Source organism: Fusobacterium sp. DD2 (genome assembly GCF_018205345.1).
GTDB lineage: Bacteria > Fusobacteriota > Fusobacteriia > Fusobacteriales > Fusobacteriaceae > Fusobacterium_A.
The window spans coordinates 1-57,671 of record NZ_JADRHM010000004.1 but is presented as its reverse complement, the minus strand read 5'-3'; the positions used below and the strand labels follow the sequence as shown (position 1 = coordinate 57,671).

General features: G+C 33.3%; 58 protein-coding genes and 5 pseudogenes (1 of these 63 running past the window's edge). 32 read left to right on the top strand and 31 right to left on the bottom strand.

Annotation, left to right across the window (positions count from 1 at the left end; translation table 11 throughout):
- Nucleotides 1–16, top strand: partial view of a class I SAM-dependent methyltransferase gene (locus IX290_RS01340; RefSeq protein WP_211491399.1) — the end only. Its footprint begins 566 nt before the window's first position; the window shows 16 of its 582 coding nt (coding positions 567–582); the start codon falls outside the window, past its left edge; the stop codon is at nt 14–16.
- Nucleotides 17–55: 39 nt separating this feature from the next.
- Here the strand turns inward: IX290_RS01340 and IX290_RS01335 are convergent, their stop codons facing one another.
- The 3 genes from IX290_RS01335 to IX290_RS01325 are packed head-to-tail and all read right to left on the bottom strand — an operon-like array spanning nt 56 to nt 4,161.
- Complete coding sequence (locus IX290_RS01335; RefSeq protein ID WP_211491398.1) at nt 56–3,223, bottom strand: type I restriction endonuclease subunit R; 3,168 nt, start codon at nt 3,221–3,223, stop codon at nt 56–58.
- A gap of 25 nt (nt 3,224–3,248) precedes the next feature.
- Nucleotides 3,249–3,962 carry a DUF5655 domain-containing protein gene (locus tag IX290_RS01330; RefSeq protein ID WP_211491397.1) on the bottom strand — a complete coding sequence of 238 codons (714 nt, stop codon included), beginning with the start codon at nt 3,960–3,962 and terminating at the stop codon, nt 3,249–3,251.
- Entirely contained in the window at nt 3,940–4,161 is a 222-nt protein-coding gene (locus tag IX290_RS01325; RefSeq protein ID WP_211491396.1) for a hypothetical protein, read from the bottom strand. The genes IX290_RS01330 and IX290_RS01325 overlap by 23 nt, the downstream gene beginning before the upstream one ends.
- 142 nt (nt 4,162–4,303) lie before the next feature.
- On the opposite strand from IX290_RS01325, the gene IX290_RS01320 reads away from it, so the two are divergent.
- Entirely contained in the window at nt 4,304–4,849 is a 546-nt protein-coding gene (locus tag IX290_RS01320; protein ID WP_211491395.1) for a restriction endonuclease subunit S, read from the top strand.
- Here the strand turns inward: IX290_RS01320 and IX290_RS01315 are convergent.
- The 10 genes from IX290_RS01315 to IX290_RS01270 form a co-directional block, all read right to left on the bottom strand.
- Complete coding sequence (locus IX290_RS01315; protein WP_211491394.1) at nt 4,773–5,333, bottom strand: restriction endonuclease subunit S; 561 nt, start codon at nt 5,331–5,333, stop codon at nt 4,773–4,775. The two genes, IX290_RS01320 and IX290_RS01315, sit on opposite strands and share 77 nt — an antisense overlap.
- A gap of 11 nt (nt 5,334–5,344) precedes the next feature.
- Nucleotides 5,345–6,343, bottom strand: coding sequence for a site-specific tyrosine recombinase/integron integrase (gene xerA / locus IX290_RS01310; protein WP_211491393.1), 999 nt, complete (start codon nt 6,341–6,343; stop codon nt 5,345–5,347).
- Nucleotides 6,344–6,474: 131 nt separating this feature from the next.
- Nucleotides 6,475–7,566, bottom strand: coding sequence for a restriction endonuclease subunit S (locus tag IX290_RS01305; protein ID WP_211491392.1), 1,092 nt, complete (start codon nt 7,564–7,566; stop codon nt 6,475–6,477).
- An 11-nt stretch (nt 7,567–7,577) separates the two neighbouring features.
- Nucleotides 7,578–8,498, bottom strand: a complete 921-nt coding sequence (locus IX290_RS01300) for an N-6 DNA methylase (RefSeq protein ID WP_211491391.1) — start codon at nt 8,496–8,498, stop codon at nt 7,578–7,580.
- Between the two features lie 88 nt (nt 8,499–8,586).
- Nucleotides 8,587–10,080 (bottom strand): recombinase family protein, encoded by a 1,494-nt coding sequence (locus tag IX290_RS01295; protein ID WP_211491390.1) that lies wholly within the window; start codon nt 10,078–10,080, stop codon nt 8,587–8,589.
- On the bottom strand, nt 10,073–11,743 hold the full coding sequence (locus tag IX290_RS01290) for a recombinase family protein (RefSeq protein WP_062810438.1): 1,671 nt from the start codon (nt 11,741–11,743) through the stop codon (nt 10,073–10,075). The genes IX290_RS01295 and IX290_RS01290 overlap by 8 nt, the downstream gene beginning before the upstream one ends.
- Entirely contained in the window at nt 11,743–13,413 is a 1,671-nt protein-coding gene (locus IX290_RS01285) for a recombinase family protein (protein WP_211491389.1), read from the bottom strand. Before IX290_RS01285 ends, IX290_RS01290 begins: the two co-directional genes overlap by 1 nt.
- Nucleotides 13,414–13,513: 100 nt before the next feature.
- Nucleotides 13,514–13,735 carry a hypothetical protein gene (locus tag IX290_RS01280; RefSeq protein WP_000924586.1) on the bottom strand — a complete coding sequence of 74 codons (222 nt, stop codon included), beginning with the start codon at nt 13,733–13,735 and terminating at the stop codon, nt 13,514–13,516.
- Nucleotides 13,736–14,211: 476 nt separating this feature from the next.
- Nucleotides 14,212–14,622, bottom strand: a complete 411-nt coding sequence (locus tag IX290_RS01275) for a sigma-70 family RNA polymerase sigma factor (protein ID WP_211491388.1) — start codon at nt 14,620–14,622, stop codon at nt 14,212–14,214.
- A 267-nt stretch (nt 14,623–14,889) separates the two neighbouring features.
- Nucleotides 14,890–15,411, bottom strand: coding sequence for a hypothetical protein (locus IX290_RS01270; RefSeq protein WP_211491387.1), 522 nt, complete (start codon nt 15,409–15,411; stop codon nt 14,890–14,892).
- Between the two features lie 188 nt (nt 15,412–15,599).
- On the opposite strand from IX290_RS01270, the gene IX290_RS01265 reads away from it, so the two are divergent.
- From IX290_RS01265 to IX290_RS01235, 7 genes are all read left to right on the top strand, one after another.
- The gene (locus tag IX290_RS01265; RefSeq protein ID WP_004825727.1) at nt 15,600–16,001 is read left to right on the top strand and encodes a helix-turn-helix transcriptional regulator; all 402 of its coding nucleotides are present in this window, start codon (nt 15,600–15,602) and stop codon (nt 15,999–16,001) included.
- 8 nt (nt 16,002–16,009) lie between these two features.
- Nucleotides 16,010–16,558 (top strand): ImmA/IrrE family metallo-endopeptidase, encoded by a 549-nt coding sequence (locus tag IX290_RS01260; RefSeq protein WP_211491386.1) that lies wholly within the window; start codon nt 16,010–16,012, stop codon nt 16,556–16,558.
- A gap of 8 nt (nt 16,559–16,566) precedes the next feature.
- Entirely contained in the window at nt 16,567–17,049 is a 483-nt protein-coding gene (locus IX290_RS01255; RefSeq protein WP_211491385.1) for a hypothetical protein, read from the top strand.
- A gap of 106 nt (nt 17,050–17,155) precedes the next feature.
- Nucleotides 17,156–17,389 carry a hypothetical protein gene (locus IX290_RS01250; RefSeq protein WP_211491384.1) on the top strand — a complete coding sequence of 78 codons (234 nt, stop codon included), beginning with the start codon at nt 17,156–17,158 and terminating at the stop codon, nt 17,387–17,389.
- The gene (locus tag IX290_RS01245; protein WP_211491383.1) at nt 17,382–17,717 is read left to right on the top strand and encodes a hypothetical protein; all 336 of its coding nucleotides are present in this window, start codon (nt 17,382–17,384) and stop codon (nt 17,715–17,717) included. The genes IX290_RS01250 and IX290_RS01245 overlap by 8 nt, the downstream gene beginning before the upstream one ends.
- 177 nt (nt 17,718–17,894) lie before the next feature.
- Complete coding sequence (locus tag IX290_RS01240; protein WP_211491382.1) at nt 17,895–18,251, top strand: plasmid mobilization relaxosome protein MobC; 357 nt, start codon at nt 17,895–17,897, stop codon at nt 18,249–18,251.
- A gap of 1 nt (nt 18,252) precedes the next feature.
- On the top strand, nt 18,253–19,587 hold the full coding sequence (locus IX290_RS01235; protein ID WP_211491381.1) for a relaxase/mobilization nuclease domain-containing protein: 1,335 nt from the start codon (nt 18,253–18,255) through the stop codon (nt 19,585–19,587).
- 19 nt (nt 19,588–19,606) lie between these two features.
- Here IX290_RS01235 and IX290_RS01230 read toward each other — a convergent pair whose 3' ends face one another.
- Genes IX290_RS01230 through IX290_RS01220 form a run of 3 tightly spaced genes read right to left on the bottom strand, consistent with a single transcriptional unit; the run spans nt 19,607 to nt 21,632 of the window.
- The gene (locus tag IX290_RS01230) at nt 19,607–20,467 is read right to left on the bottom strand and encodes a Kiwa anti-phage protein KwaB-like domain-containing protein (RefSeq protein WP_211491380.1); all 861 of its coding nucleotides are present in this window, start codon (nt 20,465–20,467) and stop codon (nt 19,607–19,609) included.
- The gene (locus IX290_RS01225; RefSeq protein ID WP_062810429.1) at nt 20,464–20,985 is read right to left on the bottom strand and encodes a hypothetical protein; all 522 of its coding nucleotides are present in this window, start codon (nt 20,983–20,985) and stop codon (nt 20,464–20,466) included. The genes IX290_RS01230 and IX290_RS01225 overlap by 4 nt, the downstream gene beginning before the upstream one ends.
- 11 nt (nt 20,986–20,996) lie before the next feature.
- A complete protein-coding gene (locus IX290_RS01220) occupies nt 20,997–21,632 on the bottom strand; it encodes a hypothetical protein (protein ID WP_211491379.1) in 636 nt (211 codons plus the stop codon).
- Between the two features lie 363 nt (nt 21,633–21,995).
- Here IX290_RS01220 and IX290_RS01215 point away from each other — a divergent pair, with 363 nt between their 5' ends.
- From IX290_RS01215 to IX290_RS01135, 17 genes and pseudogenes are all read left to right on the top strand, one after another.
- Nucleotides 21,996–22,310: a YdcP family protein gene (locus IX290_RS01215; RefSeq protein WP_000420682.1), complete on the top strand. Its 315-nt coding sequence runs from the start codon at nt 21,996–21,998 to the stop codon at nt 22,308–22,310.
- A gap of 15 nt (nt 22,311–22,325) precedes the next feature.
- Nucleotides 22,326–22,712: a YdcP family protein gene (locus tag IX290_RS01210; protein WP_000985015.1), complete on the top strand. Its 387-nt coding sequence runs from the start codon at nt 22,326–22,328 to the stop codon at nt 22,710–22,712.
- A 28-nt stretch (nt 22,713–22,740) separates the two neighbouring features.
- Nucleotides 22,741–24,126: an FtsK/SpoIIIE domain-containing protein gene (locus IX290_RS01205; RefSeq protein ID WP_000813488.1), complete on the top strand. Its 1,386-nt coding sequence runs from the start codon at nt 22,741–22,743 to the stop codon at nt 24,124–24,126.
- Nucleotides 24,127–24,128: 2 nt separating this feature from the next.
- The gene (locus tag IX290_RS01200) at nt 24,129–24,281 is read left to right on the top strand and encodes a hypothetical protein (protein ID WP_000879507.1); all 153 of its coding nucleotides are present in this window, start codon (nt 24,129–24,131) and stop codon (nt 24,279–24,281) included.
- Nucleotides 24,282–24,303: 22 nt separating this feature from the next.
- Complete coding sequence (mobT, locus tag IX290_RS01195; protein WP_000398284.1) at nt 24,304–25,509, top strand: MobT family relaxase; 1,206 nt, start codon at nt 24,304–24,306, stop codon at nt 25,507–25,509.
- A gap of 42 nt (nt 25,510–25,551) precedes the next feature.
- On the top strand, nt 25,552–25,773 hold the full coding sequence (locus IX290_RS01190; RefSeq protein WP_001009056.1) for a hypothetical protein: 222 nt from the start codon (nt 25,552–25,554) through the stop codon (nt 25,771–25,773).
- A 116-nt stretch (nt 25,774–25,889) separates the two neighbouring features.
- The gene (locus tag IX290_RS01185) at nt 25,890–26,387 is read left to right on the top strand and encodes an antirestriction protein ArdA (protein WP_000342539.1); all 498 of its coding nucleotides are present in this window, start codon (nt 25,890–25,892) and stop codon (nt 26,385–26,387) included.
- A gap of 88 nt (nt 26,388–26,475) precedes the next feature.
- On the top strand, nt 26,476–26,868 hold the full coding sequence (locus IX290_RS01180) for a conjugal transfer protein (RefSeq protein ID WP_000723888.1): 393 nt from the start codon (nt 26,476–26,478) through the stop codon (nt 26,866–26,868).
- Nucleotides 26,852–29,299: an ATP-binding protein gene (locus IX290_RS01175; RefSeq protein WP_211491378.1), complete on the top strand. Its 2,448-nt coding sequence runs from the start codon at nt 26,852–26,854 to the stop codon at nt 29,297–29,299. The genes IX290_RS01180 and IX290_RS01175 overlap by 17 nt, the downstream gene beginning before the upstream one ends.
- A gap of 2 nt (nt 29,300–29,301) precedes the next feature.
- Nucleotides 29,302–29,682: pseudogene (locus IX290_RS01170) on the top strand (hypothetical protein); the annotation flags it as partial.
- Nucleotides 29,683–29,753: 71 nt separating this feature from the next.
- Nucleotides 29,754–30,865 (top strand): IS3 family transposase gene (locus IX290_RS01165; RefSeq protein WP_249168796.1). Its coding sequence is split into 2 segments (ribosomal slippage): nt 29,754–30,018 and nt 30,018–30,865, totalling 1,113 coding nucleotides; the frame shifts between segments, so codons are not numbered across the junction.
- A 182-nt stretch (nt 30,866–31,047) separates the two neighbouring features.
- A pseudogene (locus IX290_RS01160) lies at nt 31,048–32,853 on the top strand (YtxH domain-containing protein); the annotation flags it as partial.
- Entirely contained in the window at nt 32,850–33,851 is a 1,002-nt protein-coding gene (locus IX290_RS01155; protein WP_000769868.1) for a bifunctional lysozyme/C40 family peptidase, read from the top strand. The pseudogene IX290_RS01160 and the gene IX290_RS01155, both read left to right, overlap by 4 nt.
- On the top strand, nt 33,848–34,780 hold the full coding sequence (locus IX290_RS01150) for a conjugal transfer protein (protein WP_001224318.1): 933 nt from the start codon (nt 33,848–33,850) through the stop codon (nt 34,778–34,780). Before IX290_RS01155 ends, IX290_RS01150 begins: the two co-directional genes overlap by 4 nt.
- 244 nt (nt 34,781–35,024) lie before the next feature.
- Nucleotides 35,025–35,141, top strand: coding sequence for a tetracycline resistance determinant leader peptide (locus tag IX290_RS01145; RefSeq protein WP_001814923.1), 117 nt, complete (start codon nt 35,025–35,027; stop codon nt 35,139–35,141).
- Between the two features lie 15 nt (nt 35,142–35,156).
- On the top strand, nt 35,157–37,076 hold the full coding sequence (gene tet(M) / locus IX290_RS01140; RefSeq protein WP_211491376.1) for a tetracycline resistance ribosomal protection protein Tet(M): 1,920 nt from the start codon (nt 35,157–35,159) through the stop codon (nt 37,074–37,076).
- Between the two features lie 118 nt (nt 37,077–37,194).
- Nucleotides 37,195–37,362: a cysteine-rich KTR domain-containing protein gene (locus IX290_RS01135; RefSeq protein WP_000336323.1), complete on the top strand. Its 168-nt coding sequence runs from the start codon at nt 37,195–37,197 to the stop codon at nt 37,360–37,362.
- Nucleotides 37,363–37,421: 59 nt separating this feature from the next.
- Here IX290_RS01135 and IX290_RS01130 read toward each other — a convergent pair whose 3' ends face one another.
- Nucleotides 37,422–37,775 carry a helix-turn-helix transcriptional regulator gene (locus IX290_RS01130; RefSeq protein WP_001227347.1) on the bottom strand — a complete coding sequence of 118 codons (354 nt, stop codon included), beginning with the start codon at nt 37,773–37,775 and terminating at the stop codon, nt 37,422–37,424.
- A 504-nt stretch (nt 37,776–38,279) separates the two neighbouring features.
- Here IX290_RS01130 and IX290_RS01125 point away from each other — a divergent pair.
- Complete coding sequence (locus tag IX290_RS01125; RefSeq protein ID WP_000804885.1) at nt 38,280–38,702, top strand: sigma-70 family RNA polymerase sigma factor; 423 nt, start codon at nt 38,280–38,282, stop codon at nt 38,700–38,702.
- Nucleotides 38,699–38,929, top strand: a complete 231-nt coding sequence (locus tag IX290_RS01120; RefSeq protein ID WP_000857133.1) for a helix-turn-helix domain-containing protein — start codon at nt 38,699–38,701, stop codon at nt 38,927–38,929. The genes IX290_RS01125 and IX290_RS01120 overlap by 4 nt, the downstream gene beginning before the upstream one ends.
- Nucleotides 38,930–39,154: 225 nt before the next feature.
- Here IX290_RS01120 and IX290_RS11725 read toward each other — a convergent pair whose 3' ends face one another.
- Nucleotides 39,155–39,406 carry a hypothetical protein gene (locus IX290_RS11725; RefSeq protein WP_001845478.1) on the bottom strand — a complete coding sequence of 84 codons (252 nt, stop codon included), beginning with the start codon at nt 39,404–39,406 and terminating at the stop codon, nt 39,155–39,157.
- On the opposite strand from IX290_RS11725, the gene IX290_RS01115 reads away from it, so the two are divergent.
- Together IX290_RS01115 and IX290_RS01110 are read left to right on the top strand one after the other, a co-directional pair.
- Entirely contained in the window at nt 39,390–39,593 is a 204-nt protein-coding gene (locus tag IX290_RS01115) for an excisionase (RefSeq protein WP_000814511.1), read from the top strand. The two genes, IX290_RS11725 and IX290_RS01115, sit on opposite strands and share 17 nt — an antisense overlap.
- An 81-nt stretch (nt 39,594–39,674) precedes the next feature.
- The gene (locus IX290_RS01110) at nt 39,675–40,892 is read left to right on the top strand and encodes a tyrosine-type recombinase/integrase (protein ID WP_001291561.1); all 1,218 of its coding nucleotides are present in this window, start codon (nt 39,675–39,677) and stop codon (nt 40,890–40,892) included.
- A gap of 153 nt (nt 40,893–41,045) precedes the next feature.
- Here IX290_RS01110 and IX290_RS01105 read toward each other — a convergent pair whose 3' ends face one another.
- Entirely contained in the window at nt 41,046–41,336 is a 291-nt protein-coding gene (locus tag IX290_RS01105) for a hypothetical protein (RefSeq protein ID WP_223246811.1), read from the bottom strand.
- A gap of 372 nt (nt 41,337–41,708) precedes the next feature.
- On the opposite strand from IX290_RS01105, the gene istA reads away from it, so the two are divergent.
- Nucleotides 41,709–43,208, top strand: a complete 1,500-nt coding sequence (istA, locus tag IX290_RS01100; protein WP_211491375.1) for an IS21 family transposase — start codon at nt 41,709–41,711, stop codon at nt 43,206–43,208.
- On the top strand, nt 43,186–43,932 hold the full coding sequence (gene istB, locus IX290_RS01095; protein WP_211491374.1) for an IS21-like element helper ATPase IstB: 747 nt from the start codon (nt 43,186–43,188) through the stop codon (nt 43,930–43,932). Before istA ends, istB begins: the two co-directional genes overlap by 23 nt.
- A 20-nt stretch (nt 43,933–43,952) precedes the next feature.
- Here the strand turns inward: istB and IX290_RS01090 are convergent, their stop codons facing one another.
- The 12 genes and pseudogenes from IX290_RS01090 to IX290_RS01040 form a co-directional block, all read right to left on the bottom strand.
- The gene (locus IX290_RS01090; RefSeq protein WP_211491403.1) at nt 43,953–44,102 is read right to left on the bottom strand and encodes a hypothetical protein; all 150 of its coding nucleotides are present in this window, start codon (nt 44,100–44,102) and stop codon (nt 43,953–43,955) included.
- A gap of 661 nt (nt 44,103–44,763) precedes the next feature.
- On the bottom strand, nt 44,764–45,423 hold the full coding sequence (locus IX290_RS01085) for a RibD family protein (RefSeq protein ID WP_000802831.1): 660 nt from the start codon (nt 45,421–45,423) through the stop codon (nt 44,764–44,766).
- A gap of 110 nt (nt 45,424–45,533) precedes the next feature.
- Nucleotides 45,534–46,279 (bottom strand): annotated as a pseudogene (locus IX290_RS11590) (WYL domain-containing protein).
- A 75-nt stretch (nt 46,280–46,354) separates the two neighbouring features.
- Nucleotides 46,355–46,486, bottom strand: a pseudogene (locus tag IX290_RS11585) (HTH domain-containing protein); the annotation flags it as partial.
- Between the two features lie 275 nt (nt 46,487–46,761).
- The gene (gene aph(3')-IIIa / locus IX290_RS01070) at nt 46,762–47,556 is read right to left on the bottom strand and encodes an aminoglycoside O-phosphotransferase APH(3')-IIIa (protein ID WP_001096887.1); all 795 of its coding nucleotides are present in this window, start codon (nt 47,554–47,556) and stop codon (nt 46,762–46,764) included.
- Between the two features lie 92 nt (nt 47,557–47,648).
- The gene (sat4, locus tag IX290_RS01065) at nt 47,649–48,191 is read right to left on the bottom strand and encodes a streptothricin N-acetyltransferase Sat4 (protein WP_000627290.1); all 543 of its coding nucleotides are present in this window, start codon (nt 48,189–48,191) and stop codon (nt 47,649–47,651) included.
- A complete protein-coding gene (locus tag IX290_RS01060) occupies nt 48,188–49,096 on the bottom strand; it encodes an aminoglycoside nucleotidyltransferase ANT(6)-Ia (protein WP_001255864.1) in 909 nt (302 codons plus the stop codon). The genes sat4 and IX290_RS01060 overlap by 4 nt, the downstream gene beginning before the upstream one ends.
- 32 nt (nt 49,097–49,128) lie before the next feature.
- Nucleotides 49,129–49,812 (bottom strand): class I SAM-dependent methyltransferase, encoded by a 684-nt coding sequence (locus IX290_RS11580; protein WP_012775604.1) that lies wholly within the window; start codon nt 49,810–49,812, stop codon nt 49,129–49,131.
- Nucleotides 49,813–49,875: 63 nt separating this feature from the next.
- Nucleotides 49,876–50,040 (bottom strand): annotated as a pseudogene (locus IX290_RS11575) (DNA cytosine methyltransferase); the annotation flags it as partial.
- Between the two features lie 202 nt (nt 50,041–50,242).
- Entirely contained in the window at nt 50,243–50,452 is a 210-nt protein-coding gene (locus IX290_RS01050) for a helix-turn-helix domain-containing protein (RefSeq protein WP_062810425.1), read from the bottom strand.
- Between the two features lie 145 nt (nt 50,453–50,597).
- Nucleotides 50,598–51,254, bottom strand: coding sequence for a DNA-binding protein (locus tag IX290_RS01045; RefSeq protein ID WP_211491372.1), 657 nt, complete (start codon nt 51,252–51,254; stop codon nt 50,598–50,600).
- Nucleotides 51,255–51,297: 43 nt separating this feature from the next.
- A partial coding sequence (locus IX290_RS01040) for a helicase-related protein (protein ID WP_349290731.1) occupies nt 51,298–57,671 on the bottom strand: 6,374 nt, incomplete at its 5' end.

Genomic DNA, 57,671 nt, shown 5'->3' with positions numbered 1-57,671 from the left:
AATGAAAAAAATATAAAATAAAAAACAACCTCCAATATCCAGGAGGTTGTTTTTATCAATTTGAATATTTTTCTGCAGCCATCATAAAACCACTTTGATCATAGGCATAATCTATATCAGGTCTTATATCAAAATCAAGATCTTTAGCTTGTGAAACAATCAAATCAACAGTACTTCTTGTTTTCTTAGGTGGGTACTTATATTTACTCAATAATCTTCTCACACTGTTTTTTATCTTGGCTTTTACACTTTCTTTATCGTACCAGTCAATAGAGACACTTCTTTTTATCATATCAGTTAAATCTTTAACAATTTCAATCATTGTTTTATCAGATATCTCTTCAAAAATACTTTCATCTTTAGTTAGAATATCATAAAAGGCCATCTCCTCGTCTGAAAGTCCTAATTTTTTTCCTTTATTCACTTCTTCATTGACATCTCTAGCCATCTCTTTTAACAATTCCATCATTTCAAAACTTGTAAACTCTTTATTTTTATATCTACTAATAGCTTTCTTTAATTTTTCAGAAAGTTTTTCCGATGCGACAATATTTCTTTTTCCAAATGATTTTATCTTTCCTTCTAAAAGTTTTTTTAGCATTTCAACAGCAAGATTTTTATACTTTATTCTACTCAGATCTTCTAAAAATTCTTCAGAAAATATTGATAAATCGGGATTTTTTATTCCAAGTTCACCATATACGTCAACTACTTCTTCTGAAATAATTGTTTTAGCCATCAATTTTGCTAATCTGTCATTTATCTCTTTTTCAGTTAATATTTTTCCATTTGGTCCTATTGTTGGTCTGTTTTCCAATTTCATTAAACTTGCTCTTACTGCTTTAAAATATGCAATTTCACAATTTAATCCAATCCCCTCTTTTGTTGTAACACAAAGAGCATGTGCTTTAGAAAGTGCCAAGACATTGTCAATAAATTCATTCTTATAATTTTTTTCTTGATTATCCTTATTTAAAATAAAATCCATTCCAGCAATTATTATCTGCCCTCTTTTTAACGAACTTTCATCCTTATAATCTGAATAATCAAATCCGTGGAACAGCTCTTTAACTTTTTCATAATATTCAAGCATTATAGCAACAGCTTCCTCTTGATTAATTCCAGTAGTTTTTCTATCATTATTACTGTACTGTTTCAAGGCTCTTTTTAAATCGTCACCAATTCCTATATAATCTACTACAAGTCCTCCACTCTTATCCTTATATACCCTATTTACTCTGGCAATAGCCTGCATTAGATTATGTCCTATCATCGGTTTGTCTATATACATAGTATTTAAACAAGGAACATCAAATCCAGTAAGCCACATATCTCTTACTATTACCATTTCCAGCTCATCATTATCATCTTTCATTCTATTTGCTAGCTCTTCTCTATCTTCTTTTGTAGTAAAATGAGGTTTAAATTCCTCTGGATCCTTTGCTATATTACTTGTCATTACTACTTTTATTTTCCCTTTTTTCTTATCATCACTATGCCATTCTGGTCTTATTTTTACTATTTCATTATAGAGGTCAACACATATTTTTCTAGACATGCATACAATCATGCATTTTCCATAAGCATTTTTTCTTCTCATTTCCCAATGAGCAACTAAATCTTCAGCCAATGTTTTTATCCTATTTTTAGCACCAATTATAGCTTCCATTTTAGTTATATCTCTTTTTTTGCTCTCAACTATTCTCTCCTCTTGTTGAGACATTATATCTTTAAACTCATCATCAATTTTATCTATTAAGTCCTTATTTAGATCCAGTTTTATAAATCTATTTTCATAATAAATCTTTACAGTAGCTCCATCCTCCACAGCTCTCGTCATATCATATATATCAATATAATCTCCAAAAACTGCCACTGTAGATTTATCATCAAAATCAATTGGTGTGCCTGTAAACCCTATGTAATTGGCATTAGGCAAAGCATCTCTTACATATTTTGCATAACCATACTTACTATTTCCAAATTCATCCATTTTTGCATCTAATCCATACTGTGATCTGTGCGCTTCATCTGCGATTATATAGATATCTTTTCTTAGAGAAACTGGTTCTAAATCCTCACTTTCTTGAGATGAGAATTTTTGTATTGTTGTAAATATGATTCCTCCACTTCCAACATTTAACATATTTCTTAAGTTTTCTTTGTTCTCTGCTTGTTTTGGAGTTTCTACTAAATATCCAGTACATTTTGAAAATGTCTCAAATAATTGATTATCTAAATCATTTCTATCAGTTAAAACCACTATAGTTGGATTGTTAAATTTTTTCATTAATTGCCCTGCATAAAAGACCATTGTCAAGGATTTTCCACTTCCCTGAGTATGCCATACAACACCTATTTTTCCTTCATTAGCTATTGCTATTTCTGTTTTTTCTAGTGCTTTTTTTACAGCAAACATTTGATGATACTGAGCCAATATCTTAATTTTATCTGGACTCTCATTTAAAAACAAAAGAAAATCTTTAGTAATCTCTAAAATTCTCTCTCTCGAAAGCATTCCCCTTGTTAATACTTCCATCATCATCGCACTAGTAGGTGCTATTTCTATTCCATCTATTGTTCTAAAACTCATAAATCTCTCTTCATTTGAAGATATGGTTCCAGCTTTTGCATTTACTCCATCACTAATTACACAAAAACTATTATACACAAATATTTTTGGTATAATTGATTTATAATTATTTACTTGAGTATATGCCTCTTGAATTCCTACATTTTCATTAGATAGAGATTTTAGCTCTATTAAAACCAGAGGTAATCCATTTACATACAATACAACATCTGGTATTCTTAAATCTTTTCCCTCTACTTTTAATTGATTTACTGCTATAAATTCATTACTATCAATATTTTCAAAATCAACTAGATAAACCTTTCCTCCACTATGTTTCTTATTTTTCTTATCAATGTATTCTCCAACATTTACCCCTTCAACAAGCATTTTATGAAATTGCTCATTAGATTTGATAAGAGTTGTTTCTGGAAGACGCATCACTTGCTTCAAAGCATCTTCTTTAACATAATCTGGCATCATAGGATTTAGACGATAAACTGCATCTCTCAATTTTTCCTCTAAAATTACCTCTCTCCTGTCGGTTCTTTCCGTTTTCCCACCTGGCAAATATTCCCATCCTAATTCTTCTAATAATTCTAATAAGGCATCCTCTAAATGAGATTCTGCATACTTATAGTTCTCACTCATATTTTTCCCCCTAAATTCCAAACTTCTATTTTGAATTATTCACCTTTTGTATTAGTGATAAAATATATTCTATATCTTTGTCATCACTGACTGTAAATTCGTAGTCACCATTACCCCAATGGCCAATATTTGATACATCTTTTGCAAGATTTTTAAAATCATCAATGTCCCCAAACTTTGCATTTAACCATATTTTCAATCCTTTTTTTTGTAATTGAAAATCCACCAGATTTTTTTTATTGTTTTTAAATGCTATATAGAGCTTTTTAGGTTCTATTTTTATATCAGGATACATAAGTTCTATACGTTCCTTATATTCCTCAAATAATTCTATAATCTCTTCTGTTGAATCCTTTGTATGATCTTCAATTGTATATTTTTTTACTTTCTTTGAGATGTCGTTAATAACATTGTTGCTACCAGCTATTACTTTTATATCCACTGCATTGCTATCTCCTTTAATATTCTCAAAAGAAATTATTCCACCTTCATATCTTTTTAATTCATATAACTCAATTGGAAGATTTTTAAAATTTAAACTATCTTTTTGATACTTATTAAAACTTTGAGATATAAAAATAACTTTAGTTTGAGTCCAATCTATCTCATTTCTCTTCAAAGTATCTTGCATTTTTTCATTGTATTCCAAAACTACTTCTGCTTTGTTATTAAGTACAGTAGAAAGATAGGTATATCCTTGATCTATTACACTATAACTATTTCCCTTTTTTATACTCAATAATTACAAAAGATTTATTCTCCTTATCAAAGGCTAGAGAATCCAACCTATAATTTTCAATCGTAAATTCACTCTCAACAAATTCTAAATCTAAAAGATAATCTAGATTTTTTTCTACAAAGTTTTGTAAGTCTTTTTCTAACTTAAATTCATCAAGATAAATTTGTTCAACTTTCCCATTTATATTTTTTAATAACATAGATTACACTCCTAATAAATTTTTTAGTAAAATAAACAATAATTTAGAAAATTTAGCCAACTTATTTTTTAAAGACTGGTATTTTAGAAAAAAAATTAATCATCATTTTATAAAAGAGAACTGGAAAACTGGAACAGTTTCAATGATAATTAATTTACATGATAACCAACGGATTCCATTGAGTTCAAAAACAAGAAACCTGATGACAAAAAAATATCCTTACTATGGTGCTGCGTCAATTATGGACTATGTTGAAAATTATATTTTTGATGGAACATATTTATTATTGGGTGAAGATGGTACAGTTAGTGATTCTAATGGCTATCCAATATTACAATATGTTTATGGCAAATTTTGGGTTAATAATCATGCTCATGTTATAAGTGGTAAAAATGGCTTTTCCGTTGAAATACTTTATTTATTATTTAAAAATATTAATATTACTTCTATAATTACTGGAGCTGTCCAGCAAAAAATAAATCAACAAAATTTGAAAAAATTAAAAATACTAATACCAGATAAAAATTCTTTGGAAAATATTAATAAAATTATTCAACCCATCTTCAAATATATAAGATTAATAAATATTGAAAATAAAAGACTGCAACAAATCAAAAAAATAATACTTCCAAAGCTTTTATCAGGGGAAATAGATATATCCAACATAGAACTTGGAGAATTACTATAATGATATAAAATAATAAATTATTGTTTATCTCATTGTTTAATTCTATTTTTTTATCTAATTTCTCTAGAATATTTATTATTGATTCTTGAAGTTTTAAACTTGGTATTTCTATGTGTACATTCTCTAAATCTGCTATTGTAATTTGTGATTGTGCAGAACCTGAATCTAAATACTTTAAATTATTTTTTAAAAAATAATAATAAAGATATTTATTTAAAACTGCTGTCTCATCATTTATTATTCTTATTGCTAAATTAGTTAGATAACTTTTTTCTCTAATAATTTTAACATCTCCTGTTCCACCAACTCCCCTAGCAATAACTATAATTTCATTTTTTTCTACATTGTATTCATCATAATATCCATTGACTCTATATCCACTGAAAACTGGAAATTTTCCTTTTTCACTTATTTTTCTTTTCATAGGCATTTTACCATATTTAAAATTGACAAGTTCTTTTAACTTCTTTTTTATTATTTTCATATTATTCCCTCTCAACTTATATACTTTTTATGTGCTAACTTTACATTACTTTGTTTTACCATAGCATATTGTAAGGTTGTGTCAATTCTCTGATGTCCCAATAATTTCTGTAATTGTTCTATCGGCATCCCTTTATCTATTGCTATTGTTGCTAATGTTCTTCTAAATTTATGTGGATGTACTTTAGAAATATTCAGTCTTTTACCAAGATTTCTTAATCTTGCTTCAATTCCACCAATTGTCATTCGCTTATATGGTTTCCTTATAGAAACAAAAAGAGCTTTCTCATTGTCTTCTCTACTTTCAAGATAATTTGATAAATGTATCTTAGTTCTTGCATCAAAATACACAATTCTCTCTTTATTTCCTTTTCCAAATACTATACATTCTCTTTCGTTAAAATTTATATCTTCTTTGTTTAACAAAACCAATTCTCCTACCCTCATTCCAGTAGAAGATAACATATCTATCAAAGCTAAGTCCCGTAAACAACCACAACTGTCTCTCATAATTTCAAGAGATTCATCTGTATATGTTTCTTTAATTATCGTAGGTGACTTAATTTTATGTATTCTTCTTACAGGACTTTTAAGTATGTAATCTTCATCCTCTAACCATGAAAAAAAACTTGAAAAAATTCTTCGCATATTATCAATAGTTAATTTGCTTGTGTTATTCTCTTCTTGGTAACGAGTCATATAGTTTCTTAAATCCTCTGTAATAATTTCCCTAATTGGTTTATCAATTGCTATTAGCATCTTTTCAATTGCTTTTTTATAATATTTTAACGATTTTTCTGAACATCCTTCAATCCTTTTAGCTGCTGTAAATAAATCTAATAATTTTATATTTGATTCATTTTCTAAATTATTATCTTCTTTTTTAGCATTTAAAGAGTAGCTAGCAAGATTATTAGAAATTACTTTCTTTAATCTTGTAAGTTGGGCATTATTTAAATATGGCAACATTTCTTGAATAACATTTTGGATAATTTTTTCCTTTACATTCATTTTTCCTCCATTATTCTCAAGAAAAGTTGCTCAACGGCATCTCTTGAGCGTTTATATCTCTTTGCCGTTGTAAAAAGAGTAATTATTTTTTATATATAAATTTTTAATTTAGTAAGATATACAATAATTTATTATTTTAGTTTTGTTACATCTAATTCTCCAGATAATAATTTTGGGAGAAGAAGTTGCTTTAATTCACTAAGAGACTTATTTTCTAATTGATTCTTAAGAATATTTTTAAAAATAGGAAGCATTAACTTATTAAAATTAGATAGTCTTATTTTATTAGGTTCTCTGATTTCTAAATTTTCAAATTGAGTTTTATTTAAGTTACAAATTGTACTTCCACCAGAACCAAAATTAATTATATCAATGGCTAATTCTTTTAAGGAAAAGTAAAGATAATATATGAGACTGCTATCTTTAGGAATAATTGAATTAATCTGTTGGTTTGTTTGACTTTTTTTTGATGTAAGAGAAACCAAACCAGCTGTTCCTATACAACTAACACAGATTGTATTTTCAGGTAAAAATTTTGTTTTTTGAGTATTTGCCCCATATACTGATAGATATCTTTGTGTTTCTGTAATATACACTGTATTATGCATATCTGGAATTGTAATAAATGGAATTTCCTTACCATAGTAATCTTCATTTTTAGTTGATGGTGTTTTACCAGTAACAATGCGATTCGCATAATTCTTTAAAGGGGACTTTTTTTCATGTCCATCATCTATAAAATTTTTATTGTATATTATAGTTGCTAAATTTTCTAAATTATTGTTTATCTCATTATTTAATTTTATTTTTTCATCAAACATTGATAGTATTTGTGCAATTTTCCTTTGTTTTGATAAACTTGTTATCTTTATATTTAATTGATTTAACACTTTTGTAGTTAAACTTGGAATAGCTGTTCCTTCATTTAATACCGCTAAATCATAATTATGTAATAAATAATATAAATATTTTCCATCTACTCTTTCGCTATTTATTTTACTCCAAAATATCGTATCTACTGTCCAAAATGGTTTATTAACATAAAATAAATTATTTAAAGATCCTTTTCTTGGAATTAAAATGCTCTCTTTATCATATAAATATTCATCAACATACCTTATTATTCCTCCACTTCCGTAGCAAGGATAAGAACCATTTCTTAATTTCTTATGATCTTTTCCATATTTTAGCTCAAGTAAATCTGATAGTTTATACGTTTCCATAAAATATCACCCTACATCTCAAAGCCTAAAGCTTTTAAATTTTTCTTTATCTCTTCTTCAAGTTCCCTACTTTTCTTAAATTGTTCAGATAGTTCTTTTGTTAAAGCTTCCATTTTTTCTTCAAATGGTATTCCATCATCCTCTTCTTCTTCAATTCCAACATATCTTCCTGGTGTTAGTATATAATCATTGTCTTTTATTTCCTCTAAAGTTGCACTTTTACAGAAGCCTTGCACATCTTCATATTCTTCATTACCATCATATGAACCACGCCATTTATGATAAGTACTTGCGATCTTTTCAATGTCGTCCATTGAAAAAGCTCTCAAACTTCTTTCTACAAGTTCTCCTAAGTTTCTTGCATCTATAAATAATACTTCATTTTTTCTTTTTCTATGTTTTGGATTATTCTTATTTCTATTTAAAAACCAAATACATGCTGGAATTCCAGTTGTTAAAAATAACTTATCAGGTAATGCTACTATACAATCTACTATATCATCTTCAAGCATTGCCTTTCTAATTTCAGCTTCTCCACCTGTAGAAGAAGATAGTGATCCATTAGCAAGAACAATTCCAGCAGTTCCATTTGGAGCTAAATGATGTATCATATGCTGTAACCATGCATAGTTTGCGTTTCCTTCTGGAGGTGTTCCATATTTCCATCTTACATCTCCACTCAAAGATTCATGCCAATAATCCTTTACATTGAAAGGTGGATTTGCCATGATGTAATCCATTTTCTTTCCTTTATGTTGATCTTTTGTGAAACTATCAGCTGGTTCTTGTCCTAAATCAACTTCTATTCTTCTAATAGCAAGGTTCATTTTACAAAGTTTCCATGTTGTACCGTTACTTTCTTGACCAAATATTGAAATATCTTCAGATTTTCCTCTATGAGCTTCTATAAATTTTTCAGATTGAACAAACATACCTCCACTTCCCTCTCATGTCAAGCTTATGACAAAAAAGGGATTATAGTTATGTAATATAAAAGAGAGTGATTGCTCACTCCCTTTGCTACTTCCATATTATGTTCAACACTTCGTTTCCTTCGCAGATTACTGAGTCTATATATTTCTCCATCAATTCTCTGGTAAGTTTAGTGTTGTCTATTACTTCTTTTTCTTCTTTTGCTTTTTGTATTTTTTCTTTTATTGCTTGTATTTCTTCATCTATCAAATTTTTAGAGTCAATGAATTTTTGTCTATTCATCTTGCCTAATTTATACTTCTCAAAATTATGCATTTTTTTAGCTTCAAGATCTTCGATAGATTTTTCCATTGGTTTAACTTTTACTTTTTCATCCTTGATTGGATCTTCTAAACCATATTTTTCCTTTATTGCTTCAAATACTTGCTCTTCAAGGCTTCCTGCTCTTGAGTTCTTATGTTTTACATTATTACACTTACATATCCTACAAGTAAAATATGTGTGAACTCTTATGCTTCCATCTTGTCGTTTTCTTTTTGATTGAATACATCCTAAAATGTGATTGCAAGTTGGACATTTTGCAAAACCTTGTAGTGGAGATTTCTTTCTCCATTCATAATCGGTATTTTTACCTTTCATAAACAGATTCTTCTCTTTAATCTTTTGAACTTTTTCAAAGTCTTCTCTAGATATAATAGCTTCATGATTATTCTCAACTCTTTCCCACTCTTCTTTTGGTTTGAATTTAAACGAAGATGGATTCAATACTGACTTATCTTGCATATTGAAAGTATAAGTTCCAGTGTAATTTTCATTCGCTAATACATCTATTACATTGCCATTAGTCCAAGTTGGTCTAGGCTTTTTAGCTGTTCTAATTATTGAATATTCGAAATCAAGGTTTGTTATTTCGCTCTTTCTTTTTGATGGTGTTGGAATTTTTTCCTCATTTAATATCTTAGCTATATTTCTTGAAGATATACCATCAAGTGCAAGTTTGAAAATCTTCTTTACTATCCAAGCTGTTTCTTCATCGACTATGATTTTATGTCTATCATTAGGATCTTTCATATATCCCAATGGTGGACTCCAAGCTAAAAACTTTCCTTGTTTTTTAAGTGTAGTCATAGATGATTTTACCTTTTCAGAAATATCTTTTGTGTAGAAATCATATAATAGTCCCTTGAATTGAATATCTAAATCTGTTCCATTTCCCTTTTCTTTGTTGCTATCATAGCCATCATTTATGGCAATGAATCTTACTCCAAGGAATGGAAATATATTTTCAAGATAATCTCCAAGGGTTATATAATCTCTCATAAATCTGGACAAGTCTTTTACAATTATCGTCTGGATATTATTTTTCTTTACATCTTCGAGCATTCTTTGAAAAGCTGGTCTATTTTCATTTGTTCCAGAATATCCATCATCGACATATTCTTCTCTTGTAAAGTTCTTAAATTCTTCATTCTTATCGAGATAATCATTTAGATATGCTCTTTGATTTATGATACTTTCACTTTCATCAGTCTTTATCATATCTTCAACGGATAATCTAATATAAATAGCAACCTTACTCATCGTCTGTTCCTCCTACCAAATTATCTATATTGAATTTAAAGACTATTTCAAATTCGTGTTTATCATAAACTATTATTTTTTCAATTAAGCTATGGATTAAATCACCAGGTAGCTTTTCTAAATTCTTTGAAGCATATAAATCATTTATCCATTTTGTTGATTTTAATCTTTCTTTTTTAAGTTTTGATATATTAACTTCGATTGCTGAAATCTCATTATCAAATGTAGACATATGACTTTGAGCAATCTCTCTTCTTAATAGATACTCATCTCTATCAATCTTACCTAGACTGTATTCTTCATAGGCTCTTTGAATGATATTTTCTTCATTTAGATTTTTTCTTTTAAGATTTTCTATGTCTTTCTTAAAAGTATCTATTGCTTTATTAAATCTAGATTTAATTCGGTTAACAAATTTTGTCTTGCTAGTTGTCTTCATAATAAACTCAGAAATCTTATCACTAATAGCCTGATCTAAATCTCTTTCCATAATGAATACTGATTTTTCGGGTTTTATACTTCCACTAAATCTCTCATTCTGAAATGAATAGTAAAGTCTATCTTTATTTTTACCATAGATACGAGTTCTTCTATTAAGTTCTTTGCCAGTATTATTATTGATTACAAGACCTTTAAATCTGTTATCATAGTCCCTATTTTCAAAATTGTGCATTGGCGAACTGAAAACATGATTTTTCTTTCTTTCTCGTCTTTCTTGTAATATTCTTTCGTGAACTTCCCTAGAAATGATTGCTTCATGAGCATTTTCACAAATTATATACTGACTTTCATCTACAAAATGTTGTTTAATGCCTTTTGCAAGATTTTGTTGCTTAACTCCTTGTACTAAAGTCCCCGTATAAGCTGGATTTGTAAGCATTTTAGAAATTGTCCCTTTATTCCATTCAGGATCATCATCTTCTCTATAAACTCTCCCAGTTTTATAATAAATCATTCCAGGAGCATACCCTTTTTCATTAAAATGCTTTGCGACTTCATATTGGCTTTTGCCTTGAAGAGTTAAATCAAACATCTCTTCTACGATAAATCTAACATTTTCATCGATTACAAGTTTTTGACCTTCTTTAGATTTTTTAATCTTGTATCCGTAAGGTGGAACAGAACCAATAAAGTATCCGTTTCTTGCTCTGTTGTGTTTTGAGGTTTTTATCTTAACTGAAATATCCTTAGCATACATATCATTGATAATATTTTTAAGAGTAACCTCAAAAGATTTCTTTGAGTCTGTTTCTTTAACTGTGTCTAATTTATCATTAACTGAAATAAATCTAACACCTAGAAATGGAAACACTTTATCAATCAATCTTCCCATTTCGAGATATTCTCTTCCAAGTCTTGATAAATCTCTGATAATAATACAATTGATTCTTCTATCCCTAATATCTTGCATCATATTCTGAAATGATGGTCTTTCAAAGTTTGTCCCACTATATTCATAGTCAGTGTAAACTTCTAAAACATCTATATTTTCTTTTAATGCATACTCTTTACAAGACAGTATTTGAGTTTCTATTGAGTATGATTTTTCTCTCCACTCTTCTGTTCTTTCGTTAGATAGTCTTGTATAAATTCCGGCCTTAAAGACTTTTCTTTCTGTCTTTTCGCTTTTCTTTTCAATATATCTTTTGGAAGTTCTTGCCATTATAAAACACCTCCAACTAATTGAATTGGAGTCTTATTTTCAAGAGCATTTCCAAATACCTTATTTATTGAAATCAAATTCTTCTTTACTTCGGACTTGCTCTCACTTTCTTCTTTTATAAGGGTCTTCAGTAAGTTAACTGTTTCCAAGTTATTAAAGACAAAATTAATCTCATTATTTTCTCCGATTTCAATTCTATCTATAAAAGATACAATTGTTAGTCTATTAAGAGTGCTTAAATCAGTGGGAACAATTTCGGAAACCAAACTGTCCTTTTTTTTCATCTTTTCTTGCAAGTTGGCAAGTATATTTTTCTTTGTAGCAATTTGTTTCTCTATTTCCCTGATTTTAATAAGATAATTTTTTCTGAACCTTTCAAACTCTTCAGAAGTTATAAGTTCGTCTTCTAAGTCCATATATAAAGATTGTCTAAGTCTTTCGTACTTTCTCTTTTCTGAGTTTAAGCTTTCAAAATCAATGTTAAATGTTACTTTTGATACATCTAACTTATTAACTTGACTTAGTAGTTCATTGTATTTTTTTAAATAATCTTTAAGTGCAAAAAGAGTCATATCCAGTAGATAATCTTCTTTTATACTATGTCTTGTGCAATCTCCTTTGTTATTATAGTGAGAACAAATATAAAAAATATTATATCCATTCTTGGACTTAACCTTTCTTCTAACCATTGAAGATCCACAATCTTTGCAATAAAGCATTCCTGATAAAATATGTGGTATATCTGCTGATTGTTTTACATCTCGGAGCATCATCTTATTAGCCAAAGCATAAATGCTTTTTGAAATAATAGGCTTATGAGAGTCGTTTATTACAATCCAATCTTCTTCATTTACTTCTACTTCTCTCTTAGACTTGTAATTTAGTTTTCTAGTTTTTCCTTGTTCAAGCACTCCTATATAGACCTTATTTGTAATAATCCTATTGACCATTTTTGCGTCCCATTTAGAGTCTTTAACAATAAAACCAGTAGTATGATTATCGCCAGAATTTTCTTTATGCTTAGATGGTGTTACACAACCTATGCTATTTAAAAAATCTGCAATAGCCTTAGACGAATAACCGTCTATCTTCATATTGAAGATTCTTTCAATTATGTGCGAAACTTCTGTATCAACGACTAACTTATGTTTGTTTTTGCTATCCTTCTTATAACCAAAAGGAGCAAATGCACCAATAAATTCACCATTCTTTCTTTTAATTTCTTTTGAAGATTTAACCTTCATAGAAATATCCCTACAATAAGAATCATTAATAAAGTTTCTTATCGGAAGAATTAAGTGTGTATCGCTTACATCTGCATTTTCACTGTCATAGTTATCGTTTACGGATATAAATCTTATACCTTTTTCTGGAAATATCTTTTGAAGATATTTTCCTGATTCGATATAATCTCTCCCGAAACGGGATAAGTCCTTCACAATAATTGTTTTGAACTTCTTTTCTTTAAGATCTTGAATCATCTTCTTGAATTTTGGTCTGTCAAAATTAGATCCTGAAAAGCCATCATCTACATATTCAGCAACAACTTTAAAATCATTGTCCCTTGCATATGATTTGATAATCTGTCTTTGATTTGAAATAGAATTACTTTCTGTGCTATCTCCATCCTCTCTCGATAAACGAAGATACATACAAGCAAATTTTTCCATCACAAAACCTCCTTAATTTGTATTTGGGCAAATAGTCATTAAGGAGTTCTTCTACCACTTATATTTTACCGCACCCAAGTTTTTAAGTCAGCACCCCAGCTTATAGTCTTATACAAGCTCTACATAAATAAAGTTCTACAATATCTAGTAAGTCGAGTGACTCTTTATCACTTTGAGTGTAAGTAATTTTTTTAGAATAATCTTCTTTTGATATTTGCTCTTTAGGTTTACATTTCTTCTTTTCTTTTGTATTCATAGGTTTTACCTCACAATATAAAATTAAAGTTTTTTGACATTGACAAGTGCCTTGGATTAGCAACATAGGAATCTCACCTCCGCCTCTATTCAGGATGAGCCGGCTTCAACCTTAGAAGTATCATTATCCTCACTTTCTTCATAGCGAATAGGGTATCCCTCCCTATATTCAAACTCTTACTTATCGCTCCCTTTCTTCTTCCCTTGCTTTTAGCTTAGCAGTACTTGTTTTGCCGAATTATTCAGCAGAAAGATCTTGGCGGATAGGTTATTACGCTCCAAAAATGATTAATGTCTTGTCTTGGTCTATTCAATTGTTAAGGTTCAAAATTTATCGAGAGCTATTAATCTTTTTAAAATTTGACCATCAGAAAATACTTATCTTGATGAAACAAAATTGTTTAAAATTACCCTCTTATACTTAACAGTGAAAAGAAGTCTTTCCTGGTAACCAATTTTCAAAAATAAATTTGGTTAAATAAAAAGGTCCAATTCCCACTGCATGAGTAACAGTGAAAATTAGACCCATTTGGTAACTGTCATCTAAAAGTCTTCTAGCATTTCTTTTAATTTTTCTAAGACTTTATTACGCCTTTTAATAACGGCTGGATGAGAAATATTCAGTTTAGCAGCTACTTCTCTAATTGTTTCTTCTTTATAAAAAAGACTTTCTATCAAATCCCTTTCAACAGGGTTGAGTTTAGAAATAGCTCTTCTTACTTCTTCAATCATTTCCTTTGTTTCGATAATTTTTTCAACATCAAATTCCGGGTCTTCTAAATTTTCTTCGAAGTTTCCATCATGATCATAGGAACAAAAAAAGAAACAGTTATTTAACCTGTCTCTTCTTATTTGATATTTCTCTCTATTCAATTCACTATGATAGGCAAGATACACTTCCTTGCTAACAACTACTTTCTTTCCTTCTACAAATAAATAATATTCTTTGTCCATTAATTTTTCCTCCTTGCCCGCATGAATTTCTTTTGTTTGAAAATAAAATTCACACAAGGAGGGCTTCTAATTCTATGCATATATTCTCCTGGGCATAAAAAAAGACCGAAAGAAAATAAATTCTTTCAGTCAATAAATGCCAATATTAAATTTAGGTGCAAATCACCTATCATGGATATTATATATGCACTTAAGTACACATAAAATTCGTATATGGTACTTTTTTCATTCGGAAATAGTACGCAATAAGTTCGTCTTAAATTATTTTTAGATGTTCATTATATCTTCAATGCTACGACCGTCTTCAAGTTGGCTAATAGCAGTCGGTAAAGTATATCCCCAAATTATTACACCAACCAATGCAATTGCTTCTTTTTTTCTTTGATAATAAACAGTTCTCTCTAAAGATACACTTCTCATACAGGCTTCATCAGTAATCTTTTTTTCAGAAATGTAGTAGTTATAAATAATCTTATGATAAATTTCTCCATACTCCGGATAAACTTTTAGCCTAACACAGGCATCATAAATTATTAAAAGCATAAGCTTACTATCCATTACATTGGAAACTCTATTATTAAACTTTTCTTCAACTTTTTCTGGAGCAAATGTAGAAAGATACAAGTAAGCAGATTCTGAAGTTGATCCATAGTTTTCTTTACTCTCAAACATCATAAAATTTGCCCTGCTATCTACTGCCCAGGTAACTTGTCTATATAAACTTAAAATAAGTTTTGCAGCTGAACTAATTACTTCAAATTTCAAGTTGCTATCTGCATACATGTTCATTATATTCTTTAAAGTTTTACTTATTCTCAATCTAATCACCCCAATACAACTTATTTACAAACTTGAATGTTTGTGCTATAATATGAATATAAGTTCAGTTTGTATTATATCTCAAATTGAAAAATAATTCAAGCACTATTGTTCGTATTAAAAGTTATAAATGCACATTAGTACAGGAGGTTAAAGTTATGGCTTTTGCGGATAGATTAAAGGAATTTCGTGAAAAAGAAAAGTTAAGTCAAGCAGATTTTGCAAAAATGATAGGAATAAGTACAAGAACTCTTGTACATTATGAAGACGGAGAAAGATACCCAAGAGATGTCGAAGTTTACAAAAAAATAGCTGAAATTATGGACTGTGATTACAATTATCTTTTAGAAGAAAGTGATGAGTTTTTAAATCGAGTTTATAACATGGGTGGCAAAAGAGAATTAGAAAAAGCTAGAGCATTAACAGAAGGTCTAAGCTCTTTATTTGCTGGTGGAGAAATTTCTGACGAAGATAAAGATGCTGCTTTTGAAGCTATTACTCGTGCTTATTGGGAGGCTAAAAAAGAAAACAAGAAATATGGTCGTAAGAAAAAAGATTAGGTGATTTTATGAGCATGAATCGCTATATATATGATAAGGTAACTCGACTTATAAAAAAATATAAGACACGAGATCCTATCGAATTAATAGAATCTTTGAATATTAACCTGGTATATCTACCTGAAACAAAAATACTTTTAGGAATGTACCATTATATTCAAAGGAACAGATTTATTTTTATCAGTAGTAACACAAATTTTAATAGAAAGACGATATTAGCACACGAATTAGGTCACGATCAACTTCACAGAGATTATTGTATGAGTGGAGGAGCTTTTCATGACCAAACAGTGCTAAACCCTACAAATAAATTTGAAACTGAAGCTAATATTTTTGCAGCTCATTTATTAATTAGTGATGAAGATGTCTTCGATAATATCAATGATCAAGTTTGTGATTATGAAATTGCTGGAAAATTAGGTGTAGATATAAATTTACTAAATCTAAAAATTTCTGAGTTAGCAAAAATGGGCAAGTTTAATAAACCAATTAATGTTAATACACCTCAGGGAGATTTTCTTAAAAACTATCGCCCTGAACATGATGATTATTATTAGGAGACTCTATGGGAATTTTTATTGCAGGATATATTTTATTAATCCTTTCTGGAATAGTTTTTTACTATCTCATCTCTACCTACTCTGTAAAAATCTCAGCATTTTTTATTGATTTTATAGTTGTAGGTTTAGGATTTTATATATCCATAAAAGATAAACTAGATAACAAGTTAGCTATTCCCCTTTCGATTACAGTAGTAATAATTTATGGAATAATGCTAGTTTTGATAAATCAAAAGCTACCAAAAGTTAGCAAGTTTTTAAACTATATAATTGCTTTTATAGGATCATCAGTCGCCCTATGGTTGGCACTTGATTTTATAACAAGCACACTAACCGCTTTTAAGATAATCGGTCAAACTTATCATCAATTACCAATAACAAAAAGTATGATGATAAATTCCTTTATACATTATGTAATTGTATTCTTGATTAGTATTCCAGTGTTTAAAGGTAGAATGAAATTCATACTTGGAGAAACTCATGAGTAAGTTAAATACATTAAATTTTTGAAACAATTTTGACAGTTTTTAAATTTTATTTATTGTTATAATCTCTTTAGTAGGAATAAACTAAAAGAAAAACTTAGGAGATTATATGATTGACTTAGACAAGGTAAAAGAAAAATTGACTGACAAAAATATTAAAAATTATATAGAAGCATATTTGGATATTTCAAGCCAGTCTGAAGATTTTGAAGATGAATGGCTAGATGGTAAAATAGAAGAAAAATATTATAATCAAATTCTTGATATGCACGATTATTTAGCTGGTTATATAGCAAATTACTTCATTCAAAATTATTACATTAAGGATAATAAACATGACTAAACAAGATTGGGAATTATTGAAAGAAATTAGAAAAGTTAAAAATTTGAGTGAAGAAGAACAACAAGTATATTGGATTAATAAATTTGATAAATTAGATTCATCAGAGGATTTAAAAATTAGAAATTCTTTTAAATCACTTAAAGAAGGAAATTATATTACAGTATTCTGGGCAGACAATATCCCCTATCACTTAAATCTTACAAATAAAGGAGTCTCTTACAATCATTTTATTTCTAGGATAAGAAGTCATAGCTATATAATGAAGTGGATATTTGGTATAATTGCTACAGTTATTGGAGCTATTATAATTTCAAAATTAGGTTTTTAGATATAAAATTAAATACACGCTTAACGCTTATAACTTTAATAGCAAGCACAGTAAGTGTACGGACACTTACGAAAAAATTAATGGAGCAGACCTTTATGGCATGCTCCATTTTTTTAATTTTTACCTTGTTAGGGAGAACCCTAAGACCCCAAAATATATTTTATAAAGGAGAATTAAATGGCAAATAGATTTAGAAATGAAAGAATAGAAATAAAAGTAACTAAAGAAGAAAAAGAAGTTTTTGAAAAGAAAATGAAACTTGCTAATTGTAAAACTATGTCTCACTTTCTTAGAAAATGCGTATTAGAAAAAGAAATTTATGTTGTAGATTTAGAACCATTCAGAAACCTACAATGGCTACTTTCAAATGCAACAAATAATATAAACCAGATTGCAAAAGCGACTAATACAACTGGTGTTATTTATAAAAATGAAATTGAATCAATGAATAATCAGATAGAAAAATTATCAAGAGAAATATGGCAGATCCATTCCCTACTTCTTAATAAATCAAAAGAAAGTTCTGGTAATTAGTATGGCAATAACAAAAATACATCCTATAAAATCAACTCTAAATTTAGCAATAGATTATATAACTAAGAGTGAAAAAACTGATGAAAAAATTTTAGTATCTTCATTTAAATGTCATCCATCTACTGCACACATTCAATTTATTAAAACACGAGAAGATAATGATACTAATGGTACAGTTTTGGCTAGACATTTAATCCAATCTTTTCTACCAGGAGAGGTTGATCCTATAAAAGCTCACGAAATTGGAATGGAATTGTGTAAGAAAATTTTAAAAGAAGATTATGAATTTGTTCTTGCAACTCATATAGATAGAGGGCATATCCATAACCATATTATTTTTAATAATGTTAATTACAAGACTGGTAAGTGCTACCAATCTAACAAAAAATCTTACCACAAAATCAGGTATCAAAGTGACGAATTATGTAAAGAAAATAAGCTTTCAGTCATTGATGAATATTATGAAGCTTACAAGAGAAAATATAAAACTGCTGGTAAATCTTGGTACGAATATGACCAAAACAAGAAAGGAAATTCTTGGAAATCTAAACTTCAATTTGATATAGATAGAATGATTAATAAGTCTAAATCTTGGGAAGAGTTTTTAGAAAATATGAAGTCTCTTGATTATGAAATTAAGTTTGGTAAACACATTGCTTTTCGTCATAAAGATAAGCAAAGATTTACAAGAGCAAAGACTATCGGAGAAGATTATACTGAGAAAAAAATCAAAGAAAGAATAGATTTAACAATTAAAAATAAAGCTAATCCTATTAAAAAACGTGTAGGAAATGTTATTGATATATCTACTAATAAAAAAGTACAATCTTCTAAAGGTTATGAAGTTTGGGCAAGAAAACATAATATCAAAACAATGGCTGATTCAATAATTAAACTTAGAGAACAAGGAATTAATTCAATCACTCAGCTCGATGACCTGATCAAAAAATCTGCTGATGATAGACAAGATTTGTTAGATAAAATAAAGAAAATTGAAACTGAAATGAAGAGTTTATCCCAGGATATGGAAAATATAAACACTATAAATAAGTATCGTGAAATCTATAAATACCACAAGAAAAATCCTGAAGATAAACAATTTGCTGAAGAATATTATAGCGAACTTTCCGTCTACAAAATAGCTGCTAAAGAAATCTTAGAAAGCTATAAAAAACTACCAAACACAAAAGAAATATTAACCAAACTCGATAAATTGCAAGAAAAAAAGAACACCCTTATGCAAGAGTATTCTTTGAATAAAGAGCAATTTTATGACCTTGTTCAGTATAGGAAAAACTATGAAAATTATTATGGGAAGGAGGTGGAGAGAACTTAATAAACCCTTAGAATATTTTCTATAAAGGTCTCTTGGAGTTGGTTAAATAAACACCGTCTGTCAAGTTTCCTCTATATATTTCTTCCGCTAAATAAGATAATAGTTCTTTTTGTGAATCCTTGTCGTCAGGGAAAATTATTTTATTTTCTTCATTAATATCAATTTTTAAGTTTAAATTTTTTGCAGACTTAATGATTTCATCTACAGAATTATTCTCAAGAACTCCAGAATCTAATATATATGCAATTTTTCTTCTAGTCCAGTTATTACAAGACTCAGCTACAGAATCTATATCATCTATAGAGAAGCACTCGTTAGAGCAAAAATCTTTTATATCATCAGTTGTTGCTTCTCTATAATATTTGTTTAGGTTAAATATTTGATTCGCCCAATAATACGATTTAAAATATAGATTACCATATTCGTAGTATGCGTCTATACAATCAGTTATAACAATACCTGGTTTATTTTCACATGAAAATGTATGTTTATTAAAAAAAAGTGTAAAATTATGGCTCTTCAGTATCTGTCTGTTAGGCAACCTTTGAAAAATTATTTTTTCGCAATCATCATCATCATCTGAAATAGGCACAAAGATAGCTTTAAGATCTAGCTCATTATCGGAGTTAACAGAAACTTGAGTCACTCCCAGAGGATTATTTATAGCTTCAGTTATTTCATTTGGCAGATCAAAATTTTTTATTACTAAACTCTCATCATTCTCAGGCTTATATGAACCATCAAATTCAATTGTGTTATCTTTGTACCCTTCTATACTTTTAGTAAGTGATTTTTTGATACTTGCATCGTCTTCTCTTTGGGTCTCTATCATTTTTACAGATGTTGAATCTCTACCTGCATTTTCCAAAACATAAATCAATATTCTACCTCCATTAATATATCTTCGAAAATACGTATCACTTTTCTAACGTCATTGCTTTTTCTAATATTTCTCTTGCTTAATAAAGTGAAATCTTTTCCTTGTTCCGTGCTAATTTTATATGAGTTATATCCTACTATCCTCAGTATTGGATTGTTTGTTGTTTTATTTCCTAATACCAATAAAATAGCTGCAATACCCATTAAAATCCAAGAGTAATTATCTATTTCTTTTCTTAATAAATTTTTTATAAATGGAGAAAAATACGATAAAAAGCTTGCTATATACCAATTATTTCCCTCATCATCAACATTAGTTACATTAACTTTAAATACTTGTAAATTATTTCTTAAATATTTAATAAATATTATTTGTGATATCGCTAATATAATGGATATCAATAAACATATCAATCCGACTATTGATTCCTTAGACATCAACGAAGACACACCAATCGCAAGTATATAAGGAATAATAATTGATGAGTTGAAAAATACATGAGAAAGCTTATTTAACATAAATACCTCTACTAATTAAATTTTAACAACTTTCTATTATCAAAAGCACAATCCATAACATCTTCAAGATTTATATAATGCTCAATTATTTTTACTCCATCAAGATCTGTTCTATCTATATGAATCTTAGTGGAATATTTTTTATTTGTAGGAATTAACAATCCATTAACTATTACAGCTTTATTATATTTTTGCCTTAAAAAATACTCATAGAATAGTTGTTTATAGTTTAAGCCTATATCATAATTTCCAAAATATTTAGAATCGAAAATATAAATTTTATCTTTCACTTTGCAATAATGGTCAAACTCAACTTTAAAACACCTATACATCTCATTTTCTAGTTTTTCTGCAATATTATTTTCTACATAGAGTTTATCTGGTTTATAAAATTTAAACCCTGGATTATCTCCCCATATAATTTTATCATCTATATAATTTTCAAAATTTTTATTAAGATATACCTCTATCATTTTTTCCCAATAATCTTCAAACTTCAATGTTAGAAGTTTTACATTATTAGAATTAGAACTTTTCCAGCTTAAATAATCTATAAGTCCCTGAATTAAATATTTCTCATGATCTTTAAAATAGTCATTTTTGATTTTCTTTAAATTCTTTATAACGAAATCTAAGTTGTCAAACAATCGACTTTTATAGCTTTTTTTTAAGTGAAAAATAGCATAAAAATCTAGTTATCCGCATAAAAACTGGACTTATCACACTTTATCAAGGTCAAAACCACTCAATTTACTACTAATTTACTACTTATGAATGAGCTTTGATACGACGATTTATCCTTGAAAAGTGAAGATATAAAGATACTTCCAATAAAATTTGAATATTTAATAGGTAGACACTTCAAAAAATGAGGTGTCTATTTTTTTACCCGATTTTGAAAGGAAGTGAACTTATGAAAACAAAAAATCAAGAATCAAAAGGTCGTTCCCCACTCTTTAAGACCATCAAACATTCATTCAGCCAATAAAAAAGAAAGGATAGGTAAAAATATGGAACTTAAATTTGTGATTCCCAACATGGAAAAAACATTCGGCAATTTAGAATTTGCTGGCGAGGATAAAGTCGTTCAGCGAAGAATCAACGGACGGCTAACTGTCTTATCAAGAAGCTATAATCTCTATTCTGATGTTCAAAGAGCAGATGATATTGTGGTGGTGCTTCCTGCTGAAGCTGGCGAAAAACATTTCGGCTTTGAGGAACGTGTGAAGTTAGTCAATCCACGTATTACCGCAGAGGGCTACAAAATCGGCACTCGTGGTTTTACAAATTACCTTTTACATGCTGACGACATGATAAAAGAATAAAGAAAGAGAGGAAAAATGATGAGATTAGCAAATGGCATTGTATTAGATAAAGACACGACTTTTGGAGAATTGAAATTCTCTGCTCTACGTCGTGAAGTGAGAATCCAAAATGAAGACGGGTCGGTTTCAGATGAAATCAAGGAACGTACCTATGACTTAAAATCCAAAGGACAAGGACGCATGATTCAAGTAAGTATTCCTGCCAGCGTGCCTTTGAAAGAGTTTGATTATAACGCACGGGTGGAACTTATCAATCCCATTGCGGACACCGTTGCTACTGCCACCTATCAAGGAGCAGATGTTGACTGGTATATCAAGGCAGACGATATTGTGCTGACAAAGGATTCTAGTTCATTCAAAGCTCAACCACAAGCAAAGAAAGAACCGACACAAGACAAATAGTCGCTAGGTAGAAAGGAGACTTTTTCGCATGAAACAGCGTGGTAAAAGGATTCGCCCATCTGGTAAAGATTTAGTCTTTCATTTTACGATAGCGTCACTCCTGCCTGTTTTCCTGCTGGTTGTCGGACTGTTTCATGTGAAGACAATCCAGCAGATCAACTGGCAGGATTTTAACCTATCACAAGCAGATAAGATTGACATTCCCTATTTAATTATCAGTTTCAGTGTCGCAATTCTTATCTGCTTGCTGGTAGCGTTTGTATTCAAACGGGTTCGCTATGATACGGTTAAACAACTTTACCACCGTCAAAAACTGGCAAAGATGATACTTGAAAACAAGTGGTATGAATCTGAACAGGTCAAAACAGAGGGTTTCTTTAAAGATAGTGCTGGTCGTACAAAGGAAAAGATAACCTACTTCCCTAAAATGTATTATCGACTTAAAAATGGCTTGATACAGATACGGGTGGAAATCACGCTGGGAAAATATCAAGACCAACTCTTACACTTGGAAAAGAAATTAGAGAGTGGCTTGTACTGTGAGCTGACGGATAAAGAGTTAAAGGATTCCTATGTGGAATATACTTTGCTCTATGACACCATAGCCAGTCGTATTTCTATTGATGAAGTAGAAGCTAAAGATGGTAAACTTCGCTTAATGAAAAACGTATGGTGGGAATATGATAAGCTCCCTCATATGTTGATTGCTGGTGGTACAGGTGGCGGTAAAACTTACTTTATACTGACACTGATTGAAGCCTTGCTTCATACAGATTCAAAACTGTATATTCTTGACCCGAAAAATGCTGATCTTGCGGACTTAGGTTCTGTGATGGCAAATGTCTACTATAGAAAAGAAGACTTGCTTTCTTGCATTGAAACATTCTATGAAGAAATGATGAAACGTAGTGAGGAAATGAAGCAGATGAAGAACTATAAGACTGGCAAAAATTATGCTTACTTAGGTCTCCCGGCACACTTCTTAATCTTTGATGAATACGTCGCTTTCATGGAAATGCTGGGAACAAAAGAAAACACCGCAGTTATGAATAAGCTGAAACAGATTGTCATGTTAGGTCGTCAAGCTGGCTTCTTTCTAATACTGGCTTGTCAACGTCCAGACGCAAAATATTTAGGCGACGGAATCCGTGATCAGTTTAATTTCAGAGTGGCTTTAGGTCGTATGTCTGAAATGGGCTATGGCATGATGTTTGGCAGTGACGTACAAAAGGATTTCTTCTTAAAGCGAATCAAAGGTCGTGGCTATGTTGATGTAGGAACAAGTGTCATATCAGAGTTTTATACTCCCCTTGTACCAAAAGGATATGATTTCTTGGAGGAAATTAAAAAGTTATCCAACAGCAGACAGTCCACGCAGGCGACGTGCGAAGCGGAAGTCGCAGGTGTGGACTGATCTTGCTGGCTGGTGTGGCAATAGCCACGCCAGCACTTAACCCCCCGTATCTAACAGGGGGGTACAAATCGACAGGAAACAGTCAAAAAAACATTAGAAAATCCTTTGGTTACAAGGGATTTACAAAATTTCAGCGTATGTCAAATGGGCTTTAAAAGTTGACATACGCCTTTTTGATTGGAGGGATTTTTACTGAATGAACAAACTTGGTTACAGCATTTAAAAGAAAAACGCTTGGCTTATGGACTATCTCAAAACCGTTTAGCTGTTGCGACTGGTATTACAAGGCAGTATCTAAGCGATATTGAAACAGGAAAAGTCAAGCCATCAGAGGATTTACAGCAGTCCCTTTGGGAAGCTCTGGAACGCTTCAATCCCGACGCTCCCCTTGAAATGCTGTTTGATTATGTAAGAATTCGCTTTCCGACAACAGACGTACAGCAGGTGGTCGAAAACATCTTACAACTGAAACTGTCCTATTTTCTTCATGAGGACTATGGTTTCTATTCTTATTCAGAGCATTATGCTTTAGGCGACATATTCGTCCTTTGCTCCCATGAACTGGACAAAGGAGTTCTGGTGGAATTGAAAGGTCGTGGGTGCAGACAATTTGAAAGCTATCTTCTGGCACAACAAAGAAGCTGGTATGAGTTCTTTATGGACGTTTTGGTGGCTGGCGGTGTGATGAAACGCCTTGACCTTGCCATTAACGATAAGACAGGGATTTTAAATATCCCTGTACTCACTGAAAAGTGCCAACAGGAAGAATGTATCTCCGTCTTCCGCAGTTTTAAAAGCTATCGCAGTGGCGAACTGGTACGCAAAGAGGAAAAGGAATGTATGGGAAACACCCTCTATATCGGTTCATTACAAAGTGAAGTTTATTTCTGTATCTATGAAAAGGACTACGAGCAGTACAAGAAAAATGATATTCCCATTGAAGACGCAGAAGTAAAAAACCGTTTTGAGATTCGATTGAAAAATGAGCGTGCCTATTATGCAGTCCGTGATTTACTCGTCTATGACAATCCAGAGCATACCGCCTTTAAAATTATCAATCGGTATATCCGTTTTGTAGATAAAGACGATTCCAAACCTCGTTCTGATTGGAAACTGAATGAAGAATGGGCTTGGTTTATTGGGAACAATCGTGAACGATTAAAACTAACCACAAAACCAGAGCCTTACTCCTTCCAAAGGACGCTGAACTGGCTATCTCATCAAGTTGCCCCGACCTTAAAGGTTGCGATTAAACTTGATGAAATCAACCAGACGCAGGTTGTAAAAGACATTCTCGACCATGCGAAACTGACAGACCGACACAAGCAGATTTTGAAGCAACAGTCAGTAAAAGAACAGGACGTGATAACAACAAAAAAATAACTCAAATACAAATTCATTGAATATAGAGAGGAGAACATTTTTATGAATTTTGGACAAAACCTTTATAACTGGTTTCTATCAAACGCTCAATCACTGGTGCTTTTAGCAATCGTTGTGATTGGCTTGTATCTTGGCTTCAAGCGTGAGTTTAGCAAACTGATTGGCTTTTTAATTATTGCGATTATTGCGGTTGGCTTAGTCTTCAACGCTGCTGGAGTAAAAGACATTTTACTAGAGCTATTCAATCGCATTATTGGTGCTTAAATAAAACCGTTCTTTTGTGGAATATAAGTGGTTTTCTTATGTTCCGCAAAGGAATGGTACACCAAACGAAGTGCGGTAGGGATTTTTGAATCTCTACAAAGAAAGGACGTGAATATATGGACGATATGCAAGTCTATATTGCGAATTTAGGCAAATACAATGAGGGCGAATTGGTCGGTGCGTGGTTTACCTTTCCCATTGACTTTGAGGAAGTCAAAGAGAAAATCGGCTTGAATGATGAATATGAGGAATACGCCATTCATGACTACGAGTTACCCTTTACGGTTGACGAATACACTTCCATTGGCGAACTCAATCGACTATGGGAAATGGTATCGGAATTACCCGAAGAATTACAATCGGAGCTATCTGCTCTGCTCACTCATTTTTCAAGCATTGAAGAACTAAGCGAACATCAAGAGGATATTATCATTCATTCCGATTGTGATGATATGTATGACGTGGCACGCTACTACATTGAAGAAACGGGTGCTTTAGGCGAAGTACCAGCTAGTCTTCAAAACTATATTGATTATCAAGCCTATGGTCGGGATTTAGACCTTTCAGGAACGTTTATCTCAACCAATCATGGGATTTTTGAAATCGTCTATTAAATCTGTCGGTACATTACTACTGGCAGATTTTCTATTTTACGGGGTGGCTCAATCAGCTACCCCTATTTTTTATGAAAGGATTGATTACATGAAGAAAATACGAAGCTATACCAGTATCTGGTCTGTGGAAAAGGTACTGTATTCTATCAATGATTTTAGACTTCCGTTTCCCATAACCTTTACGCAAATGACATGGTTTGTCGTGTCACTCTTTGCAGTGATGATACTTGGCAACTTGCCCCCTCTTTCCATGATAGAGGGAGCATTTCTCAAATACTTTGGGATTCCTGTGGCTTTCACATGGTTTATGTCTACAAAAACTTTTGATGGTAAAAAGCCTTATGGATTTTTGAAGTCTGTCATTGCTTATGCACTGCGACCAAAGCTGACCTATGCAGGAAAAAAAGTAACGCTTGGCAGAAACCAGCCACAAGAAGCCATTACAGCAGTTAGGAGTGAATTTTATGGCATATCCAATTAAATACATTGAAAACAATCTCGTCTGGAATAAAGACGGGGAATGTTATGCTTACTATGAGCTTGTTCCTTACAATTACTCATTTCTAAGTCCAGAACAGAAAATACAAGTGCATGATTCTTTCAGACAGCTTATCGCACAAAATCGTGATGGCAAAATTCATGCTTTACAAATCAGTACAGAATCCAGCATACGTTCTGCACAAGAGCGTTCCAAAAATGAAGTCACTGGCAAGCTCAAAGCGGTTGCCTATGACAAAATCGACCAACAGACAGACGCTTTAATATCCATGATTGGCGAAAATCAAGTGAACTACCGTTTCTTTATCGGCTTTAAGTTGCTTCTCAACGATCAGGAGTTTTCTATGAAAAGTCTTACCGTTGAAGCAAAAAATGCTTTGTCTGATTTTGTCTATGATGTGAACCATAAGCTGATGGGCGATTTTGTTAGTATGAGTAATGATGAAATCCTGCGTTTTCAGAAGATGGAAAAGCTCTTAGAAAATAAAATCTCTCGTCGTTTCAAAATCCGCAGGTTAGATAAGGACGACTTCGGCTATCTGATTGAACACCTTTACGGACAGACAGGCACTGCCTATGAAGAGTATGAGTACCATCTATCAAAGAAAAAGCTGGATAATGAAACGCTGATTAAATACTATGACTTGATTAAGCCTACTCGCTGTTTGGTGGAAGAAAAACAGCGATATTTGAAAATCCAGCAGGAAGATGAAACCGTCTATGTAGCTTACTTTACCATTAACAGCATTGTCGGAGAACTGGACTTCCCGTCCTCTGAAATCTTCTACTACCAGCAACAGCAATTTACATTCCCGATTGATACGTCAATGAATGTGGAAATTGTAGCGAATCGTAAAGCCCTATCTACTGTCCGCAATAAAAAGAAAGAACTGAAAGACTTGGATAACCACGCTTGGCAAAGTGATAATGAAACCAGCTCCAATGTGGCGGAAGCTCTGGAAAGTGTGAATGAGCTGGAAACCAATTTAGACCAAAGCAAGGAATCTATGTACAAGCTGTCTTATGTGGTAAGGGTATCAGCAAATGATCTTGACGAACTCAAACGTCGTTGTAATGAAGTGAAAGATTTTTATGACGATTTAAGCGTAAAACTGGTACGACCATTTGGGGATATGCTCGGCTTACATGAAGAATTTTTACCTGCCAGCAAGCGTTATATGAATGATTATATTCAATACGTGACCTCTGATTTCCTCGCTGGTTTAGGTTTTGGTGCTACTCAAATGCTGGGGGAAAATGAGGGGATTTATGTTGGCTACAGCTTAGATACTGGACGCAATGTCTATCTGAAACCTGCTCTTGCCAGTCAAGGGGTTAAGGGTTCAGTAACCAATGCGTTAGCGTCGGCTTTTGTTGATTCGCTGGGTGGTGGTAAATCCTTTGCGAATAACCTTATCGTCTATTATGCGGTGCTTTATGGGGCACAAGCAGTGATTGTAGACCCAAAAGCAGAACGTGGCAGATGGAAAGAAACCTTGCCAGAGATTTCCCATGAAATCAATATCGTCACTCTGACTTCTGATGAGAAAAACAAAGGCTTACTTGACCCTTATGTGATTATGAAAAATCCCAAAGATTCTGAATCACTGGCTATTGATATTCTGACATTCCTTACGGGGATTTCCTCTCGTGATGGGGAACGCTTCCCAATCCTTAGAAAAGCCATTCGTGCAGTAACCAATAGTGAAGTACGAGGGTTGATGAAAGTGATTGAGGAATTACGGGTTGAGAATACGCCACTAAGTACCAGTATAGCCGACCATATCGAAAGTTTTACAGACTATGACTTTGCACATTTATTATTCAGTAATGGTTATGTGGAGCAGTCTATCAGCTTAGAAAAACAACTGAACATTATACAGGTTGCGGACTTGGTACTTCCCGACAAGGAAACTTCCTTTGAGGAATATACCACTATGGAGCTTTTATCCGTTGCTATGCTGATTGTCATTAGTACCTTTGCTTTAGACTTTATCCATACAGACCGAAGCATTTTCAAGATTGTAGATTTAGACGAAGCATGGAGCTTTTTACAGGTAGCACAAGGAAAAACACTATCTATGAAGCTGGTTCGGGCTGGTCGTGCTATGAACGCTGGGGTATATTTCGTGACCCAAAATACAGACGACCTCTTAGATGAAAAACTGAAAAATAACCTCGGCTTAAAATTTGCATTTCGTTCCACTGACCTTAACGAGATTAAAAAGACCTTAGCCTTTTTTGGTGTAGACCCAGAGGACGAAAACAATCAGAAGCGATTGCGTGATTTGGAAAACGGGCAATGCCTTATCAGTGATTTATATGGTCGTGTCGGTGTGATACAGTTCCACCCTGTATTTGAAGAACTGCTCCATGCCTTTGATACCAGACCACCTGTGCGAAAAGAGGTGTAAATGTGAAACCATCAATAGTAAACAGAATAAAATCAAACTGGACGCTGAAACGTCTAGGTAAAGTGGCAATGACAGTGGCTTTCACACTTGTGATTGCCATTTTTCTTTTAGCCATGCTGGGAACGGTGGTTCAAGCTGCGGGCTTGGTAGATGATACGGTCAATGTGGCAAATGAATACAGCCGATACCCACTTGAAAACTATCAACTGGATTTTTATGTGGATAATAGCTGGGGCTGGCTTCCGTGGAACTGGTCGGACGGGATTGGAAAACAGGTCATGTATGGACTATATGCCATTACCAATTTTATTTGGACAATCAGTTTGTATGTTTCCAATGCGACAGGTTACTTAGTACAGGAAGCCTATTCCTTAGACTGGATAGGCTATACTAAATAGGACAAAAGAATACCGAACATGATATATTAAAAATAATAACATCAGGAGGTATTAAAATGGCGAAACATTATGACGAAGACTTAAAAAAACAATTAGTAAAAATTTATAACCAAGGAAACTATTCATACAGAGCATTAGCATCAGAATATGGATTATCAACATCTACCCTTAGAGACTGGGTAATCAAGTATAATAATACAGGATCATTTAACATAGATGATAATAGAACAGAAGAAGAAAAAGAACTAATTAGACTTCGTAAACAGTTAAAACAGTTGGAAATGGAGAATGATATTTTAAAGCAAGCTGCACTACTGTTAGGCAAAAAATAGACCTCATTATCTCGAATAGAGATAAATATAGCATTAGTGCAATGTCTAGACTACTTGGGGTCACAAGAAGTTTAGTCTACTACCATTTAAACAAAGAAAAAGACAACAGATCAGATGAAGATGAAAAACTAATAGAAGAAATAAAAGAAATATTTAGAAAAAGTAGAAATAACTATGGAACACGCAAAATAAGAAAAGAACTAAGGAAAATAGGTTATAAAATATCAAGAAGAAAAATAGGCCGAATAATGAAGGAAAATGGGCTAGTCTCAAACTATACAGTAGCACAATATAAAGTAGTAAGATTAAAATATAACGAAGAAGACATCCCTAACCTTTTGAACAGAGAATTTGACAATAGAGAATACTTAGAAGCAATAGTAAGCGATCTGACATACGTCAGAGTAGGAAGAACATGGAATTATATATGTTTAATAATAGACTTAAATAACCGTGAAATAATAGGATACTCAGCAGGTCAAAACAAAGATGCAAATCTAGTAGCAGAAGCTTTTTACTCAATAAGGCAACCTCTAAATCGTATAAAAATATTTCACACAGACAGAGGAAGAGAATTTAAAAACATAAAAATAGAAGAAATACTAAACATATTTGGTATAAAAAGATCACTAAGTGAAAAAGGAAGTCCATATGACAACGCAGTAAGCGAAGCAGTCAATAAAGTAATGAAGACAGAATTCATATATCAGGAGAAGTTTAATAATCTCCAAGAACTCAAACTGAAATTAGCAGAATACGTATACTGGTATAATAACCTAAGAATTCACGGATCTCTAGGCTATAAAACACCAGTAGAATATAGAAAAGAAGTATAAAAAGCTCTGGAAGTTTCATAAATTAAATAAAATATATGAACAGATTGTCAAGGGCAAATTTCAAGGAAATTTGGGCGAAGCCTTTACCGTTGATTGTCTGAGAATATATTTTATAATCTCAAGAAACTTTCAAGCTTAATAGTGTTCGGTTATAAATTGTCTAAAAAAGGGTTGCCATTCCAGACTTCATTTCCGCTACAGCAGATTCCATTGGTAAGAATATGCAGACCTTAGCTGGTGTGAGTGCAAACGGATTTTCAACAGAGGGTTTCTATGTTGGATTCCTCTTACTCTTGATTTTGGTTCTTGGGGTTTATGTTGCCTATACGGGACTGATAAAGAGAGAAACCACAAAGGCAATTCATGCCATTATGAATTTTGTGCTGGTGTTTATCCTATCGGCTTCCTTTATTGCCTACGCTCCCGACTACATTAAAAAAATCAATGACTTTTCATCAGACATCAGTAATGCCAGTTTATCACTTGGCACGAAGATTGTCATGCCCCATTCCGATAGTCAAGGCAAGGACAGCGTGGACTTAATCAGAGATAGCCTGTTTTCCATACAGGTTCAGCAACCGTGGCTACTGCTTCAATACAACAGTTCAGACATTGAAAGTATCGGTATTGACCGTGTGGAAAGCCTGCTCTCCACCAGCCCAGATTCCAACAATGGCGAAGACAGAGAAAAAATTGTTGCGGAAGAAATTGAAGACAGAAGCAATACCAATCTAACCATTACAAAGACCATTAACCGTTTAGGTACAGTCTTCTTCCTATTTGTCTTCAATATTGGGATTTCCATATTTGTATTCCTATTAACAGGAATCATGATTTTCTCGCAGGTACTTTTTATCATCTATGCTATGTTTCTGCCTGTGAGCTTTATTTTAAGCATGATTCCATCATTTGATGGTATGTCAAAACGAGCCATAACAAAGCTCTTTAATACCATTTTGACACGAGCTGGAATCACATTGATTATTACGACAGCATTTAGTATTTCAACCATGCTCTATACCTTATCGGCTGGTTATCCGTTCTTTTTGATTGCTTTTCTACAGATTGTGACCTTTGCAGGAATCTACTTCAAGCTGGGCGATTTAATGAGTATGTTTTCTCTACAGAGTAACGATTCTCAAAGTGTGGGAAGTCGTGTGATGAGAAAACCTCGTATGCTTATGCACGCTCACATGCACCGTCTACAGCGGAAACTTGGACGTTCCATGACTACTCTAGGGGCTGGGTCTGCCATTGTTACAGGTAAAAAAGGACAGTCGGGTTCGGGGAGTTCTGCAAGGACACAAGCAGATCACTCCCGACCAGACGGAAAGGAAAAATCAACACTTGGAAAACGTATCGGTCAAACCATCGGTACAGTAGCTGATACCAAAGACAGAATGGTAGACACTGCTAGTGGTTTGAAAGAACAGGTTAAAGATTTGCCGACCAATGCAAGATATGCAGTATATCAAGGAAAATCCAAAGTAAAAGAGAATGTCCGTGATTTAACCAGTAGTATTTCTCAAACCAAAGCGGACAGAGCCAGTGGACGCAAGGAACAGCAGGAACAAAGGCGAAAAACCATTGCGAAGCGTCGCTCTGAAATGGAACAGGTCAAACAGAAAAAACAGCCTGCTTCTTCTGTTCATGAAAGACCGACTACAAGACAAGAACAATATCATGATGAACAGACCTCAAAACAGTCTAATATTCAGACTTCATATAAGGAATCTCAACAAGCCAAACAAGAGCGTCCAGCAGTTAAGTCCGATTTTTCAAGTCCAAAAGTGGAACGCCAAGGCAATACCGTTCAAGAAAAAACCGTTCAAAAGCCAGCAACTTCAACCACTACAGCAGATAGAACTTCACAACGTCCAATCACAAAAGAACGTCCGTCTACTGTTCAAAGAGTACCACTACAAAATACAAGAAGTAGACCACCAATCAAAACCGCCACCATTAAGAAAGTCGGTAAGAAACCATGAAGTTGAAAACTTTAGTGATTGGTGGTTCTGGATTATTCTTGATGGTCTTCTCACTGCTTCTGTTTGTTGCCATTTTATTTTCAGATGAACAGGACAGCGGAATTTCCAATATTCATTATGGAGGTGTGAATGTTTCCGCAGAAGTGCTGGCTCATAAGCCTATGGTAGAAAAATATGCCAAAGAATATGGCGTTGAAGAATATGTCAACATACTTCTTGCGATTATACAGGTGGAATCGGGCGGTACTGCGGAAGATGTTATGCAGTCCTCGGAATCCCTCGGTCTTCCACCTAATTCATTGAGTACAGAAGAATCCATTAAGCAAGGTGTGAAGTATTTCAGTGAATTATTAGCCAGTAGCGAAAGGCTCAGTGTAGATTTAGAATCGGTTATCCAGTCCTACAATTATGGTGGTGGTTTCTTAGGGTATGTGGCTAATCGTGGAAATAAATATACCTTTGAACTGGCTCAAAGTTTCTCAAAAGAGTATTCAGGTGGCGAAAAAGTGTCTTACCCCAATCCCATAGCCATACCTATCAATGGGGGCTGGCGATACAACTATGGCAATATGTTTTATGTGCAACTGGTAACGCAGTATCTTGTCACAACAGAGTTTGATGATGATACGGTACAAGCCATCATGGACGAAGCACTGAAATATGAGGGCTGGCGATACGTTTACGGTGGAGCTTCCCCGACTACTTCTTTTGATTGTAGCGGACTGACACAATGGACGTATGGAAAAGCTGGAATTAACTTACCACGAACCGCACAACAGCAATATGATGTGACCCAGCATATCCCACTATCGGAAGCACAAGCTGGCGATTTGGTTTTCTTTCATTCTACCTATAACGCTGGCTCTTATATTACTCATGTTGGGATATACCTTGGCAATAACCGTATGTTTCATGCAGGCGACCCAATCGGTTATGCCGACTTAACAAGCCCCTACTGGCAACAGCATTTAGTGGGAGCAGGACGAATCAAACAATGAGAAAGGAAGATTTAATGATGAAATTTAGAAAAAATCAGAATAAAGAAAAACAGATACCAAAGGAAAAGAAACCTCGTGTCTATAAGGTCAATCCTCATAAAAAGGTTGTGATTGCCTTGTGGGTACTTTTAGGGCTTAGTTTCAGCTTTGCGATATTCAAGCACTTTACAGCTATAGATACTCATACTATTCACGAAACAACTATCATAGAAAAGGAATACGTTGATACTCATCATGTAGAAAATTTTGTAGAGAACTTTGCGAAAGTCTACTATTCATGGGAGCAATCCGATAAGTCCATTGATAATCGAATGGAAAGTCTAAAAGGCTATCTGACAGATGAACTTCAAGCTCTCAATGTTGATACAGTACGCAAAGATATTCCTGTATCGTCTTCTGTAAGAGGATTTCAGATATGGACGGTAGAGCCAACTGGCGACAATGAGTTTAATGTAACCTACAGTGTAGACCAGCTCATTACAGAGGGAGAAAATACAAAGACCGTCCACTCTGCTTATATAGTGAGTGTCTATGTAGATGGTTCTGGAAATATGGTACTGGTTAAGAATCCGACCATTACCAACATACCTAAGAAATCAAGTTATAAACCAAAAGCCATTGAAAGTGAGGGGACGGTTGATTCCATTACAACCAATGAAATCAATGAGTTTTTAACGACGTTCTTCAAGCTCTATCCTACAGCGACAGCCAGTGAACTTTCCTACTATGTGAATGACGGGATATTAAAACCAATCGGAAAAGAGTACATCTTTCAAGAACTGGTAAATCCTATTCACAATCGTAAGGATAATCAAGTCACGGTATCGCTGACAGTGGAGTATATCGACCAGCAGACCAAAGCAACGCAGGTATCTCAATTTGATTTGGTACTTGAAAAGAACGGGAGTAATTGGAAGATTATAGAATAACAAATATTGGTACATTATTACAGCTATTTTGTAATCACGTACTCTCTTTGATAAAAAATTGGAGATTCCTTTACAAATATGCTCTTACGTGCTATTATTTAAGTATCTATTTAAAAGGAGTTAATAAATATGCGACAAGGTATTCTTAAATAAACTGTCAATTTGATAGTGGGAATAAATAATTGGATGTCCTTTTTTAGGAGGGCTTAGTTTTTTGTACCCAGTTTAAGAATACCTTTATCATGTGATTCTAAAGTATCCGGAGAATATCTGTATGCTTTGTATGCCTATGGTTATGCATAAAAATCCCAGTGATAAGAGTATTTATCACTGGGATTTTTATGCCCTTTTGGGCTTTTGAATGGAGGAAAATCACATGAAAATTATTAATATTGGAGTTTTAGCTCATGTTGATGCGGGAAAAACTACCTTAACAGAAAGCTTATTATATAACAGTGGAGCGATTACAGAATTAGGAAGCGTGGACAAAGGTACAACGAGGACGGATAATACGCTTTTAGAACGTCAGAGAGGAATTACAATTCAGACAGGAATAACCTCTTTTCAGTGGGAAAATACGAAGGTGAACATCATAGACACGCCAGGACATATGGATTTCTTAGCAGAAGTATATCGTTCATTATCAGTTTTAGATGGGGCAATTCTACTGATTTCTGCAAAAGATGGCGTACAAGCACAAACTCGTATATTATTTCATGCACTTAGGAAAATGGGGATTCCCACAATCTTTTTTATCAATAAGATTGACCAAAATGGAATTGATTTATCAACGGTTTATCAGGATATTAAAGAGAAACTTTCTGCCGAAATTGTAATCAAACAGAAGGTAGAACTGTATCCTAATATGTGTGTGACGAACTTTACCGAATCTGAACAATGGGATACGGTAATAGAGGGAAACGATGACCTTTTAGAGAAATATATGTCCGGTAAATCATTAGAAGCATTGGAACTCGAACAAGAGGAAAGCATAAGATTTCAGAATTGTTCCCTGTTCCCTGTTTATCACGGAAGTGCAAAAAACAATATAGGGATTGATAACCTTATAGAAGTGATTACGAATAAATTTTATTCATCAACACATCGAGGTCAGTCTGAACTTTGCGGAAATGTTTTCAAAATTGAATATACAAAAAAAAGACAACGTCTTGCATATATACGTCTTTATAGTGGCGTACTGCATTTGCGAGATTCGGTTAGAATATCGGAAAAGGAAAAAATAAAAATTACAGAAATGTATACTTCAATAAATGGTGAATTATGTAAAATCGATAAGGCTTATTCCGGGGAAATTGTTATTTTGCAGAATGAGTTTTTGAAGTTAAATAGTGTTCTTGGAGATACAAAGCTATTGCCACAGAGAGAGAGAATTGAAAATCCCCTCCCTCTGCTGCAAACGACTGTTGAACCGAGCAAACCTCAACAAAGGGAAATGTTGCTTGATGCCCTTTTGGAAATCTCAGATAGTGATCCGCTTCTACGATATTACGTGGATTCTACGACACATGAAATTATACTTTCTTTCTTAGGGAAAGTACAAATGGAAGTGATTAGTGCACTGTTGCAAGAAAAGTATCATGTGGAGATAGAACTAAAAGAGCCTACAGTCATTTATATGGAGAGACCGTTAAAAAATGCAGAATATACCATTCACATCGAAGTGCCGCCAAATCCTTTCTGGGCTTCCATTGGTTTATCTGTATCACCGCTTCCATTAGGGAGCGGAGTGCAGTATGAGAGCTCGGTTTCTCTTGGATACTTAAATCAATCGTTTCAAAATGCAGTTATGGAGGGGATACGCTATGGCTGTGAACAAGGATTGTATGGTTGGAATGTGACGGACTGTAAAATCTGTTTTAAGTATGGCTTATACTATAGCCCTGTTAGTACCCCAGCAGATTTTCGGATGCTTGCTCCTATTGTATTGAAACAAGTCTTAAAAAAAGCTGGAACAGAATTGTTAGAGCCATATCTTAGTTTTAAAATTTATGCGCCACAGGAATATCTTTCACGAGCATACAACGATGCTCCTAAATATTGTGCGAACATCGTAGACACTCAATTGAAAAATAATGAGGTCATTCTTAGTGGAGAAATCCCTGCTCGGTGTATTCAAGAATATCGTAGTGATTTAACTTTCTTTACAAATGGACGTAGTGTTTGTTTAACAGAGTTAAAAGGGTACCATGTTACTACCGGTGAACCTGTTTGCCAGCCCCGTCGTCCAAATAGTCGGATAGATAAAGTACGATATATGTTCAATAAAATAACTTAGTGTATTTTATGTTGTTATATAAATATGGTTTCTTGTTAAATAAGATGAAATATTTTTTAATAAAGATTTGAATTAAAGTGTAAAGGAGGAGATAGTTATTATAAACTACAAGTGGATATTGTGTCCTGTATGTGGAAATAAAACACGATTAAAGATAAGGGAAGATACTGAATTAAAAAAATTCCCCCTCTATTGTCCGAAATGCAGACAAGAAAATTTAATTGAAATAAAGCAGTTCAAAGTAACTGTGATTACAGAGCCAGACGCAAAGACGCAGAGCCGATAAAATGAGATTAATACAATCTCATTTTATCGGCTCTTTCCGTTATGTATGGATTCTTTTAATTAGTCTTCGATGTTTCTTGCTTCGTTGATACCGCTGGCTAAAGATTCCATTAAGGATAGTTCTTTGTCTGTAAAGCTATCCATGTATTTCTCTATCTGTAATCGTCGGGTGCTTTTTACCAAGTTATTAGCAGGTAAGAAAAATTCATCAACGGAAACATGAAGTAACGATACAAGGTCATAAAGAACTTGTATGCTGGGGTGTTGCCCTTTATTTTCAATATTAGTTAAGTACCGTGGGTCAATTTCAATCAATGCTCCCACTTGTTCACGAGTTAAACCTCGTTTCAATCGAGCTTCTTTAATGGCTAAACCAAAGGCTCTAAAATCATATTTATCTTCTTTTTTACGCATAGTAGACCACCTCTATACATTTTATTGTTCCTACTGAATTAAAAACAGGTATAGAAAAACGTGTTATATGGTTTATAGGTTTATATTTAATAAAAAGCACTACTAAACGCCAATAAAAAAAACCGTTATATGGTAGTGCTATTTACGCTGTTAAAATATTGTATATTACTTCCAAATGGCGGTTTGTTGGAGGTCAACGTCGCCATGAAGTACATCATATACAATAAATTTCCTTACATTGGGTTCTTGTCAAAAAAAGTCGTCTATCTGCAATAGATAAGTACGTCCACCAATGTGGTTTTATAAATCATATAGATAGAATAACAGAAGCATGTAAACAGAGAAATAAATCTGTTTATATGCTTTTTTGGCTATTCAGAACTTTTTTACAAAGTTTATTTATCAGTAATGCAACAAATCCCCCTTTCACATTGGGACTAAGAGTGAAAGGAGATAAACGAGCAAGGCTCACTTCCTTTCCTAGACAGAAAGGGGGTGAGAAACATGAAACCATCTTCTTTTCAGACCACAATAGAAAATCAGTTTGACTATATCTGTAAACGTGCTATGGAAGACGAGCGAAAGAATTATATGCTTTATCTTTCAAGGATTGCAAAGCGTGAGGTGTCCTTTTCGGATGTTGGCGATTATCTTGTTAGCCAGTTTGCGACAACAGATAACTATTCAACTGACTTTCAGATTTTTACACTCAATGGGTTATCAGTAGGCGTTGAAAATGATTTGTTGAGTGAAGCATTACGTGAGTTGCCAGACAAGAAACGTGAAATTCTACTGCTGTTTTACTTTATGGACATGAGCGATTCAGAAATTGCAGACCTGTTGAAATTGAACCGTTCTACTGTCTATCGGCATAGAACCAGTGGACTAGCCTTAATTAAAAAGTTTATGGAGGAATTTGAAGAATGAAAACACAATATCCTATGATTCCCTTTCCTCTCATTGTAAAGGCAACAGATGGCGATACCGAAGCGATTAACCAGATTCTACATCATTACAGAGGGTACATAACGAAGCGTTCCCTACGACTTATGAAAGATGAATATGGCAATCAAAGTATGGTCGTTGATGAAGTCTTACGTGGAAGAATGGAAACCAGACTGATTACAAAGATTTTGTCATTTGAAATTAAGTAATATCCTCTCTCCTTTCGTGGAAGCGTGCTAAACCATTCCACGCTTCCCGAACAGGGAGGTTTGTTATTCCACCAAAGCATATTGAGCTTTCAATGTGTTTTGATAGGCTAACGAGCCATTGTTCTTTGAAAACTGAATAAAAGTAATCGAATACGTTTCGATAAGAAAAGAGCCAACGGAACTAACCGCCATGACCTATCTTATAAAGATAGCGAGCGATTCATGTTAGTGATCCGAGAAGCAATCTTTAGCAGGATTGCCTGCAACGACATTCTTATCGTGATAATGATACTCCCATACAGTCAATAGTCCGAGCGTGATAAAACCGTCGCAGGCAATGAGTATGGCTACATGAGAACCATGCAGGGGTGGAACTCCCGTGAGCTTTGCTAAAGCTGTTCGATTGCTGGTAAAACAACTTTTATGAAATCCAAATAAGTGATTTGGAAAGGAGGATTTTATGAAGCAGACTGACATTCCTATTTGGGAACGTTATACCCTAACCATTGAAGAAGCGTCAAAATATTTTCGTATTGGCGAAAACAAGCTACGACGCTTGGCAGAGGAAAATAAAAATGCAAATTGGCTGATTATGAATGGCAATCGTATTCAGATTAAACGAAAACAATTTGAAAAAATTATAGATACATTGGACGCAATCTAGCGTCGCCAAAGGGTCTTGTATATGATAAAATAGTATTAAGTCGTATCAAGGCTCTTTCCATAAAGGAAAGGAGCAAATGCCATGTCAGAAAAAAGACGTGACAATAAAGGTCGAATCTTAAAGACTGGAGAGAGCCAACGAAAAGACGGAAGATACTTATACAAATATATAGATTCATTTGGAGAACCGCAATTTGTTTACTCGTGGAAACTTGTGGCTACAGACCGAGTACCAGCAGGAAAGCGTGATTGTATCTCACTTAGAGAGAAAATCGCAGAGTTACAGAAAGACATTCATGATGGTATTGATGTTGTAGGAAAGAAAATGACACTCTGCCAGCTTTACGCAAAACAGAACGCTCAAAGACCAAAGGTTAGAAAAAACACTGAAACTGGACGCAAATATCTTATGGATATTTTGAAGAAAGACAAGTTAGGTGTAAGAAGTATTGACAGTATTAAGCCATCAGACGCTAAAGAATGGGCTATTAGAATGAGTGAAAATGGTTATGCTTATCAAACCATCAATAACTACAAACGTTCTTTAAAGGCTTCATTCTATATTGCTATACAAGATGATTGTGTTCGGAAGAATCCATTTGACTTTCAACTGAAAGCAGTTCTTGATGATGATACTGTCCCTAAGACCGTACTAACAGAAGAACAGGAAGAAAAACTGTTAGCCTTTGCAAAAGCTGATAAAACCTACAGCAAAAATTATGATGAAATTCTGATACTCTTAAAAACAGGTCTTCGTATTTCAGAGTTTGGTGGTTTGACACTTCCAGATTTAGATTTTGAGAATCGTCTTGTCAATATAGACCATCAGCTATTGAGAGATACTGAAATTGGGTACTACATTGAAACACCAAAGACCAAAAGTGGCGAACGTCAAGTTCCTATGGTTGAAGAAGCCTATCAAGCATTTAAGCGAGTGTTAGCGAATCGAAAGAATGATAAGCGTGTTGAGATTGATGGATATAGTGATTTCCTCTTTCTTAATAGAAAGAACTATCCAAAAGTGGCAAGTGATTACAACGGCATGATGAAAGGTCTTGTTAAGAAATACAATAAGTATAACGAGGATAAATTGCCACACATCACTCCACATAGTTTGCGACATACATTCTGTACCAACTATGCAAATGCAGGAATGAATCCAAAGGCATTACAGTACATTATGGGACATGCTAATATAGCCATGACGCTGAACTATTACGCACATGCAACATTCGATTCTGCAATGGCAGAAATGAAACGCTTGAATAAAGAGAAGCAACAGGAGCGTCTTGTTGCTTAGTAGTACAAATGAATTTACTACTTATTTACCACTTCTGACAGCTAAGACATGAGGAAATATGCAAAGAAACGTGAAGTATCTTCCTACAGTAAAAATACTCGAAAGCACATAGAATAAGGCTTTACGAGCATTTAAGAAAATATAAAAAGATAATTAGAAATTTATACTTTGTTTATTGCTAAAAATATCATAATACTCTCTACACTCATCTAATGCATCATAAAGACCATATAACTCATTTGTTTTCTTTAAACATCTAGCACATCTACATCCATCAAAACATGCAATCGCTTCATACGTATTTCCATCACAATAATGTACAGCATTTCTTGTGGTGTATAATAAATCTTTCGCAACACTAAATTCAATTTTCCCTTCATCATACAACTCTAATACCTTTTTAGACACTGAATTTAATCCATGCCCAATACTATGACAACTCATATTTTTAGCTCCTTTTTTTTATTATCACTAATCTAAATATATCATATTTTTTTATTTTACTACAATGCTTTATTATAAACCTACTAACTGATTTTGTAATAATGTAATCAAATTTGCCTTATAATCCATCTACAATCATTTTTTTATAGCTTGTTCTTCCATTCTTTATTAACCCACTTCTTCCAACATCGTGATACACTTCAGCTAAATCGATTTCTATTACTTTGTTAGAAAGTTCTTTAAAATATGCAATTTGACTATTGTAAATGATAATCTAAAAGTGGTCCACTAATAGGCAATTTATAGCCGAAAAATGGTCCACTTGTTTTAAATTTAATTACCATATGCAATAATGCATATGGAGGTATAGGAGTGAAAAATTTAATGGACAAACATTCGATTATCAAATTAAAAAATGAGGGTTACTCTAATCGTGAGGTTGCAAAACTTCTTTCAATTAACAGAAAGACCGTCGCTAAATATTGGGACGAGTATGTAGAGTGCATAGAGAAATTAGAGGATTGTAGTGCTGACCAAGGGTTTTTGCAAGAACAGATTGCTTCAGCACCTAAGTACGATTCTTCTAATAGAAAGAAAACTAAATATACAAAAGAGATTGATGCCTTTCTAGATCAAATTCTTGAAGGTGAGATAAAGAAAGATATTGACCTAAAAAGTCATAAGCAAGCTTTAAGTGTTGTACAAATCCATCAAATGATAGTAGATGCAGGCTTTGACATTTCGTATCCTTCCATAGCTGTATATGTTAGAGAAAAAAGAAAGAAAAACAAAGAGTGTTTTATCAAACAAGATTATGACTATGGAGATAGGCTTGAATATGATTTTGGAGAAGTTAAGCTGAAGATAGATGGAAGACTTGAAAAACTAAGCCTTGCTGTTCTATCTTCTCCTGCATCAAATTTTAGATGGGTCTATCTATATACAAACCAAGGGTCAGATGTATTTTTTGATTCACAAGTAAGATTTTTTGAAATGCTTGGTGGAATGTACAGAGAAGTAGTCTATGACAACATGAAAAATGTTGTTTCTAGATTTATTGGCAAGGGAGAAAAGGAACTAAACTCCAAACTCTTAGCATTTGCCAACTACTACGGCTTTAATATCAACACTACAAATTGCTTTAAAGGCAACGAAAAAGGCCATGTAGAAGGAAGTGTAAGAATAATAAGGAAAAATGTATTTGCTCTAAAATATGAATTTAAAAGTCTAGATGAAGCAAGAAAGTATCTAGAAGAAAAACTGATTGAAATAAATAAAAACTCAAAAATAGAAGAAGAAAAAGAAAAACTTCTTCCCCTAAGACCAAAATATGAACTAGCAAAGATAACAAAACAAAAAGTAGACTCATATGGACTTGTACAAGTAGAAAACAATAAGTATTCAGTCTATGACTATCTAGTAGGAAAAATAGTAACCATAAGAACATATGCAGAAGAAGTAAAGATATACTATGAAGAAAATCTAATTGCAAGCCATAAAAAGAAAGATGGCGCTGGTGAAACAAGTATTGATATCAGACATTACCTAGATTCACTAGCAAGAAAGCCAGGAGCAATTAGAAATTCACTAGCACTAAAAGAAGTCCCTGCTTTAAAAACCATCTTTGATAACCATTTTACCAAAGAACCAAAGAAATTTGTAGAAATAATTAAAATAAACCAAGAAAAAACTACAGATGAATTAATAGATATATTTAAAAACTACATCGAGTTTGGAAAAGAGACCCTTCCCAAGGATGTAATAAAAGAAAAAGAAAATACAAATAACCTAGAAATACAAACAAGAAAAATAATATCAATGTATGACAGCTTGTGCATAGGAGGCCCACATGAACATAAAAGAAGCATCTAAAACACTAAAACTATCATATCTAAGAGAAAACCATGAAGAAATACTAGAAGAAGCAAAAAACTTAAAACTAACAAATAGAGAATTTCTAGAACTATACCTAGAAAGAGAATTAGAAAGAAGACAAAACAACGGCATAACAAGAAGAATAAAAAACGCAAAATTTACAAACAAAAAGTTCATAGAAGACTTTGACAAAAGCAAATACTCATTAGAAATAAACAACAAATTTGAATACCTAGAAAAATTAAAATTCATAGACAACAAAGAAAATATAATCCTAATAGGAACACCAGGATGTGGAAAAACACACTATGCCACAGCCCTAGGGATAAGAGCCTGCATGAATGAAAAATCAGTTCTCTTTACATCAGTACCAAACCTAGTAATAGAACTACAAGAAGCAATGAGTAAAAGTCAAATAACAAACTACAAAAAGAGATTTGAAAAATATGACCTAGTAATCTTAGACGAACTAGGATATGTATCCTTTGATAAAACAGGCTGTGAAATACTCTTTAACCTACTATCATCAAGAAATGATAAAGGATCAATAATAGTAACAACCAACCTAGACTTCAATAGATGGGAAGAAATATTTAAAGATCCAATGCTAACAGGAGCAATGGTAGATAGACTAGCCCATAGGGCCCATATAATGGACATGTCTAGAGAGATAAGTTATAGAATGGAAGACACCATATCATGGTCTAAAGAAATATTATAAGAAAGTGGACCAGTTTTCAATTATAAGGGTGGACCGTTTTTCGGTTGACATTTACAACTATTTAAACCTGAACGTTGTTCTTCTATATTTTTACTTACTCTACAATATACTGTAATTCTTACTACTTCTTTCGTTTTATTTTTAACTGGTATCTTCACTACATGTATCATTTTTTATCATCCTTATCACTCCAATCTTAACATATGAAAAAGATGCAAGTTATCATCAACAACTTACATCTCTATAAAACTGATTTGATTTTTTATCTTTTTCGCAACAGAACAATGGACTCTACATGCCTTGAGTGGGCAAAAAAGATGTCGCACCCCACTGGTATCCCCTTGGCGGAAGCCCATATTTCTGAAACAGTCGCCTGGATAGGCTATTTTTCATTGATTTGGTGCCTGCTTTTGCGTTACAATCCAAGTAATTGTAAGCAATAAAGCCTTCAAAAGCATGTTGTCCTCTTGAAGGCTTTATTCGGTACAACTTTAAAATTGGTTTACTTATCTTTATCTTCCTCTCTAAGATACTTAACTAGCCCCGGATAATTGCTTATCCTTACAGTTCGGATCAATTAGAATTAGCCGAAAACGGCGGCGAAGAAACGAACCACCGAGAAGCACCGCCGCATTGCCGAGCTTGATACCCTCATTGAACGACTGTATGCGGACCGGAAAAGGCGCGGTTGACCGCCTTGCCCTCAAAGGCTTAGGGGCATATCAACTATATATTGGGGCCGAGTGCCGTTACTTTAACACCGCCGCTAGCCATGAGCTTATGCTTCCTTTAGGACACTGTCCCAACAGACACTTTTTAAAGTATGCTGCACTAATCCTTATTTTTCACAGCATAGCGCAATGACAGACAGCCATGTTCTGCATTCTCTGTTCCCTGCAATTCCAAATTAACTTTTTCAGATAACAGAAGGTTATCAAATAGTTGTTTTTCTTTATTACCTACAAAACATGGTGATATCACAAGACTGATTTCATCAATAAGTCCGTTTTCTAATAATTTGTTGGTTAATCCACCGCCACTGTCTGTCCGCATGTATTTACACCCATATTGCTCATGCAGGATCTGAAAGGCTTTTTCATAGTCCACATGATCATTTCCTGACACAATATATGGGTAATGCCTTTCCTCCAAATAATTCAAATATTCCTTCGGAGTGGCAGTTGATACCAGAATGACAATTTCCTTCAGATATCCAAGATTTCTTAAGCAATGAAGACTTCTCAAGATACCTCTGCTGTCAGGTATGACTCCTATTGGTCTGGGGTCCTCCGGGCTTGTTATGATTTTCTCAAAATCAGCCTCTGTTTCAGCAGGATATTTTTCAAATGCAGTAAAAACAGTATTGGACCCAAACAGCACCGCATCCGAATGAATTCCCCCGGCAACCTGGTAGTAAACTTCCGGATTATCAAAGCCTTTAATGCGGCCATCAAGGCTAATTTGTGTGTGCATAATTATCTTTGGTTTCATATTTTTCAATCCTCCTTTTTGATAGTAGAATATCATAATACACTGACAGCTGTATGTCAGCAGGGGATATGAAACCTTACAAAAAATACATAACAGACCAATCGCTTTCTCTAAATCAAGTTTAGGCAGTGATTCGTAATTTGTGCCAGGTGTTTACGGGTTATGCATTTTAATTCATCAGGTTGGACTATTTCAATGCCTGATCCATATTCAATCAGCTGCTTGCTCAATATCTCAAAGGAATCTGTCTGGAATTCGATTTCCATTTTACTTCCCAAATCGGTTTCTTCAAGGAAGCCGAGAGAATACCTGTTCTTGATAGAATTGTATGTCTCCCCTTTTTCAGCTCTAAGAATTACATTATATAGTTTTTTATATGAAAGCATTTGTTTTAATATTTGTTCCAAAGAGCCATCATGGCTTTGACAGAGCTCTTCTTCTATGCAAATGCTTTTAATCCGATCCACACGAAAATTCCTATATTCATTTCTTAGCCTGCAAAACCGATTAAGTACCAGTTCTGTTCATAAAACCCCAGTGATATAAGCTCTATCATTCTGCTTTCCGGTTCTTGCCCTCCTGATGCAGGATATTGAATTGATATTACCCTTTTATTGCAGATTGCAGTCTGAATTGCTGCAATAACGTTATCCGCCAATGTATTTTTCTGTCCAGATGTGCTGTACACGTTAATACTGTTCTCCAACTCCTGTGCATAGTTTTTTTCACCATGCTTCAAAATAGATTTGATTTTATACATAGCTGAATCAAAATCCTTTATAAATGATTCATCTCCATGGCAATTTAAAAATTTCCCTGCTGTAATCAATGCACCCACTTCCGCCGCTGTAAACATTACCGGCGGAAGTAGGAAGCCCTCTACAAGAAAATATCCTTTTCCGGCCTCAGATCCAATTGGTATTCCGGCTTCTTCAAGTGTCCGGATATCTCTGTAAACTGTCCTTAAGCTTATATTAAATCGCTGTGCAATTTCTTTGGCAGGAATTATTTTTTTTGATTGCAGCTGAATAAGAATAGAGGTTACTCTGTTAATCCTGTTCAAATTTTATTCCTCCTCTGTGACTTCCATAAAAAGTATATCCTATGCGTTCTTAAGCTAGCTGCTGTTAGTGCTTCTCATTGCACCCTGGTTATAAAAGCCATACTCACAAACCTCTTCACCAAAACTCTTTACATCTCTAATATAGAACTCTATCTAGCGAACTTTTAGAAAAGATATAAAACATCAGAGTATGGACAGTTGCGGATGTACTTCAGAAAAGATTAGATGTCTAAAAAGCTTGTAGTTAAAGCTTTTTAGACATCTAAATCTAGGTACTAAAACAATTCATCCAGTAAAATATAATATTTTATTTTCTCCCAATCAGGCTTGATCCCCAGTAAGTCAAAAAATAGCTCGACATACTGTTCTTCCCCGATATCCTCCCTGATCGACCGGACGCAGAAGGCAATGTCATACCACTTGTCCGCCCTGCCGCTTCTCCCAAGATCAATAAAGCCACTTACTTTGCCATCTTTCACAAAGATGTTGCTGTCTCCCAGGTCGCCGTGGGAAAAGACAAGTTCCTCTTCGGGCTTTTCCGTCTTTAAAAAATCATACAGCTCGCGCGGATCTTTAAATGGAGTGTCTTCTTCCCAGTTTTCGCAATCCACATCGGCCAGATCGTTATTCAGTAAGTAATCCAATTCGGCTAAGCGGCTGTCTAAGCTATTCGTATAGGGACAATCCGATATGTCGATGGAGTGAAAGAGCCTGATGCACTCCGCATACAGCTCGATAATCTTTTCAGGGCTTTGTTCATCTTCATACTCTTCCGAGCAAAGGACGCCATCGGCCTCACTCATGAGCAGATTGCTCCAGCCATCATGCCGTTCAAAGTGCAGGACCTTTGGAACAGGCAGCTTTCCTTCCAGCCATAGCATCATGTCCTTTTCCCGTTCCACATCATAGGTGGTCCCTTTATACCGGCTGTCCGTCATTTTTAAATATAGGTTTTCATTTTCTCCCACCAGCTTATATACCTTAGCAGGAGACATTCCTTCCGTATCTTTTACGCAGCGGTATTTTTCGATCAGTTTTTTCAATTCCGGTGATATTCTCATTTTAGCCATTTATTATTTCCTTCCTCTTTTCTACAGTATTTAAAGATACCCCAAGAAGCTAATTATAACAAGACGAACTCCAATTCACTGTTCCTTGCATTCTAAAACCTTAAATACCAGAAAACAGCTTTTTCAAAGTTGTTTTCAAAGTTGGCGTATAACATAGTATCGACGGAGCCGATTTTGAAACCACAATTATGATAGAATTTACAAGCTATAAGGTTATTGTCCTGGGTTTCAAGCATTAGTCCATGCAAGTTTTTATGCTTTGCCCATTCTATAGATATATTGATAAGCGCGCTGCCTATGCCTTGCCCCCTGAAATCCTTACATACGGCGATATCTTCTATATAAGCGTACCGGTTCCAATTTTTTCGCAGTTTAACTTTTCCGACGCATTTATCGTCTTGGTAGTAAAGATATATTATCTTATCAGTATTGTCAATATATTCAAGGCAATCTGCCTCCTCATCCTCTTCATCCTCTTCGTCTTGGTAGCTTTTTAAATATGGCGCTTCATAGAGTAATTCTGTAAAGGTCCAATTCTCGTTTTCATACCTCGGTATAATCTTACCTATCACCTCAAATGGTTCGCTGGGTTTATCGATATCTTTCAGGTGCCCTGCTTTCATTTCTGTAATCACTGTTCCCGCCTCTCTTCTATATCAGCGGCATATGTGCTATCCAGGCAGCCGGTTTTACCAGTGTATTTTTTATACATGTCCCTGGTATATTTTGTTATATTCCTATCATACTCCGGATAGGCATAATGAAGCCTTTCCGCCACCTCACCGGATACCGCCCTGAACAATTGATGGCATAGAAATAATGCTTCCCATATGTTTTCATAGGAATCCATCCGGTAGGTGGACAAAAGTTTCTCCCACAAATCCTCGGATATATACCTTTCAATAAACTTATAGTTCTTGCCTACACTTAATTTAAAGCCTGTTTCGATGCCGACCTTCCATGATATCATTCTCAGCAGCTCATGGCGAACAATCTGATTAAAATGATCAATAGCAAATAAAATTTCCTTACGGCACAGTCCCTTAACCACATAGGTAGTGGTGTTCCAGAATTCATTGCAGCAGTCATCGTATTCCCGGGCACTGGGTTTTCTTATATGATAATCCATGTCGGTCGGAACTACAGCTTGCTGAATCCTTCCATCCTTATCCAGAATAATCTTTATCAATTTATCGTCATTCAGGTAGTTTCCCAACTCTTCCAGGGGCAATAAGGTAAGGTCTATTTTATTATAATCATCAAAAAGTATTATATAGGAGTAGCCTTTCTCTTCAGCCGGGAATAGTTCCATATCCTCCGGTTTTTGCATCATTATAATATTCCCAAATTGATTAAGCCAGTCATCATTAGATATAAACGGTTCTATATCACTTACAAAATATGTAATATCATAATCCTGAAATTCATCTTTAGGTATATTAATATTTGCGCGTGACCCCTCAAGGGTCACAATTCGAATACGTTCATCCTGTTCTGCTAAAGAAAGTACTAAATCCATCATTTCTTTTTCTGATCTCATTTACATACTCCTCGTTTATTTTTTCTATATTATTACATCTTCTTTTTTGCCGATACAATCAGCATCATTGGGCGTCGCATTTCATCCGCCATCCCCGGAATATCCATCATGTTCTCTGGCGGCTGTGGCTCCACAATCTGATTTATTATAAAACTATTTGAAAGCAGTGTATTTAGATATGTGGTCAGTGTTCTATGATATTTTGTAACCTTTTCTTCCAAAAACATAGCTGTCCGTTTGCCCTCATAATAATAATTGTCCACCGGGAAATGCAGTATTTCTCCTTTTTCGTTATAATACCAGTCTTGTGTTCCATGAGCAGTAAAAACAGGATGTTCAACTGTAAAAACTAAATTGCCACCAGCCTTCAGCATCCTATATATCTTTTTTATTAAATTCTCATAGTCTGCTACATAATGAAACGCAAGCGAACTTAGTATTACATCAAAGCTCTCCTCTGGGAAATCCACATCTTCTATGGCACAGCATTCATATTCAATCTGTGGAAAATGGGTTTTTCCTTTTGCTACTTCGAGCATTTTATGAGAAATATCAACACCTACTACAGAGGAAGCACCGTTTTCCATCGCATATATACAGTGCCATCCATAGCCGCATCCTAAATCAAGCACACGCTTACCCTTAAAATCAGGTAGCATCTTTTTCAAAGTCTCCCATTCTCCCGCACCAGCCAGTCCTTTCTGCGAGCGACTCATTTGACTGTATTTTTGAAAAAATATATTATCATAATCTTCATCTTGTAATTTTTTCTTTATTGAAGAAACATCTATGTCATTTATATCTATTGCTTCTTTTATAGAATTATCAAAAATATCGTTTGATTCTAAAGTTTTGACACAATCCTCATTGATATCAGATGCATATTTTATATTAATTCCTGCAAGATGAGCACCTATATCTAAACCTCCCGCACCAGCAAACATACTAACACCTATAATATTTTTTGATGTTATACTTCTATCCATATTTAGTGATTTACTTTCATACTTTAATTTTATTTTATTATTTTTTTGTTCAACTTTATCATAAAATTCAACCATCTGTGGTGCATAAATGTTCTTAAATATATCATCATTTAATTGAAGAACTTTTTCCCCATTATTATTTATAAAGTCTAAATTCTCTTTAGTCATTTTTTCTCCTATATTCAATAATATCTCCAATATCACATTGAAAATACTCACAAATCTTTCCTAATGTTTCCAAACTTACATTTTCGTCTCTTCCCATTTTTGCTATTGTCTTGGGTGTTGTTGCTATTGCACATTGTAAGTCTGTTTTTTTCATATTTTTATCTATTAATAACTTCCATAATTTATTATATGAAAATCCCATATCATTCTCCAATTCTATATTTTACCTTTCTAAATGTATAGATTAACTACCTAATTATAGCATATAACACATATCCCTTTCAATTATATGATTTACTGCGTTAAACTGAGCAAAAAAATAACGGCAGTCCGAAGACTGCCGATATTTATCTCTCTGCGCCTTTGCTATGGTCTTTCTTATTAAATTTAGTTTTATCGTCTGTCTTAAAGCTTTTTATTTGCCCTAATATTGACTTTTTATCCTTGCCTTGACTCTTTGCTTGTTCTTTTATTTTTAAGAGCTTAGAAGACAAAATACGAACATTCTTATGTTCCTTTCCGTTGTTATCAATACTTGTTTTTACTTGTCCAAATATTTTAACAAAATCTCCTTGCTTTAAGTTCTCTAAATCTTTTGTCTTATCTCCATAGGCTGAACAATTGGTATAAACTTTATTCCCATCGTCATCTTTTGAAACAATTAAAAAATTACTTACTTTGAATTTTTCTCCATTTGCATTTTCTCTTTCAAGATTTTCTACTTGACCAGCTATATTGCCCACGATATTTATAAGATCGTCTTTTTCTTCAATATCACTGACATTTTCAACAATCTTACCTTGTTCTTTCATATCATCAATCATATAGTCAAAGTCATCACTTAGTAGACCTGTTGTGTCATTGTTCATATATAAAACATAGACTTCTTCAAGTGCCTTTTTATCATTAACACCTTTTTCTATGCTCACAAGTGCTTTTATAAAATCCTTGTAATTATCATTCATCATTTCTTCTAAGTTTTCTCTAATATCTTTGTATTCCATAATTTCCTCCTTGTATTAAATAAGGAGAGCCTTTCGCTCTCCTCTATCTTTCTTGTCCTTTTTCACTTTTTTCTTGATTTTTATCTTTTTCTTCTTCCGATTTGAATTTTGATATTTGTCCTAATATTGATGGTTTCTCTTCCCTTGCTTGAAAGTTATCCTCTACATCATAAGTGGATTCAAAGTAATCACTATCTTTAAAATCATTGTCATATCTATCTGGTATTCCGTCATTATCCAGATCTTTTGCTAGTGGATCATAGAAGTTTCCATCATCATCTATTTCTAATCCTAGTGCTTGTTTTAAATCTTCTTCATCTACTGATACCAGATCATCAAAACTTGACATCTTTATGGCTTCGGTAATATCTTTAAGAGCTTGTGAATTAGATATATCTTCTTCTACAAAAGATTCTGTTCTAATAGCTACATCATCTACATACTGAGTCCATGTTTTTTCTTCCAAATTTACCTCATATTGAATAGAGTGCTTCCCATCTGGTGTTTCTGTATAGGCAAGTCCTATATGACTTAAATCAGGGTATAGTTTGTCGAAGTCTTCATAGCTATTAGATTCTGAAAACTCGTAGTTAGAATAATCAACTATCGCCCTCTTTAAATCTTCTAATAGTGGTGATTGGTTTTCTAATTCTTCTACTTCTCCCATATCTAAAAGTTTATTAATTTCAGCTAGTCTTAGCGTCTTATCCCTTAACTCATCTGCTTTTTCAAATGGTTTAGTCAATTCTACTTTGGCATTTTCTAAAGATTCTTTATAGTTTTCAAGGTTTTGATTTAATCTCTCAAGTCTTGCAGGTATTTTTTCAATGGCATTATCAAGCCTTGTTATATTGCCATCAGTAGAGTTTGAAAACTCTCCGAAGTATTCTGCTTTTCCTAGAAGTTTAAAAGTGTGGGTATTTGTCATAAAGTTATATGAAACTTGTAAGTCTAAATTTCTATATTTACCAATAACCTTGCTATCATTTATCTTTACATTTTTTATTTTTTCTAATAGTTTCTCTCCAGCCTCTTTCTTACCTAAAATTTTATTTGCACCAAGAGTGATTGAAGTAAATTTACTTTCCCCATCTCCTAATTTCTCAATACTTGCAACATCTTCTTTAACTGCTTGTATTTCCATTTCAGTTTTTAAAATACTTTGAGGATAAATTTTATTTACCTTATCTTCAATCTTATATTTATTAGACTTATAGTTTGCTTCAAGCATTTTTAGTTTTGTAACTTCGTTATCTAAATCCATTTTTTCTTTAATTAGAGGATTGCCAGTAGCCAAAGCCTTAATCTCTGAATAAGATAGACTTGCCTCATCAACATCTTCTGCAACACGCACAGGTGTCTTGCTTGTCATTATTTGGGATATGAATTTCTGCTTATTTTCTATTGTCTGCCACAAATAAGCATCAAAGGTATTTTCTGTCACATATCTAAAGATATTTACCTTATCATTTTCATTACCTTGACGAACAATTCTACCACTTCTTTGCTCTAGGTCAGACGGTCTCCAAGGGACGTCTAAATCATGTAAGGCTATTAGTTTATTTTGTACATTTGTACCTGCTCCCATTTTTTGAGTAGATCCTAATAAGACTCTTACTTCTCCTCTTCTTACCTTAGAGAACAGTTCATCTTTTTGTTTGTCTGTATCTGCTTCGTGGATAAAGGCTATTTCCTCTTTTGGTATTCCCATATTTACTAGCTTATTTCTAATATCATCATAGATATTAAATTCTCCATCTCCTTTTGGTGTAGACATATCTGAAAATACTAATTGGGTCGATGAATTTTCTTTTGTCTTATCCCAGATCGAAAAGATATTTTTTACACATACATTTACCTTTGAATCAGGATCATCGGGAAGTAGTGGATTTATTAATCTTTGATCAAGGGCAAGTTTTTTACCATCATTTGTAATCTTTAGCATATTATCTTCTGTTGGCTCGACTTGGTTATTTCTAACTGCGTCAGCTCTTTCTGAAATAGCTTCTAATATTTCTTTTTGTTCCTCAGTAGGTTTTGTTTTAATAACTTCAAAATTTGCTTCTGGCACTGGCAAATTTAACATATCTGAAGTCTTTATATCTGCTACTTCTTTAAACATGCTCATCAGTTCTGGTAAGTTATAAAACTTTGAAAATCTTGTCTTTTGCCTATATCCAGTACCTTCAGGAGATAATTCAAAGGTGTTTTCTGTTTCTCCAAAAGTAGAAGCCCAAGCGTCAAAATGTTCTAATCCTCTTGCCTTTAAATCGTCATATTGAAGGTATCTTTGCATGGTATAAAGCTCTGTCATTGAATTTGATATTGGTGTACCAGTAGCAAATACAACTCCCTTTCCATCTGTCATTTCATCCATATACCTACATTTCATATACATATCCGAAGACTTAAAAGCTTCACTTTGACCGATACCCGCAACATTTCTCATCTTTGTATGCAAGAATAAGTTTTTGTAATTATGAGCTTCGTCTATAAATAACTTATCTACTCCTAGTTCTTCAAAGGTTATTACATCATCCTTTTTAAAATCATCATTTAGTTTTTCCAGTCTTACCAAGAGTTTCTTCTTTGTCTTTTCCAGTTGTTTTACAGTGAAATTTTCTCCTCTATTTCTTTTGTTCTCATCAATAAAGGAAACTATATCATCTATTTGGTCTTGTATATGCCTTACCTGGTATTCCTTAGACATTGGTATTTTTTCAAATTGAGAGTGTCCTATGATGACTGCGTCATATTCTCCTGTTGCAATCCTACCAATAAATCTTTTTCTATTTTTTGGTTGAAAGTCTTTTTTATCAGCCACCATAATATTTGCTGACGGATATAATTGCATAAACTCTCTACCAATTTGAGTAGTTAGATGGTTAGGAACTACAAATAATGATTTACTTGCAAGTCCTAACTTTTTAGATTCCATAGCAGAAGCTACCATTTCAAAAGTTTTTCCTGCTCCTACTACATGGGCAAGTAGTGTATTTCCACCATAAAGAGTCCTTGCTATGGCGTTTTTCTGATGTTCTCGAAGTCTGATTTCAGTATTCATTCCATCAAAAGTTAAGTTAGAACCATCAAATTCTCTATTTCTAATTGAATTGAATTTTTCATTATAAATCTTCTCTAGCCTATATCTTCTATCAGGATCTTCAAATATCCAATTCTTAAATTCTTCTTTAATCAGTTCTTGCTTTTGACTTGCAAGCATAGTTTCTTTTTTATTCAATACAGAAGTCTTAGAACCATCATCATTTATTACTTGATCAAATACCTTTGTATCTTTTAGATTAAGGGCATTTTCAATTAGCTTATAGGCGTTTACTCTACTTGTACCATAAGTCATGTTAGCAAGGTCATTAGTTGAGTCAACACTTTTACCTTCAATGTTCCATTCACTTGTGTGTGGCGAAAACCTAACATTTATATTCCACCTATCATAACCAGGTGTTTTTAAAAGATTAAAGGTAAAGTCTTCTATATCTTTCTGAGGTATCCATGTTGCTCCTAGTCTTACATTTATATCAGAAGCAGTGAGTTCTTCAGGCATAACTTCTTGTAATTTCTCTCTTTGGTATTTGAGTTTGCCTAACTCGTTTAATAATGTGTCTTTCTTTTCAGGAGGTGCTAGATCTATTACATTTTCAATTTCTCCGATATATGAATTGAGGTAACCAATCTTTTCTCTAATATTGCCACTTAGATACTCATCAGCCGATACATATGAAAAATGAAATGGATCGTCATTGTTAAAGTTTTCAAAGGGCATTCTGTTATTTATTAGGTCTGTGTCCTTAATATCTAAAAATATCTCGCCCTCAAGTTCACCAATTAAGGTGTCCCTATCTTTACTTGTGATAGATTCCATATATTCAAAATCTACATATCCCTTTTGTGAAACTGATAAGACTAAGGCTTCAAGGGAATTATCTACATGGTCTACTACTTTTGCCTTTGTTATTGTTCTTTTTGAGAATATATCACTCTTAGCTTTGAAATTATCCTCATCATCAAGTATTTCTATTGATGATACCAAAGGAAAGTTTGAGTCTTCCTTTAAGGCTCTAGTGTTTGATAAGGAGTTAATAAAGCCATGTTTCTTTGAAAAGTTATCATAGACTTCATTTAACTTTGCTTGTGATTCTTTTATTTCCGCGTCTGAATAATCGTCCTTTTGTTTTTCTATTACATCTTTTAAAGCATTCATAACATCAAGATAATCTTTTATCTTTTCTTTGTTTTTATCTGATATATTCTGCTTGATTAAGACTGAGTTTTCTCTTAGATAGACATCTTCGTCAATAATAGTGTAAGAAAAGTTTTTAACATCGTCTGTTGCTGGAAGACTTAATTCTTCATCTTCCAATAGTTCAACCTCTTCATATTTTGAATTTGAAGATATTTCCTTACTTGCAAGATCCATTAAATCCTTTAGATTTTCATCTTCTTTTTCATTACAAGTGATAGTATTTCCAAATCTACCAGATACTTCTTTCATATCCCCTAATACCATTTGTGGATTATCTACGAAGTATTTATTATAAGTCAAACCCTTATTATCAATAGCTAGATGAATCCAATCATCATCTCTTTCTATAACTGAATCTCTCTTCTTTAAAAAAATAATATCTGAAGTAACTTCTGTACCAGCAAGTCCTTTAAATGTAGTATTAGGAAGCCTCATAGCTCCTAAAAACTCACATCTTGCATTAATATATTTTCTAACAGATTCATCTTTTTTATCCATAGTTCCAGATGAAGTTATGAAGGCAATAATTCCTCCATTTCTAACCTTATCTATTGACTTTGCAAAAAAATAATCGTGAATCAGAAAGTTATTTCTGTTATATTCACGATCGTTAACTTTAAAATCTCCAAAGGGAACATTTCCTATAACTAAATCGAAAAAGTTATTTGAGAAGTTTGTTTCTTCAAAGCCTTTAATTTGAATATTAGCTTCAGGATAAAGCTCTCTTGCTATTCTTCCGCTTAGACTATCTTTTTCTACTCCATATACTTTAGAGCCTTTTATTTCACTTGGCATATTACCAATGAAGTTACCAACTCCTGCAGACGGTTCAAGGATATTTCCAGTCTTAAAACCCATATCTGTGAGAGTCTTATATATTCCGTCCATTACCTCTATAGGTGTATAAAATGATGTTAAGGTAGATTCTTTAGCATTCAAATACTCTTCATTTGTTAGATTTTCGTTTAAAATATTTCTTGCTTCAAGCCATTGCCCTCCTTTTTCTTCATCAAATACATCGGAAAGACCTCCCCAACCTAAATAGTCAGCAAGATAGGCTTGTTCATATTCTCTTGGACTCCTATTTTCATTTTCAAGTCTTTTTAGCATTTTGATAGCTTTTATATTTTTATCTAGCTTTTCTGATGGTGTTAGGTATTCAGAGTAGATATGAGTTTTCAAGTCATAATTTCTAGCAAAACTTAGGCTTTCCTTATTAGGTTCATAGCCTAAATTTTTTAAATCTTCTTTACCCCTCAATAAGTTTTCGGCCGCTTCCCTAGGCACATTGTATCTATCCATCATTTGGTCAATTTCAGGATTGTAGTTATCAATAAAGCTTTCTTGCTCTACTTGTCTTTCAATTTGATTTTCATGCTCAGATAATTTGTATATCTCATAATTTCCACTATCTAAAAGGGCATCAATTTTTCTACTTTCTTCAAATGTTTCACCCTTATATAAAGGAATTTCTTCTCCATTAACTTCTACTTTTGTTCCTGTTTCAATTAAGTTAATTCCATCAAAGGTATTCTCATCTTCTAAAATAAATTCCTTACCAACTTTTACTGCTAGTTTTTCTGATGTTTGACTTAGATTTTCAAAGATTTCTTCAAGGTATGAATCATTTCTATATGGAATTACTTCCGAACCCCTAATCATACCTCCCATATATTCCATATTATCTCTAATGGTTACAGTTTTAAGTCCTCCACTTAGTTCATCAAAGTCTGTAATGGTAAAGTCCTTATCTTTATATCTAACCTGATCACCTATCTTAAATTTAGGCTCTATCTTTTCTTTAGTTTCTTCTTTTAATGATTTTTCCTCACTTAGTGCAACTTGTTCTTCTAAATATGAAAATTCACGCTCATTTACTTCTTCACCATCACCAAGGTCAATCCTATAGTGTTCGACAACTTCACCATCTACATAGTGGTCAAAATAGAATTTGAAATATCCGATATAATCATCAGTCATTTCTCCAAATTCATTTTCTCCAAGAGTTTGATTATGGTCTTTAACATCAATATCCTTTTGTCTTAGGATATTGATTAAGTCTTTAGTTACTATCTGCCCACTATAATCGGGAACTAATTCGTGATTTTCATTAAATTCTACAATCCAATAATCTTTTCTATTTTCAGTGTTTTTGT

What these genes read in the sequence shown, in the direction of transcription:
- IX290_RS01335 (WP_211491398.1), bottom strand. Translation starts at nt 3,223, where the DNA reads ATGAGTGAGAACTATAAGTATGCAGAATCTCATTTAGAGGATGCCTTA.
- IX290_RS01325 (WP_211491396.1), bottom strand. Translation starts at nt 4,161, where the DNA reads ATGTTATTAAAAAATATAAATGGGAAAGTTGAACAAATTTATCTTGAT.
- IX290_RS01320 (WP_211491395.1), top strand. Translation starts at nt 4,304, where the DNA reads ATGATAATTAATTTACATGATAACCAACGGATTCCATTGAGTTCAAAA.
- IX290_RS01315 (WP_211491394.1), bottom strand. Translation starts at nt 5,333, where the DNA reads ATGAAAATAATAAAAAAGAAGTTAAAAGAACTTGTCAATTTTAAATAT.
- xerA (WP_211491393.1), bottom strand. Translation starts at nt 6,343, where the DNA reads ATGAATGTAAAGGAAAAAATTATCCAAAATGTTATTCAAGAAATGTTG.
- IX290_RS01305 (WP_211491392.1), bottom strand. Translation starts at nt 7,566, where the DNA reads ATGGAAACGTATAAACTATCAGATTTACTTGAGCTAAAATATGGAAAA.
- IX290_RS01300 (WP_211491391.1), bottom strand. Translation starts at nt 8,498, where the DNA reads ATGTTTGTTCAATCTGAAAAATTTATAGAAGCTCATAGAGGAAAATCT.
- IX290_RS01295 (WP_211491390.1), bottom strand. Translation starts at nt 10,080, where the DNA reads ATGAGTAAGGTTGCTATTTATATTAGATTATCCGTTGAAGATATGATA.
- IX290_RS01290 (WP_062810438.1), bottom strand. Translation starts at nt 11,743, where the DNA reads ATGGCAAGAACTTCCAAAAGATATATTGAAAAGAAAAGCGAAAAGACA.
- IX290_RS01285 (WP_211491389.1), bottom strand. Translation starts at nt 13,413, where the DNA reads ATGGAAAAATTTGCTTGTATGTATCTTCGTTTATCGAGAGAGGATGGA.
- IX290_RS01280 (WP_000924586.1), bottom strand. Translation starts at nt 13,735, where the DNA reads ATGTTGCTAATCCAAGGCACTTGTCAATGTCAAAAAACTTTAATTTTA.
- IX290_RS01275 (WP_211491388.1), bottom strand. Translation starts at nt 14,622, where the DNA reads ATGGACAAAGAATATTATTTATTTGTAGAAGGAAAGAAAGTAGTTGTT.
- IX290_RS01270 (WP_211491387.1), bottom strand. Translation starts at nt 15,411, where the DNA reads ATGAACATGTATGCAGATAGCAACTTGAAATTTGAAGTAATTAGTTCA.
- IX290_RS01265 (WP_004825727.1), top strand. Translation starts at nt 15,600, where the DNA reads ATGGCTTTTGCGGATAGATTAAAGGAATTTCGTGAAAAAGAAAAGTTA.
- IX290_RS01260 (WP_211491386.1), top strand. Translation starts at nt 16,010, where the DNA reads ATGAGCATGAATCGCTATATATATGATAAGGTAACTCGACTTATAAAA.
- IX290_RS01255 (WP_211491385.1), top strand. Translation starts at nt 16,567, where the DNA reads ATGGGAATTTTTATTGCAGGATATATTTTATTAATCCTTTCTGGAATA.
- IX290_RS01250 (WP_211491384.1), top strand. Translation starts at nt 17,156, where the DNA reads ATGATTGACTTAGACAAGGTAAAAGAAAAATTGACTGACAAAAATATT.
- IX290_RS01245 (WP_211491383.1), top strand. Translation starts at nt 17,382, where the DNA reads ATGACTAAACAAGATTGGGAATTATTGAAAGAAATTAGAAAAGTTAAA.
- IX290_RS01240 (WP_211491382.1), top strand. Translation starts at nt 17,895, where the DNA reads ATGGCAAATAGATTTAGAAATGAAAGAATAGAAATAAAAGTAACTAAA.
- IX290_RS01235 (WP_211491381.1), top strand. Translation starts at nt 18,253, where the DNA reads ATGGCAATAACAAAAATACATCCTATAAAATCAACTCTAAATTTAGCA.
- IX290_RS01225 (WP_062810429.1), bottom strand. Translation starts at nt 20,985, where the DNA reads ATGTTAAATAAGCTTTCTCATGTATTTTTCAACTCATCAATTATTATT.
- IX290_RS01215 (WP_000420682.1), top strand. Translation starts at nt 21,996, where the DNA reads ATGGAACTTAAATTTGTGATTCCCAACATGGAAAAAACATTCGGCAAT.
- IX290_RS01210 (WP_000985015.1), top strand. Translation starts at nt 22,326, where the DNA reads ATGATGAGATTAGCAAATGGCATTGTATTAGATAAAGACACGACTTTT.
- IX290_RS01205 (WP_000813488.1), top strand. Translation starts at nt 22,741, where the DNA reads ATGAAACAGCGTGGTAAAAGGATTCGCCCATCTGGTAAAGATTTAGTC.
- IX290_RS01190 (WP_001009056.1), top strand. Translation starts at nt 25,552, where the DNA reads ATGAATTTTGGACAAAACCTTTATAACTGGTTTCTATCAAACGCTCAA.
- IX290_RS01185 (WP_000342539.1), top strand. Translation starts at nt 25,890, where the DNA reads ATGGACGATATGCAAGTCTATATTGCGAATTTAGGCAAATACAATGAG.
- IX290_RS01180 (WP_000723888.1), top strand. Translation starts at nt 26,476, where the DNA reads ATGAAGAAAATACGAAGCTATACCAGTATCTGGTCTGTGGAAAAGGTA.
- IX290_RS01175 (WP_211491378.1), top strand. Translation starts at nt 26,852, where the DNA reads ATGGCATATCCAATTAAATACATTGAAAACAATCTCGTCTGGAATAAA.
- IX290_RS01155 (WP_000769868.1), top strand. Translation starts at nt 32,850, where the DNA reads ATGAAGTTGAAAACTTTAGTGATTGGTGGTTCTGGATTATTCTTGATG.
- IX290_RS01150 (WP_001224318.1), top strand. Translation starts at nt 33,848, where the DNA reads ATGAGAAAGGAAGATTTAATGATGAAATTTAGAAAAAATCAGAATAAA.
- IX290_RS01130 (WP_001227347.1), bottom strand. Translation starts at nt 37,775, where the DNA reads ATGCGTAAAAAAGAAGATAAATATGATTTTAGAGCCTTTGGTTTAGCC.
- IX290_RS01125 (WP_000804885.1), top strand. Translation starts at nt 38,280, where the DNA reads ATGAAACCATCTTCTTTTCAGACCACAATAGAAAATCAGTTTGACTAT.
- IX290_RS01120 (WP_000857133.1), top strand. Translation starts at nt 38,699, where the DNA reads ATGAAAACACAATATCCTATGATTCCCTTTCCTCTCATTGTAAAGGCA.
- IX290_RS01115 (WP_000814511.1), top strand. Translation starts at nt 39,390, where the DNA reads ATGAAGCAGACTGACATTCCTATTTGGGAACGTTATACCCTAACCATT.
- IX290_RS11725 (WP_001845478.1), bottom strand. Translation starts at nt 39,406, where the DNA reads ATGTCAGTCTGCTTCATAAAATCCTCCTTTCCAAATCACTTATTTGGA.
- IX290_RS01110 (WP_001291561.1), top strand. Translation starts at nt 39,675, where the DNA reads ATGTCAGAAAAAAGACGTGACAATAAAGGTCGAATCTTAAAGACTGGA.
- IX290_RS01105 (WP_223246811.1), bottom strand. Translation starts at nt 41,336, where the DNA reads ATGAGTTGTCATAGTATTGGGCATGGATTAAATTCAGTGTCTAAAAAG.
- istB (WP_211491374.1), top strand. Translation starts at nt 43,186, where the DNA reads ATGAACATAAAAGAAGCATCTAAAACACTAAAACTATCATATCTAAGA.
- IX290_RS01090 (WP_211491403.1), bottom strand. Translation starts at nt 44,102, where the DNA reads ATGATACATGTAGTGAAGATACCAGTTAAAAATAAAACGAAAGAAGTA.
- IX290_RS01085 (WP_000802831.1), bottom strand. Translation starts at nt 45,423, where the DNA reads ATGAAACCAAAGATAATTATGCACACACAAATTAGCCTTGATGGCCGC.
- IX290_RS01060 (WP_001255864.1), bottom strand. Translation starts at nt 49,096, where the DNA reads ATGAGATCAGAAAAAGAAATGATGGATTTAGTACTTTCTTTAGCAGAA.
- IX290_RS11580 (WP_012775604.1), bottom strand. Translation starts at nt 49,812, where the DNA reads ATGAGTCGCTCGCAGAAAGGACTGGCTGGTGCGGGAGAATGGGAGACT.
- IX290_RS01050 (WP_062810425.1), bottom strand. Translation starts at nt 50,452, where the DNA reads ATGGGATTTTCATATAATAAATTATGGAAGTTATTAATAGATAAAAAT.
- IX290_RS01045 (WP_211491372.1), bottom strand. Translation starts at nt 51,254, where the DNA reads ATGGAATACAAAGATATTAGAGAAAACTTAGAAGAAATGATGAATGAT.